The sequence below is a fragment of the Curtobacterium sp. SORGH_AS_0776 genome (genome assembly GCF_031453355.1).
Classification (GTDB): domain Bacteria; phylum Actinomycetota; class Actinomycetes; order Actinomycetales; family Microbacteriaceae; genus Curtobacterium.
In genome coordinates this window covers 1,979,777-2,037,267 of record NZ_JAVIYU010000001.1, presented here as the reverse complement: position 1 = coordinate 2,037,267, position 57,491 = coordinate 1,979,777, and the positions used below count along the sequence as shown (strand labels likewise).

The following is a 57,491-nucleotide window of genomic DNA, read 5'->3' as shown; positions in this document are numbered from 1 at the left end:
GGTCGTCCTGCTCGTCATCGTGCTCGCGATCCTCATCGCGTGGGCGCTGCGGCTCACCCCGACCTCGGCGACGCAGGTCGGCATCAGCGGCATGCTCGTGCTGACCGCGGGCGTCGTCACGCCGAACTACTCGGCCGACCGGATCCTCGAGACCGTCCTGGGAGCGATCGTCGCCCTCATCGTGAACGCGCTCATCGTGCCGCCGGTGCTGCTCGGTCCGGCGCACCTCGCGGTCGCACGGCTCGCCCGGGACACCGCCGCCGCGTTCGAGCGGGTCGCGATCGGGCTCACCGAGGGGTGGGACCAGGACCGCTGGCACGAGGCGCTCCTGCAGGCCCGGGCACTCCGGCAGCAGCACGCCCGCGCCGAGGCCTCGCTCACCGCGGCCCGGGAGTCCCTCACGATGAACCCGCGCGGCGGACGGCACCGGACCGTCCTCGACGAGGACATCGTCGTGGCCGAACACCTGCGTGTGCTCGTCACCCGGGTCACCGGCATGACCCGGGCGATCCAGGACAACACGGCGCCCGACCTCCGGGCCGACCCCGTCGTCGGGAGCATCGCCACCGAGGTCGCCCGGATCGCTGCCGACGTCCGGGCGCTCAGTGCCCGGGTCGCCGCGAAGGAGGTGCCCGTGTCGACCGCTGCGTCCCCTCGGCCCCGGTGGTCGGTGCCGACGTCGCCGCAGCACGACGAGGACGTCGCGGAGCCGGCACTCACGGCGCCGCTCGAGGTGATCCGGCCGAACTCGCGGCACTGGATCCTGATCGGGGCGCTGCTCGAGGACATCCGGCGCGTGCGCGAGGAGCTGCTCGGCGAGGACGACTGACGCTGCTCGTGCGCAGGCGCGTGCGCGCTCGTGGCGCGTCAGCGCGCGGCGGACGCTGCCTCGGCCGCCGAGTGCACGATGTCGTCCCAGATCGTCGCCGTCGGCACGGTCGAGTCGCTCGAGACGACCTCGACGCTCGCGAACCGGCTGATCTCGGCCACGACGGCATCGGCCCCCGCGGCACGAGCAGCGACGCTCGCGATGTCCGGGACCGCCGCCCGGAGCTCGGCAACCACACGGTCGCGGCTGTCGTCCTCCATGTCGCCGAGCACGCCGATGCCCTTCCAAGCGGCGTCGAGCTCGGCACGCAGACGGACGAGGGCCGGGTGTTCCGGCATGTCGTTCATGGTGCCCCCACTGTGGATGTGGCGTCGGGTACGCCGCTTCCGGTGCGCGAGCATAGCAACGAAGCAAGCAGTCCTCACGTCCCACGAACGGGGGACAGACCGTTCTACCTGTCCGGCCGCCGTGACTGTGACGAGATTCAGCGAGTTCAGCCGTGGGATCTCCCGCATGTACAGGTTCGATGCCACGATGGGGTCGAGGAGGTCGCTATGCGCCTGTTGGTGGTCGAGGACGATGACGAGATGCGCGCGCTCATGGAACGTGGGCTCGCGGCAGAGGGGTACCGCGTCACCGCGGTCGAGAACGGGGTCGAGGCACTGATCGCGCTCGGCGACCAGGCGTTCGACCTGGCCGTCGTGGACGTCATGATGCCCGGCATGTCCGGCTTCGAGCTCGCCCGACGCATCCGCGAGCGCGAGGACCCGGTCCGGATCCTCCTCGTGACCGCGCGGGACGCCGTCGACGACCGCGTGTTCGGCCTCGACGCCGGCGCCGACGACTACCTCACGAAGCCGTTCGCCTTCGCCGAGCTCACCGCTCGTCTCCGCGCCCTCGGCCGTCGCGAGTCCGCCGGCGCCCCGCGCACCATCGAGGTGGGCGACGTCGCGATCGACTCAGAGGCCCGTCGCATCCTGATCAAGGGCCAGCGGGTCGCCGTGAGCCCCACGGAGTTCGCGCTCCTCCGGCTGCTCGCACGGTCGGTGGGCACCGTGGTCGACCGCCCGAAGATCCTCGAAGAGGTCTGGGACGGCTCGCAGCACGTCGACCCGAACGTCGTCGAGCAGTACATCTCGTACCTCCGCAAGAAGCTGACCTCGCACGAGGCGACGGTCGCGATCTCCACCGTGCGCGGCCGCGGCTACCGGCTCGATCTGCTCGGGGCGTGACCGGTTCCGGGCGTGGCCTGATCCGTCCGCTGCGGAACCTGTCGCTCCGCGCTCGGATCACCATCGGGTCCACGGCGATCGCGGCGGTGGTCATCGTGCTGCTCGTGCTCGTCATGCGGTTCCAGGTGGTCAGCGTCGTCGCGAGTGCCACGCGCACCCTGCTCGACGCGGACGCCGACCCGTACGTGGCCACGCTCGAGGTCGACAGCGACCCCGACCTGTCCCCGCCGGGCAACGCGCAGCTCGTGGCCGTGGTCTCGCCGTCCGGTGACATCGCCCTGTCGACCATGCCGCCCCGCGTCGAGCGCGCGCTCGGCAGCCTCACCGAGACGAAGGCGGGGACGTCCCTCATCCGGGTCGCCGGCTCGGAGTACCGCGTCGTCGTCGAGCACCCCGTCAACCAGGCGGGTCGGTGGACGGTCGTGGCGGCCCGCAACTCGCAGGCCGAGGCGATCGTCGTCGACGACCTCACCTCGACGCTGTCGCTCACCGGGCTCGCGATCCTGGTCGCGTTCGGCGTCGCCTCGTGGGTGCTCGCGACCGCCGCCCTGCGCCCGGTGAACCGGATGCGCCGCGAGGCCGAGCGACTCTCCGTCGCCCCCGAACGCGCCGAGCTGCCGGTCGGTCCGGCCCAGGACGAACTCGCCTCGCTGGCGACGACCCTCAACGCCTTCCTCGCCCGCACGCGCCAGGCCACCGAACGCGAGCGCCAGATGGTCTCGGACGCGAGCCACGAACTCCGCACGCCCCTCGCGATCCTGACGACCCAGCTCGACCTGGCGTCCCTCGACGGGGACGACGCGGCCGCCCTCGCCGCCCACATCGAGCGCGCGAAGCTCAGCGTCGCGCGGCTGTCGCGCCTGGCGAACGACCTGCTCGCGCTGTCCCGCATCGAGGAGTCCGAGCGCCGCGAACAGGACGGCGCCGAGCAGCAGCCCACGGGCTGGTCGGACCTCGGCGACGAGGTCATGAGCGCCGTCGACCGCGTCCGGCTCATCGCGTCCGCCAAGGACATCACCGTCGACTTCGACCTGGAGTCCCCGGTCGCCGTCGGGGGTTCCGGCCCGGGCATCGGCGGCGGCACCGTGGAGCCGCGGTACCGGCTCGACACCGGTGGCATGGCGCAGCTCGTCACGAACATCGCCGGCAACGCGGTGTCGGCACTCCCCCGCGGCGGCGGCGTCTTCGTCTCGTGGCGCAGTGCCGGCGGCGAGGGGATCCTGCAGGTCACGGACGACGGCCCCGGCGTGCCGGAGTCGTTCATCCCCGTCGCCTTCGACCGGTTCACCCGCCCCGACGAGGCCCGGAAGTCCCGCCCGAACCCCGACCCCGCGACCGGCACGATCCCCCTGCCGGGTGGTTCCGGACTGGGGCTCGCGATCGTGCGGGCCGTGGCGGAGCGTGCGGGCGGGACGGCGTCGCTCCGGAACGTGCGGTCCGGCGGGCTCGAGGTCACGATCCGCATCCCCGAGGTGCAGTAGCCGGTCGGTCACTGGAAGTCCCTCGACCGGGTGCGGACCGACAGGGACAGGTGCTCGATCCGGTCGGCCACCAGGTTCACGACCCCGTCCGGCGACCGCTCGAGGATCCCCCGCACGATCACGGCCGGCGCCTCGCGCGCGACCCGTCGGTACCGCCCCCACACGCCGACGCTGCAGATCACGTTCACCAACCCGGTCTCGTCCTCGACGTTCATGAACGTGATGCCGGACGCCGTCGCCGGACGCTGCCGGTGCGTCACGATCCCCCCGACCTCGACCCGCCGTCCGGTCTCGGCCGTCGCGGTGTCCTGGACGCTGAGCACCCCGCGGGCCACGAGGCCGCCACGGACGTGCCGCACGGGATGGTCGTCCGTCGTCATCCCCGTCGACCACATGTCCGCGATGAGGACGTCACCGCTGGTCATCTGCCCGAACAGCGGCGGCTGCACCGTCACCTGGGTGTCGGGCAGCTGGTCGGGACGCTCGGCCGCGGCCTGTGCCGCCGACCACATCCCACCCCGCCGGTCGACCCCGATCGACGCGAAGGCGTCGGCGGCAGCGAGCGCCTCGAGCTGCGCCGTGGTCAGGCCGACACGGCGAGCGAGGTCGGACATGTCGGTGAAGGGACCGTGGGCGTCCCGCTCGGCGACGATCTTCTCGGCGCTCTTCCGGCCGAGCGAGGAGACCTCGGCCAGCCCGAGGCGGACCGCGAAGGCGCCGTCCCGCCGGTGCCGCGCCGTGTCGTCGGGCGTGGCCTTGTCGAACGGCAGCACCGGGGGTTGTTCCTCGGCCAGGCAGTGGTCGTGACCCGTCGCGTGGACGTGCGCCGCGCCTCCTGGACCACCGGCGGCGTCGTCGTCGTCGGCGTCGGCGTCGTCGTCGTGCAGCGGCTCCAACGTGGCGTCCACGCCGGACCGCAGGATGTCCGGTCGCAGGACGGTGACCCCGTGCCGTCGGGCGTCGGCCACCAGGGTCTGGGGTGAGTAGAACCCCATCGGCTGCGCACGGAGCAGCGCGGCGAGGAAGGCTCCGGGGTAGTGCAGCCGCATCCACGCGCTCGCGTAGACGATGAGCGCGAAGCTGATGGAGTGGCTCTCCGCGAAGCCGAAGTTCGCGAACGCCTGGATCTTGGCGTAGATGGCGTCGGCGTCCTCGCCGTGGATGTCGTTCGCGGCCATCCCGGCGTAGAGCTTCTCGCGGAGCCGGTCGATCTTCTCGTGCCCGCGCTTCGACCCCATCGCACGCCGGAGCAGGTCGGCGTCGTCCCCCGAGCACCCGCCCACCGCGATCGCCATCTGCATCAGTTGTTCCTGGAAGAGCGGGACGCCGAGGGTCCGCTCGAGCACGGGTTCGAGCGACGGGTGGATGTACGTGATCGGCTCTTCGCCCGTGCGCCGCCGGATGTACGGGTGGACTGCGCCGCCCTGGATCGGCCCGGGGCGCACCAGGGCGACCTCGATCACGAGGTCGTAGAAGCGTCGCGGCAGCAGTCGGGGCAGCGTCCCCATCTGTGCTCGGGACTCCACCTGGAACACCCCGATGGTGTCCGCGCGGCACAGCTGGTCGTAGACGCCCTGTTCCTCCTTCGGGATGGAGTGCATGTCCCACCGCTCCCCGCAGTGCTCGTCGGCGAGGTCGAACGAGTACTGCAGCGCGGCGAGCATGCCGAGCCCGAGCATGTCGAACTTCACGAGGCCCATGTAGGCGCAGTCGTCCTTGTCCCACTGCAGCACCGTCCGACCGTCCATGCGGGCGTGCTCGATCGGGACGACCTCGCCCACGGGCCGGTCGGTGAGGACCATGCCGCCGGAGTGGATGCCGAGGTGCCGGGGGAACCCGAGCACCTGCTGCGCCATGTCGACCACGGTGTCCGGGATGTCGTGGTCTTGGCTCTCGGTCACCGAGCCCCAGCGTTCGACCTGCTTCGACCAGGCGTCCTGCTGCCCGGGGCTGTGGCCGAGCGCCTTCGCCATGTCCCGCACGGCGCCCTTCGGCCGGTAGGTGATGACGTTCGCGACCTGTGCGGCGTTGAACCGGCCGTACTTCTCGTAGACGTACTGGATGACCTCTTCACGCCGGTCGGAGTCGAAGTCGACGTCGATGTCGGGTTCCTCGTCGCGCATGGCCGACAGGAACCGTTCGAACGGCAGCCCGTAGCGGATCGAGTCGACCGCGGTGATCTCGAGCAGGTAGCAGACCGCCGAGTTCGCCGCCGAACCGCGGCCCTGGCAGAGGATCCCGCGCTCACGGGCGTACTGCACCATGTCCCGCACGATGAGGAAGTAGCCGGGGAAGTCCTTGTCCTCGATCACCGAGAGCTCGCGTTCGATCCGCTCGCGCTTCTGCGGGTCGACGCCGTCGGCGCTGCCGGGGTAGAACCGGCGGGCACCGCGCCAGGTCAGCTCCCGCAGCCAGGACATCGTGGTGTGTCCGTCGGGGACGTCGATGTCGGGCAGCCCGGGCTTGACCGTCTTCAACCGGAACCCGAGCTCGTCGGCGAGTTCGACGCTGTGCTCGACCGCCCCGGGGTAGCGGGCAAACCGCCGGGCCATCTCCGCCCCCGAGCGGAGGTGCGCCGTGGGTGCCGCCGGCAGCCACCCGTCGATCTCGTCGAGACTGCGGCGGGCACGGACCGCGGCGAGCGCCGTCGCCACCGGGAACCGGTCCGGGGTGGCGTAGTGCACGTTGCCCGTGGCCACCGTCGGCAGCGCGTGCTTCGCGGCGAGGGTGGCGAGGGCGTCGTTCCGGGCCGTGTCCATCGGGTCGCCGTGGTCGGTGAGCTCGACGACGACCCCTGCCGTGCCGAACCGGTCGAGCAGGGCGCGCAGGGCGTCCTCGGCCGCGGACTCGCCCCCGCGCTCGAGTGCCTGCCGGACGGCCCCCTTGCGGCACCCGGTCAGCACACGCCAGTGCCCGTCCGACCGTGCTGCGAGGTCGTCGAGGTCGTACCGGGGTCGACCCTTCTCGGCGCCGGCCGCCAGGTGCGCACGCGTGACGGCGCCGGCGAGCCGGTGGTACCCGTCCTGCCCGTCCGCCAGCAGGAGCAGGTGCGTGCCCTCGGGGTCGGGCACGCCGTTCTGCGGTTCGGTCAGCCCGAGGGACAGCTCGGTGCCGTACACCGTGGCGACGGTCGGGTAGGCCTCGGCCACCTCGGCCATGCGTGCGGCACCGTAGAAGCCGTCGTGGTCGGTGAGGGCGAGCCCGTGCAGGTGCAACCGAGCGGCCTCTTCGAAGAGCTGTTCCGGGCCGCTCGCGCCGTCGAGGAAGCTGAACGTCGAGTGCGCGTGCAGCTCGGCGTACGGTACGACGGGCACGTTGGTGTCGTCGGCCACCGGCGGGGCCGTCGGGGCGTACGGCTCCCGCTTGCGGGACCACGCGGGGCTGTCCCCGCCATCGCCGTCGTGCGTGCTGCCGGGGCTCCGCTTGTCGGACAGCGCACGTTCGAACTGGGACCACGGGATCGGTGGGTTGCTGTACCCCATCAGTGCGTTCCCGTCCGGGCGGTCACGTCGCCACCGCCTCGGCCCACCACCGGTGGTCGGCGAGCACGAGGTACCACGCACGGCCGTCGGCGTCGACGAGCTGCAGCCGGTGGAGTCGGCGGCCGCCTGCTTCCCACCAGCGCACGACGAGCGGCCACGGTCCGGCCCACGCCGTCACGGTGTCGAACCGGCCACCGCGCTCCCCTTCGGCACGGAACCGTTCCGGGACCCCGGTGAGGGCGCCGCGGTCGTCGACGTCGACGGTGCCGCCGTCGCCGGTGACGACGTCCACCGGGCGGGGACGGTCGAGCACGGTCGCCGGCGGCGGGCCGGGCAGCTTGCCGGGCCACGGGCGGTCGCGGACGGTCGCCAGCGCACGCTCGCCGCCGACGGGAGCGTCGCCCCACGGCACGAGCACCACGCGTTCGGCCAGGGTGCGCCCGCCGCCGATCCGTGGCGTGACCACCCCGTCGTGCCCGACCAGTCCCTGCACGCGTGCGAGCCCGTGGTGCACGCGTTCGTCCGGCCCGGTCCCCCAGAGCCCGCGTTCGTGGTTCGCCATGTCGTCGACCGCGACGGGCTCGAGCACCACCTGGACGACCGGCGCCTCGAGCCCGGTCGGGTCCACCCCGCCGGCGAGCTGCCAGCGGACCCGGTCCACCACGTCGGCGGCGTCGAACCAGCGCGGGTGCACCCACGTGCGCTCGAGCAGGATGTCCCGCTCGTCGACGATGCCGACCCGGATCGTGGTGGCGACGAGTCCGGCTGCCCGCAGGCGTGCGGCGTAAGTCGTCGGCGGAGCGACGGAACGCGAACGCGATCTGGTCGGCACGGTCGAGCGGGGGTTCGAACGACGCCTCGACTCGGAGTTCGGGCGGGACCGCGCGCGCCGCGACCTCTCGCGGGTCACGGCCGCCGGCGAGCCGGTGCAGGAACGCCCCGGCGAGTCCGAACCGGTCGCGCACCTGCTCGTCGGCCAGCGCGGCGAACTCGCCGAGGGTCTGGATGCCGAGGCGTCCGAGCAGCATCGCGAGGTCGGCGTCGCCGAGCACCCCGAGCGGCAGCCCGGCCAGGAACGGTGCCGAGCCGTCGACGGGCACGATCCGCACCCGTTCCCCCGGACGAGCTGGCCGAGCCCGAGCGGCCTGTTCGGCGGCGAACGGGGTGTCCGCGACGCCGGCCCGCACCCCGGGGGCACCGTGGTCGGCAGCGATGCCGGCGAGGATCGCCGCGGCGGCTCGTTCTCCGCCGTAGTACCGGGCCGGCCCGCGGGACCGCAGCGCGAGGGTGCCCGGGCGGAGGACCTCGACACCGGGGACCGCCGCCTCGACCGCGCGGATGACCGGTTCGAACGCCCGGTGGTCGAGCGCGTCGTCGTAGGGCTGCACGACGAGCTCGGGGCAGCGCGCCTGTGCCTCGCGCACGCGGAGCCCCCGGACCACGCCGTGCTGCCGAGCACTGGCGGAACTGGCGTACACCTGGCCCTTCACCACGAGGGCGAACGGGTGGTCCGGCGGCGACCCAGCAGCGCGAGCGGCCGCGATCACCGGCCAGTCCGGGCACCACAGCACGATCGTCCGGGTCGGCGGGGGCTCGGGCAGCGCCCCACCGCGGGCGAGTGCGTCGGCTCGGATCGACCGTGCATCGGGCACGCCCGCCGCACCCGCGCCGGCCCCGGGCCCGCGTCCGGCGAGGGCACCGGTGACCCGGGACCCGGTCGTCCGGGTCCGGCCGCCGCCACGGGGGCTCACGACGCCACCGCCACGGGACGCAGCACGGGTGTCGTCCGGCCGGGGCCGGACGCCGCAGCGGTGGGGACGGCGGCCCGGACCGTGCCGTCCGCCGCTGGCAGCAGCAGGTCGGCGTCCACCGGTCGGCCCGCTCCGGCACGACCGGACGCCGACACCGTGACCCGTCGTTCCGTCAGGAAGCCGTGTCCGTCCCCGATGCCGCTCCACTCGGACCGGGTCACCCGCAGCGAGACGTCGGCCCCGGGCCAGGACCCGAGCGCGACGAGCGCCCCACCACGCTGACGCAGCCGTGCCGACAGCCGGGAGACGTCGCCGGGAACCACCCGACCGAGCGGACGGGTGAGGACGATCTGGGCGACGTCCGCCAGCGCGGCCGTCACGGTGAGCCACTGGTCACCCGGGTCCGGTACGAGCACGAGCCGTTCGAGGTCGATGCCGGCCGCGGCCGCTGCCTCGACCCCGAAGGACGGCACCCCCACCACCGCGCACCAGGCACCGGCGGCCGAGGCTGCCTGCAGCATCGTCATCGCGAGGAGCACCGACTCGTGCACCGAGTAGGACCCGCCCACGCGGATCGCACCACCCGGCAGGAGCGGTGCGAGCGCCTCGGCCGTGGGCAGCCCCTCGGTGTCGACCCGGGTGGACTCCATCTCGGCCACACGCGACCGCAGCGAGGTGATCCGTTCGAGTGCGGCGCGGGCGTCACCGAGGTGGTCGACCCGCCGCACCGGCCGGGCAGGACCGGGCCGCCCGGTCGGCTCTCCGTGAGCCCCGGGCGATCGGAGTGCCGCCGCCGTCTGCATGCCCTCATATTCGAACATGTGTTCGATGATGTCAATCGGGTCCGACATCCTGTGGACAGTTGCTTCGAACACGCGTTCGACACGCCGTGTGAGCGGTGGATCAGTGCCCTGTGGAGGAGTGACCCGGCACCGCCGCCCGACGATCCGCCGTCACCAGCGGGCGACGGCCCCCACACCGGCGAGCACCGAGCGCGTCTTCGTCTCGACCTCGTCCGCCTCGTCCGCGGCGACCGACGACCACGTCACCGCGCCGCCGGCACCGAACGACCGCGACCACACCGTGCCCCGGTCGTCGATGACCGTCACCAGTGTGCGGATCACCACCGACAGGTCGACCGCGCCGCTGGCCGAGAAGTACCCGATCGCACCCGAGTACAGCCCGCGAGGCCCGTCCTCGAGCCGATCCGCGATCCCCATGGCACTGATCTTCGGCGCGCCGGTCATCGACCCCGGCGGGAAGGCGGCGCGCACCACGGCTGCCCGCGACGTCCCCGCGGGCAGGACCGCACCGATCGTCGACACCATCTGGTGCACGCTCGCGTAGGTCTCGACGTCGCAGAGCCGGTCGACGTGCACCGACCCCGGCACCGCCGTCCGGAGCAGGTCGTTCCGGAGCAGGTCGACGATCATGACGTTCTCGGCACGGTCCTTCGCGCTCACGGCGAGTCCGACACGGACCGCTTCATCCTCCACAGGGTCGTCGGAGCGCCGACGGGTCCCCTTGATCGGCTCCGCGGACACCCTCCCGGACGCATCGATCCGCAGGAACCGCTCAGGAGAACGGCTCGCCACGCGCAGCGGGCCGAGCCGCAGGTACGCGCCGAACGGGACGGGGTCCGCCGCGCGCAGCCGCAGGTACTCGGTCAGGTGGGGGTCCGTGACGGGGCCCCGCCGCGCCTCCTGGACCGGCGGCACCGCGAAGGCGGTCGTGAGGCACACCTGGAACGCGTTGCCCGCACGGATCTCCGCGCGGCACGCGTCCACCGCCGTCTCGTAGGCGGCGCGCGTGACGCGCCCGGTCGCCGGAGCGGGGCCCGGGAGGAACGGGGCCACGTCGTCGACGTCGACCCGCGTGACCGGGGCGGTCACCCTCTCCAGCCATGCGCGGTTCCGCGCGCTGGCCCCGGGTTCCGCATCGCTCGCCAGGGCGAGTGCCCAGGCGTCACCGGCGGCGTCGACGACCACCGCGCGGTCGACGAACCGCAGGTCCGCGTCCGCGTGCCCCTCTGCCGTCCGGTCGACGCCGCCCGACTCGCGACCGAGCTCGTAGCCGAGGAACCCGACCCAGCCGAGCGCGAAGCCGCAGCCCGCGACCGGTTCCGGCAGCACCGGGGTGCGCGCGAGCAACTCGGTGAGGACCACGAAGGCGGGTCGGTCCGATCCCTCGGCGGTCGCGACGCCCCCGAACCACGATCGGGACGCCGGGGTCGTCTCGACGAACGCCCGTCGCGTCTCGTGCCGGAACCGCGCTGCGAACGGGCCGTCCGTCAGCGCCAGGACCGACCACCGGGCACGGGCGCGCGCGGTCGGGGGCGAACCGGCCGGCAGCGAGGAGTCGAGCCAGACCACGTCGGCGCCGGACGCGGCGGCGAGGGCGCCGAGGTCGGGAGTCGACGGCAGCCGCCGGACCTCGATCCGGGCGGACGCGGGTGCTGCCGTCAGACCGCCGCGATCGTCCACGAGGCCGCCGACGAGGACCCGGGCTCGAGCACGACGAGTCCCGCGTCGGACCCGGCGTTGAAGGCGTCCGGCGCACAGGTCATCGGCTCGACCGCGAGACCCGCACGGTGGTACTCCGGCACGACGTGGTCGGCGGTGTGCACCTGCGCCCAGCCGCACTCCGGGCCGAACGAGGCACGGACACCGCGGCCGTCGGCGGCGGTGAGGACGATCGTCGCGGTGCCGTCGGCGTCGCGGTCGAACCCGGTGAAGGCGTGGTCGATGAACCGGTCGCCGATGCGCGTCGCGGAGCGCAGGTCGAACTCGTCGTGCACCGGCGCGAGGCCCGTCGGGACGAGGCGGTCCTCGGTGACCTCGAGCACCTCGGCCGCCGGCAGCGTCAGGGTCCAGTCGTCGACACGACCCTCGCCGGCGACGAGGTACGGGTGCGGACCGGTCCCCCACGGAGCCGCGTCGGCACCGGTGTTCGTGCCGGTGATCGTCGTGTGCAACCCCTCGCCGTCGACGCGGTACTCGACCAGTACCTCGACGCGGAACGGGTACCCGTCCTGGGCGGGCACCGTCGTGCCGAGGACCGCGCGGTCCGGTTCGTGCGCGACGATCCGGAAGTCGGTCCAGGCGACCAGTCCGTGCAGCGCGTGCTGTCGCTTCGGCTCGGTCAGCGCGAGCTCGTGCTCGGTCCCGCCGAACGTGTACTTCCCGTCGACGACCCGGTTCGGCCACGGCGCCAGGACGGCTCCGCGGAAGGCCGGGCGGACCTCGTCGGCGTCGAACGGCACGACCAGGTCGCGTCCTTCGAACCGGAACGTCCGCAGTGTCGCCCCCACCGAGGCGATCTCGGCCGTGTAGCCGCCGGCGGTGATCGTCAGGGCGGAACCGGACAGGGGTGCGTCGCTGCTCATGCGCTCAGCGTAGTGGGGACGCGGGGGGCCGGATCGCCTCGGGCGCGCGTCCCCGGAACGAGAAGACCCCCGCGGTTCCGGAGAACCGCGGGGGTGATGGTGGATCTGAGGGGACTCGAACCCCTGACCCCCTGCATGCCATGCAGGTGCGCTACCAGCTGCGCCACAGACCCGAAGTGTTGGTGTTCCCACCGACTTCAGTGTGCCCCCGTTCCCCGGAGGCACCATAGAAGCGTACACCATGCGAACGCCGGGTGACGAAATCGTCGCCGCCACCCGGGCGCGTCGCACCTACGCGGTGTGGTCCACCGGGAGCTCGAGCGGGATGGTCGGGCAGTCCGACCAGAGACGCTCGAGCGAGTAGTACTGGCGGTCTTCTTCGTGGAAGACGTGCACGACGATGTCGCCGAAGTCGATGAGGACCCAGCGGCCCTCGCTCCGGCCTTCACGACGGAGCGGCTTGGCCCCGGCTTCGAGGAGGCGCTCTTCGATCTCGTCCGCGATGGCGAGCACGTTGCGCTCGTTCCGGCCGGTCGCGAGCAGGAACACGTCGGTGAGCTGCAGCGGCCCGGTCACGTCGAGGGCGACGAGGTCCTCGGCCTGCTTGGCGTCGGCCGCCTGGGCGGCGATCTGCACGAGTTCCACTGCGCGTGAGGAGGCGGTCACGGATTCCTTCCGGTCGATCGACCTGGCAGGCTGCCGGATCGCTTGATGGGTCACGATCATAAGCCACCCACCGACACACGGCCAGGCCGTGCGCGGTGGGGAGGACTCAGAACGTGTGGGTGACGAGGAGCGAGACGATGATGACGGCGGCCGCCGCGACACCGACCGAGCCGATGGTCACGGCGAGGACGACCGGCATCCGCGACTCCTTCGGCTTGGCCGCCGCGAGGACGACCTGCCGCGTCGAGGTGTGGCTCGACACCGCACGGCTGGCACGGACCGGGCTGGCGTCCGTGTCGGGCTGTTCGTCGTGCTGCTCGAGCAGACGGTCGACCTCGGCACCGTCGATCGGCCGGTGCGACCCGGTCGAGGACAGCGACGCCGGCAGGTCGATCGAGCCGGTGAGGATGACCTCGCCCGTGGCGTTCAGCGCACCCGTCGGGTCGGCGAGGGCCGAGTTCGGCAGGATGATCGCGTTCGTGTTGGTCACGGCGACGCGGCGGGTGCCGGTCTCCTCGTCGTGGACCTCGGCGTCGTTCGAGTCGTGCGCCTGCTGCGACCAGTGGCCGACGGGCGGCTCGAACGCGGTCGTGAGGGGCTTCGGCTCGGCCGGACGCTGGAACGAGGCCGGCACGCGGGGGGCATCGGCGTCGCCATCGGTGTCGCCGGCGGACGACGGCGCGCCACTCGACGTGGGTGCCGAGGCAGCACGCGCGGGCTGGGCGGCGTTCTGGACCGGGACCTCGTTCGTGTCGTCCTCGTCCAGCGAGAGCGGGAACACCGCCGGCGTGGAGGACTGGATCGGGGTGCGCTGCGCCGTGGCAGGGACGTCCGGGGTGCCCAGCGTGTCCGGCGTGCTCGGCGCGTCCGAGTCGGCTTCGGTGTCGGACGGCTCGGTGGCCTCGGGCGGGGCCCAGGTCGACCGGTGGCGACGCGGCTCTTCGCTGTGGGCGGCGGCTTCTTCGAGGGGCTCGATCGCGTCGGGCGATCCGTCCGCCTCGGTCGCCTGTGCCACGGCCGCCTGGTCGAGCACGACCGTCTCGGCCGAAGGCTCGGGGTCGACGGAGGACTCCTGCGCGAGCGGCTCTGGCTCGGCGGTCGACGTGCCCGTCGCGGCCGACGTGCCCGTCGCGTCCGTCGCGCCAGGGCGCTCCGGTCCACCGTGCAGCGCGTCGACCGAGCCGAGGACGTCCTCGACGGTGCGGTCGGACGACTGCGGGGTCGGGTTCTGCAGCGGGACGGGCTGGATCGCCTGTCCCTCGGCCGCACGCAGCTGCCGGATCTGCCGACGGGTGAGTCCACCCGAGCCGGGGACGATCTCGGTCGCCGAGGCCGGGGGCATCGACGGCACACCGGAGCCGGCGGACGACGGCGACGAGGCCGACGACGGCACAGCGGACTGTGCGGGTGCGCCGGGGGCGGGAGCGACGTGGCTGCCGGGACGGTGGCGCACTTCCGGCTGCTCGGCCGGGGCGGCGACGGTCGGGGGCGGCGTCACGGGCTGCGCACCGCCCGCGGCGGCACGCTCCCGCTCGCGCGCCTGGCGCCGCGACAGGGGCGGCTGCGCGTCGGACGAACTCATGCAACGCTCCGATACAGATGGTGCTTGGAGATGTACTGGACGACACCGTCGGGGACCAAGTACCACACGGGGAAACCACGTCTCACCCGGTCGCGGCAGTCGGTCGACGATATTGCCAGCGCGGGAACTTCGAGCAAGCTTACGTCTCGTTCGGGCAGACCCGTGATGCTCAAGGCGTGTCCCGGACGTGTCACAGCGACGAAGTGCGCGAGGTCCCAGAGACCATCATGGTCCTTCCAGTCGACAATCTGCTGGACGGCGTCTGCGCCGGAGATGAAGACCAGCTGCGCGTCGGGTCGCTGCTCGTGCAGGTCCTTCAGCGTGTCGACCGTGTAGGTCGGGCCCGGGCGGTCGATGTCCACGCGGCTCACGGTGAACATCGGGTTCGACGCCGTGGCGACGACGGTCATGAGGTAGCGGTGCTCGGCGTCGGTCACACCGGACTTCATGTACGGCTGACCCGTGGGGACGAAGACCACTTCGTCGAGGTCGAACGCGCGCGCTACTTCGGACGCTGCCACGAGGTGGCCGTTGTGGATCGGGTCGAACGTGCCACCCATCACGCCGATGCGAGGCCGCCCCGTGCTCTCGAGCATGGAGTCGCGGGTCAGTGCTCGGCGCGACCGAACTCGTCGACACCCGTCTCGTGGGTGCGCGTGGCCTCGAACTTGTGCGAGTGGCGGTAGGCCACGTCACGGAAGCTCCAGGTCACGAACCCGAGGAACGCGAAGAAGAGGGCACCGACGAGCGGGAACACGTACGCGGGGACCCCCGAGGCGTGCTCAGCGGCTTCTGCGAGGAAGGTCATTGATCCGATGCTCCGTTCGGTCGGGGGAATTCGCCGTTCAGTCTAGCCGCGGATCTGTCCCTGCCCGCGCACGATCCACTTGGTGCTCGTCAGCTCGGGCAGCCCCATCGGCCCGCGAGCGTGCAGTTTCTGCGTGGAGATCCCCACCTCGGCACCGAACCCGAACTCCCCGCCGTCGGTGAACCGCGTCGAGGCGTTCGCCATCACGACCGCGGAGTCGACCTCGGCCAGGAAGCGCTCGGCCGTGTCGACGTCGTTGGTGACGATCGACTCGGTGTGGCGCGTCGACCAGCGCGCGATGTGCGCCATCGCCGCGTCGACGTCGGGCACCACCCGGACGGACAGGTCGAGGTCCATCGACTCGGTCCCCCAGTCGTCGTCCGTCGCCCGGAGCACACCGGGGACGAGCACCCGCGTGGCGTCGTCGCCGCGGAGCGTGACTCCGGCGGCCCGCAGCCGGTCGGCCAGCGCGGGCAGGAGCCGGTCGGCCGCCCGCTCGTGCACGAGGAGCGTCTCGAGCGCGTTGCACACGCTGGGCCGCTGCACCTTGCTGTTCAGGACGATGTCGATCGACCGGTCGAGCGGTGCCGACTCGTCGAGGAACACGTGGACGACCCCGGCGCCCGTCTCGATCACGGGCACCTGCGACTCGGTCACGACGGTCTGGATCAGTGACGCGCTGCCCCGCGGGATGAGGACGTCGACGAGCCCGCGTGCCCGCATCAGGTCGGTCGCGCCGGCACGCCCGAACTCGTCGATCGTCTGCACGAGTTCGCGCGGCAGCCCCGCCGAGGCGACGGCGTCCTGGATCCGGGCGACGAGCACCGCGTTGGTGTGCTGCGCCGCCGAGCCGCCCCGGAGCACGACCGCGTTGCCGCTCTTCAGCGCGAGGCTGGCGATGTCGACCGTGACGTTCGGCCGCGCTTCGTAGATCGCGCCGACGACCCCGAACGGCACCCGCACCTGGGAGAGCTGCAGCCCGTTCGGCAACCGCGACCCGCGGACGTGCTGCCCGACCGGGTCGGTGAGGCCGACGACGTGCTCGACCGCGGCGGCGAGGGCGTCGATGCGGACGGGATCGAGCTGCAGCCGGTCGAGGAGCCCGGACGAGAGCCCGCTCTCCTCGCCCGCCAAGAGGTCCTCGTGGTTGGCCGCGACGATCTCGTCCGTCGCCTGTCGCACGCCCGCCGCGATCGCGAGGAGCGCCGCGTCCTTCACCGCGGTCGTCGCCGTGGCGAGGACCGACGCCGCGTCGCGCGCAGCGACGAGCTTGTCGGTCAGGGTCGGGGCGGATGCGGTCAGCGACATGGCTCGATTCTAGGCGCGGAGGTCCGCCACATGACGGCGGTCCGGCTGACCTGTGGAGGGCCCTGGAGGCGCGGCTCCTGTGGAGGAGTCAGCACACGCCCGCAGCGCCCGCACCACTCGGTCCGCGCGCCCCGCGAGCGGGCACGACACGCCGCAGGCGTGCCGCCGAGGTCGCGGAATCCGTCGCTCGGAGGCGCCGAGAGTGACGAACAATGCCCCCTCGGCGGACGTGAGCGGTGCGTCGAAGCCGACCCGCGCCTCCCGAACCCCGTCAGCCCCGCGCCGCCGCCTCGAACCAGGTCCCGACCTGCTCCCCCGCCAACGCCCGCTCCACGAGCGCCGTCGCCGTCACGAGCACCGCCGTGCCGGCCTCCGCCGCGAGCCGCGCGGCAGCCACCTTCGTCCCCGCTCCCCCGGTCCCCACGCCCGCGGCACCGATCGACCCGAACGTGACCCCGGCGAGCTCGTCGCCGAACGGCACGCGCGTGATCGGCTCCGCACCGGGCTGCTCCGGGGGCCGCGTGTAGAGCGACTCCACGTCGGACAGCAGCACGAGCGCATCGGCCCCGAGCAGCCGGGCCACGAGCGCCGCGAGCCGGTCGTTGTCCCCGAAGCGGATCTCGTGCGTCGCCACGGTGTCGTTCTCGTTCACGATCGGCAGCACCCGCAGCGCGAGCAACCGGTCGATGGCCCGCTGCGCGTTCACCCGGTGCGTCGGGTTCTGCAGGTCCCCCGCGGTCAGGAGGATCTGCGCCGCGACGACCGCGTGCCGGTCGAGTTCCTTCTGGTACCGGAACATCAGGACGTTCTGCCCGGTCGCGGCGGCGGCCTGCTGGGTGGCGAGGTCGTCGGGGCGGCCCTCGAGCCCGAGGAACGGGAACCCGGTGGCGATGGCGCCGGAGGACACGAGGACGACCTCGGTCCCCCGGGCGTGCGCTGCCGCGATGGCGTCCACGAGCGGGGCGATCTGCCCGGTGTTGTCACCGCTGACCGACGACGACCCGACCTTGACCACGATCCGCTTGGCACGCGGGATGTCCTCGCGCCGGGTGACGGGTCCGAGGTCGGTGCGTGCGGTCGTGTCGGTCATGCCGTGGTCAGTCCCTGTCGTCCCGGTCGGCTTCGGCGGGAGACAGGTCTCCGTCCTCCGCCCACAGCCCGGCGATGCGCTCCTGCTCGAGCTCGGCACGCGCCGCGGCCTTGGCGTCCATGCGCTCGAAGTACTCCTCGCGACGCTCGTTGCGGGTCGGACGCGAGGTCGCGCCGATCCGGGCGTCGGTCCCGCGGGCGCTCGTGATGAGTTCCGCGGTCGAGGTGAGCGTGGGCTCCCAGTCGAAGATCGTGCCGCCGTCGCCACCGATGACGACGGTGGACCCGGCGACGGCTCCGGCCTTGAACAGGCCGCCCTCGACGCCGAGCTTCGCCAGGCGGTCGGCGAGGTAGCCGATCGCCTCTTCGTTGGTGAAGTCGGTCTGCTGCACCCAGCGCTCCGGCTTCGCACCGCGGATGCGGTAGAAGCGGTGCTCCTCACCGCCTTCGGCGCGGATGGTGAAGGGCTTGTCGTCGACCGCCTTGGGGCGGAGGACGATGCGCTCGGCCACCGGCTCGGCGGCACGGGAGGCGCGGGCCTGCTCCACGACGTCGGCCAGCGCGAACGTCAGCTCGCGCAGGCCCTTGCGGGACGCGGTCGAGATCGGGAAGACGCGGTAGCCACGGCCCTCGAGCTCGTCGCGCACGAAGGCGGCGAGTTCTTCGGCCTCGGGCACGTCGACCTTGTTGAGCGCGATCATCTGCGGGCGCTCGAGCAGCGGCACCTGGCCCTCGGGGACCGGGTAGCGCTCGAGTTCGCCGAGGATGACGTCGAGGTCGCTGATCGGGTCACGGCCGGGGTCGAGCGTGGCGCAGTCGATCACGTGCAGGAGTGCCTCGCAGCGCTCGACGTGACGGAGGAACTCGAGGCCGAGGCCCTTGCCCTCCGACGCGCCCTCGATCAGACCGGGGACGTCGGCGACGGTGAAGCGGGTGGACCCGGACTCGACGACGCCGAGGTTCGGCGTGAGGGTCGTGAACGGGTAGTCGGCGATCTTCGGCTTCGCGGCGGAGATCGCGGCGATGAGCGAGGACTTGCCGGCGCTCGGGAACCCGACGAGGGCGACGTCGGCGATGGTCTTCAGCTCGAGGCTGACGTCACCGGCCCAGCCCTCGGTGCCGAGCAGCGCGAACCCGGGGGCCTTGCGCTTCGTGGTCGAGAGCGCGGCGTTGCCGAGACCGCCCTGACCGCCGGGGGCGATAACGACGCGCATGCCCGGCTCGGTCATGTCCGCGAGGACGTCGCCGTTCTCGTCGTACACGACGGTGCCGATCGGCAGCGGGAGCTCGAGCGTCTCACCGCTGATGCCGCTCCGCATGTCGCCCATGCCGGGCTGCCCGTTCTTGGAGGAACGGTGCGGCGAGCGGTGGTAGCCGAGCAGGGTCGTGACCTGGGGGTCGGCGACGAGGACGATGTCGCCACCGTCACCGCCGTTGCCGCCGTCCGGGCCGGCCAGCGGCTTGAACTTCTCACGGCGGACCGACACGCAGCCGTTGCCGCCGTTCCCCGCGGTGAGGTGCAGGGTCACGCGGTCGACGAAGGTCGCCATGGGTCCACTCCTTGGTGTTGCAACGAAAGAACGGGAGGGGCGGGCACGTGGCCCGCCCCTCCCGCAGAGTCAGATCGTCGAACTGCTTACGCGTTGACGATGTTGACGACCTTGCGGCCGCCCTTGGTGCCGAACTCGACCGCGCCGGCCGAGAGGGCGAACAGCGTGTCGTCGCCACCGCGGCCGACGTTGGCGCCCGGGTGGAAGTGGGTACCGCGCTGGCGGAGGATGATCTCACCGGCGTTGACGACCTCGCCACCGAAGCGCTTCACGCCGAGGCGCTGTGCGTTCGAGTCACGACCGTTGCGAGTGGAGCTCGCACCCTTCTTGTGTGCCATCTTCTACTCCCGCCTTACGCGATCGAGGTGATCTTGACGCGGGTGAGCTCAGCGCGGAAACCCTGACGCTTCTTGTACCCGGTCTTGTTCTTGAACTTCTGGATGACGACCTTCGGACCGCGGAGGTCCTCGAGCACCTCGGCGGTGACCGTCACGTTGGCGAGCTCGGAAGCCGCCGACGTGATCTTGTCACCGTCCACGAGGAGCACCGGGGCGAGGTCGATGTTGCCCTTGTCGTCGGCCTTGGCACGGTCGATCGTGATGATCGTGCCGACCTCGACCTTCTCCTGACGGCCGCCGGCGCGCACTACTGCGTAAACCACGTGGAAATCCTTACGTAACTCTGCTTGAGGGAAGTCTCGGGTGCCCACTTCTGCACGAGCGGTTCCCGGAGGGCCGGGCCCGATCGGCGACGCAGGCAGAACGGCCCGCTGACACCAGGGATCGAGAATACTCGATGCCCCCAGGTCCGGTCAAACGGCGACACACGTACGATTGCCGTGTGACCGTGATGATCGACCCGCCGACGTGGCCCGCACACGACACTCTGTGGTCGCACCTCGTCAGTGACACATCATACGACGAGCTGCACGAGTTCGCTGGACGCGTCGGTATCCCACGTCGTGCGTTCGACCACGACCACTACGACGTGCCGCTGTCGCGCTACGAGGAACTCGTCGCTGCCGGGGCTACGGCGGTCACCGGGCGCGAGCTGGTGCTGCGCCTGATCGGCAGCGGGCTGCGGGTCGCCCAGCGGGACAAGCACACGTTCTGAGCGCGCGGCCGCGCGCGCACGGTGCGAGATCCCGTGCTGGGTGCGACGGTCGTTCCCTCGCACCCATCCCGGCACCTGGCACGCGGCGCGGCGCGGTGGCGCGCGGCGGTCCAGGAGGCGCGGCGCACCCCCGCCCCGCCGGGCACCTCCCTCGGCGCGCGGCCGACTCCCGGGCGTGGCGTGGCGCGGCGGTGCGGCGCCAGCGCGCGTGGCGAGCCCGAACGACATCGCCGAGGTCGGACGACGTCGGGGACGTCGCACCGCCGCGGGCGCAACGGACGGCGCATACAACCTGCGACAAGGTCGACGTCGGACGACATCGACCATGTCGCACCACGTCGGTGCGCGGCGCGCGGCACACGGCACACGGCCACGAGCCCGCACGCGGCCGCTCAGCGGCTCAGCGCGGTGCCGGACCACCCCACGGGTTCGACGGGGGCTGCGGCGGCGCGTAGGGCGGCACCTGGGCCCCCTGCGCCCCCGGCTGACCCTGCTGCGACGACGGCTGCACGGTCGCCGGCGGCACCGCGTCGGCCGGTCGGACCGTCCCGGGCGTGCCGGGTGCTCCGGGCGCACGACGTCCGCCCCGGGGCCGCCCGAGCCAGAGCCACGCCGCGGTCGACGTCGCGATGAGCATCAGTGTGAACGGCACACCGGACTGCAGCGGGCGGGTGACGACGTCGATGAGGAGCTGGGCGCCTCCGGAGCGGACGGCGCTGAACGTGCCCGTGAAGACCCCGACGAGCGCCAGGGCTATGGTGCCAGCCGCCCCGGCGAGCACGGCGCGGAGGAGCACCGTCGGCAGCGGGCTCCGTCGGTCGACGGGCGTGAGGAACGCCAGCGCGAGGAAGGCCCCGGCGTAGAACGGGAACGGCGTGGCGAACACCCCGGACACGAACCCGCCGACCAGGCTGCCGCCCGCGCCGTAGCTCGCGAACGGGTGCACCACGAACGAGGCGCCGAGCAGGCCGACGAGCCCCGAGACGAACTCGACGAGGACGATCGACACGACGGCGATCAGTGCGCCGGCCGTGTTCGTGACCGACGCTCCCGGAGCGAAGGCCCGACGCGGATCCGCCGGCGTCCGCGGTGGGCGTGGAGCCGGCGCGGACCCGCCGTACTGCGGCCCGCGGTACGGGCCGCCCTGCGGCGCACCGTACGGGACGCCGGACTGCTGCGGCCCGCCGTACGGGGCACCGGACTGCTGCGGTCCCCCGTACGCTCCCCCCGGCTGCTGCGGGGCACCGGCGGGCGGCGCGGGCTGGGACCAGCCCGCGCCGTAGTACCCACGATCGTGCTGCGACCGCTGCGGATCGCCGGGGTTCGACATCGTCAGTTCCCCAGGATCACGGCGCCGTCGTCGGTGTCGTCACCCTCGGCCGTCGCCGGTGCGCTGATGCTCGGGGACGAGACGCGACGGGACCGCGAACGGCCCTGCCCCGGCTGCTTGGGCTCCGGGAGCGCCTGCAGCACGGAGTCGAGCAGGGACTCGGCGTCCCCGCTGACCTGGCGCGGCTCGCGCTTCGTGGCGGCGATCGGGATGTCGAGGATCGCGACCGAGGTCTCGGCCGGGGTCACCGGGGCGCTGGAGCTCACCCGACGGCGGGTCGGCGCCTTGGCCGGCGCGTCCTCGACGGCGGGGGCAGCAGCGACCGGAGCCGCCGCAGCCGGAGCGGCGTCAGCCGACGGGCCCTGCTCGGGCGCGGGCGGTGCATCGGGCGTCGAGGACGAGCCGGACGCGGTGTCCGCCGTCGTCTCGGGCGCACCGGCACCGCGGCCACCACGACGACGCCGACGCTTCGAGCCCGACGACTGCTCGCCGTGCTCGGCCTGCGACGCGCCGGTGTCCGGACCGGACTCCGCGGCGGGTGCCTCCGGAGCCGATGCCGCCGATGTTGCCGATGCCGCCGAACCCGCCGACACTGCAGAGGACGCCGAAGCCGGGGTCGCAGCCCCGTCGTGCTCCTCGTGCGGGATGGTCGATGCGGCGATCCGGGACAGCGCGCTCTTCACGTCGTCCGTGATCTGGTGCGCGTGCGACGAGCCGTTCGACGGCGAACCGTTGCCGGACCCGCCGTTCGACCCGTTCCCACCGTTCGAACCGTTCCCGCCGTTGGACCCGCCGTTGCCGGCCCCACCGCGGCTCTTGCGACGGCTCTTCGACGGCCCCGGGTCGGCGTTGTTGTCGTTGACCTTGGCGTTGACCTCGTCGAGGGACTCGCGGAGCCCCACGCCGATCTTCTTGCGGGTCATCTGCACGAGGCCGAGCGAGGTGACCTCGGCGACCTGGTGCTTCGTCCGGTCACGGCTGAGGCACTCGACGAGTCGACGCAGCACGAGGTCGCGGTTCGACTCGAGCACCATGTCGATGAAGTCGACGACGATGATGCCGCCGATGTCCCGCAGGCGGAGCTGGCGGACGATCTCCTCGGCCGCTTCGAGGTTGTTCTTCGTGACGGTCTCCTCGAGGTTGCCGCCGGACCCGACGAACTTCCCCGTGTTGACGTCGACGACCGTCATGGCCTCGGTGCGGTCGATCACGAGCGAACCACCCGAGGGCAGCCAGACCTTGCGGTCGAGCGCCTTCTCGATCTGCTCGTTGAGGCGGTACTCCTCGAAGGAGTCCGGGCCGTCGTAGATCTCGACGCGGTCCTTGAGGTCCGGCGCGACCGCGGTGAGGTACTCGTCGATCGTCTCGCGCGCCGCGGAGCCGTCGATGATGAGCTTGGTGAAGTCCTCGTTGAAGACGTCGCGGACGATCTTCACGAGCAGGTCCGGCTCCGAGTGGAGCATGACCGGCGCCTGGCCGTTCGCGACCTTCTTCTGGATCGCCTCCCACTGGCTGGTGAGCCGCTGCACGTCGCGGGTGAGCTGCTCCTCGGTCGCGCCCTCGGCGGCAGTGCGGACGATGACGCCCGCGTGCTCCGGGAGGACCTCCTTGAGGATCTTCTTGAGGCGCGCCCGCTCGGTGTCCGGCAGTTTGCGCGAGATGCCGTTCATCGAGCCGTTCGGCACGTACACGAGGTAACGACCCGGCAGCGAGACCTGGCTCGTCAGACGGGCGCCCTTGTGTCCGACCGGGTCCTTCGTGACCTGCACGAGCACCTTGTCGCCCGGCTTGAGCGCGGCTTCGATCCGACGCCCGTGGTTGCCGGTGTCGACCGAGTTCCAGTCGACCTCGCCCGCGTACAGCACGGCGTTGCGACCGCGACCGATGTCGACGAACGCCGCCTCCATCGAGGGCAGGACGTTCTGCACCTTGCCGAGGTACACGTTGCCGATGAGCGACACGTTGTGCGACTTCGTCACGTAGTGCTCGGCGAGGACACCGTCCTCGAGCACGCCGATCTCGATCTTCGAGGCGCTCGACCGGACGATCATCTGCCGGTCGACGCTCTCGCGGCGGGCGAGGAACTCGTCCTCGGTGACGACCTGGCGTCGACGGCCGGCATCGCGCCCGTCGCGGCGGCGCTGCTTCTTCGCTTCGAGCCGCGTCGAGCCCTTCACCTTCTGCGGCTCGGTGATGTACTCGACCTCGCGACGGCGGGGCTCCTGGTGGTCCCGCGGCTCGCGCGGCTCGCGGGGCTCACGGCCTTCGCGGTCGGCGCTCGTGCCGCGGCGACGCGACCGACGGCGTCCGCCGCCCTGCTCGTCGTCGTCGTCCTCGTCGTGACGGGGCGCGCGCTCGGGCAGGTCCGGCAGGACCGGGGCGTGGAAGATCAGGCTGAGCGTGCTCGTCGCCTTGGGGACGAACGGCTCGTCGACGGGCTCCGCCGGACTGGAGGCGCTGCTCGCGTCCGCCTCGACCGTCGCGGCCGGTGCGGCTGCGGTCTCGGTGTCGTCACCGGCCGTGATGACCGGCAGGTCGCCCGTGAGGGTGCTCACGTCGTGCGGCTCGTCGCCGCCGGCGGTCGCCTCGACGGCGACCGACACGGTGGGCGCCTCCGGCGCTCCCCCGGCTTCGGGCGCTGCGTCCGTCACCGCGAGCGTCTCCGCGCCGGCGTCGGACGTGCCGTCCGCCGGAGACCCGGTCACCTGCTCGACGGGACCGGTCTGCGCGGCGTCACCCCGTGCCTCCTGGCCGGCCGACCGGGCGCGCCGACCGCCGAACAGGCGGCCTCGACGCTTCGGTGCGACTTCTTCGTTGTTCGTGTTGTCGTTGTTCTGCTCCACCATGGACCTGGTGCACTCCTTGACCCCGCTCGCATCCTGTCCGGACGGCGGGAATTCTGTAGTTGTAGCGGGTGGCGACCACGCCCCCGCGTTCGCTGTCTTGTGACCGTCGCGTCGCGCGCGTCCCGGTCACGGTGCGCTCTCACCGCACCTGATCGTCCGGGCTGGGCCCGGAAAGCTTTCGTCGTCGTGCGGATGGCCGCACGACCTCCAGGGATTATCGCATGCCGCACCGGGAAAGGACCGGATCGAGCATGCGATGATGACGCCGTGAGCACGCCAGCACCTGCCGTCCGCCGTCCGATCGCCATGGGCGTCTTCCTCCTGATCACCGGTGCCGTCGGTCTGTACGGCGCCTTCCGACTGGTCATCGACGAGTTCGAGAAGTACGCGCACCCCCAGGCAGTGCTGTCCTGCGACGTCAACCCGTTCATCAACTGCTCCGACGTGATGGCCAGCTGGCAGGGGCACCTGCTCGGGTTCCCGAACCCGCTGCTCGGCGTCATGGGCTTCGTCGCCCCGATCGCCGTCGCGGTCATGCTCCTGGCCGGGTTCCGGAACGGTTCGCGCTGGTTCTGGATCGCGTTCAACGCGGGCGTGTTCCTGGCGTGGGTCTTCGTCACGTGGCTCTTCACCCAGACCGTCTGGTTCATCGGCGCGCTCTGCCCGTGGTGCATGCTCGTCTGGTCGATGACGATCCCGATGTTCTGGGTGTTCACGATCTGGAACGCCGCGCAGGGTCGCTTCGGCGCCGGCGCACAGCGGCTCGGCCGGACCCTGCTGCCCTTCTGCTGGGCGTTCCCGCTGGCGAACTACCTGTTCATCGCCGTGTCGATCCTCATCGTGTTCCCGCGGGTCCTCTCCTCCTTCTGAGCGCTTCTGAGCGCCCGCTGAGCGTTGCCGATGACGCGTCACCGAATTCCTGGGTCCTTCCCAGCCAGATCGGCCGATCGGCCCACCAGCACGACCTACGCTCGATGGCGATGAGCGAGAACGAGAGCAAGAAGGCCCGGCGGGAGGCAGCGCGGGAGCGCGCACGCCTCGCCCGCGCGAAGGAGCAGGCGCGTCGACGCCGCAACAAGACCCTGGGGATCAGCGGCATCATCGTCGGCGCGCTCGCGGTCGCCGCGATCGTCGTCGTGGTGGTCGCGAACTCCGTGCAACCCGCCGGCCCCGGGCCGAAGAACATGGCGAGCGACGGTGTGCTCCTGACGGGGTCGAACGGGCAGATCGTCCCCGTCACCACGAAGGCCACGCCGGAGGGCGGGAAGCCGACCCCGACGAAGCAGGACGACTCGGTCGCGAACATCACCGTGTACTCGGACTACATGTGCCCGTACTGCAACCAGTTCGAGACGAGCCAGATGTCCCAGATCCAGCAGTGGGTGAAGGACGGCTCGGCGACGCTCGAGCTGCACCCGTTCAATCTGCTCGACCGCGTGTCCCTCGGCTCGAAGTACTCGACCCGTTCGGCCGCCGCCGCAGCCTGCGTCGCGAACTACGACCCGGACGCGTTCCTGGCGTACAACACGTCGCTCTACGAGAACCAGCCGTCCGAGAGCACGCGCGGCCTCACGAACGACAAGCTCGCATCGCTGGCGAAGGCCGCCGGGGCGACGAACGAGAACGTGGCGTCCTGCATCACGGACCAGGAGTTCGCCGGGTGGGTTGCCGACGCGACGAACCGGGTGCTGAACGACCCGATCCCGAACTCGTCGCTCGACAAGGTCACCGGCACCCCCACCGTGATCGTCAACGGCAAGCAGTACAACGGGTCGCTCACCGACACGGACGCCTTCGCCGCGTTCGTGGAGCAGAACGGCGGGAAGGCGTAGTCCCGGCCGCTCCGGACGACGACGGCCCCCGCTTCCGATCGGAAGCGGGGGCCGTCGTCGTCCGGCGTGCTACTTCGACGCGGCGTCGATCTCGGTGATGACGTCGGTCAGCGTGGCGATCTTCTTGCCGTTCACGAGGACGGTCGGCGTGCCGAAGCCCTGCGTGCCCTGCAGTGCCGGATCGGCCAGCACGGCGTTGGTGGACTTCGTCACCCACCCGCGGAAGCGCTCGCTCGACAGGCACTCGGAGACGTTCGACCCGGTCGCGCCGCCGGCCTTGACGAGCTTCGCGATCTCGGCGTTCGTCAGGCCCTTCGTGCCCTCCTCCGGCTGGTTGTCGAAGAACTGCGTCTGGACGTCGAGGAACTTGTCCGGCGCGTAGTTCGCGACGCACATCGCGGCGTTCGCGGCACGGCTGGCGTACCGCGAGTTCTGGTAGCTGCGATCGAGGATCGACACGGGCTGGATCGCGAGGGTCGCGTCGCCGGACTTCACCTTGTCGAGGATCTGGTCGGCGTAGGCGGCCTCGAACTGCTTGCAGACCGGGCACGCCCAGTCGACGTACTCGGTGACCTGGACCTTCCCGTCGGCGGCCGCGGTGGGCACCGGGGACGGGGTGGCCTTCGCCGACACCGCGCCGGAGGTCACGGGGGTGACCGTGCCGTCGCTGCCGGTGAACTGGATCGCACCGGTCGCCATGTTCTTCGGCCCGGCCGCGGACACGGCGGGCTGGTTGTTCACGTTCACCACCACGATCGCGACGATCGCGGCGACGGCGATGATCCCGAGGCCGATGCCGCCCTGCAGGAACCAGCGGTTGCGGCGCTTGCGGCGCTTCTCGGCCTCGGCGCGCTGCCGGGCGACGTCACGGGCGTGCTGGCGACGCTCGTTCTTCGAGGGACGGTCGTTGTTCGTCACGCGTCGATCCTCCGGACTCAGGCAAACCAGAGCGCGAGCTCGCGCGCCGACGACTCGGGGCTGTCGGAGCCGTGCACGAGGTTCTGCTGCACCTTGAGGCCCCAGTCGCGGCCGAGGTCACCGCGGATCGTCCCCGGCGCGGCCGAGGTCGGGTCGGTGGTGCCGGCGAGCGACCGGAAGCCGGCGATGACGCCGTTGCCGGCGACGCGCACGGCGACGACCGGGCCGGACTGCATGAACTCGACGAGGGGCTCGAAGAACGGCTTGCCCTGGTGCTCCTCGTAGTGGGCGTCGAGCAGGTCACGGGGCGCCGTCACCATCTTCAGGTCGACGATCTCGTAGCCCTTGGCCTCGATCCGGCGGAGGATCTCACCGGTGAGCTGGCGGGCGACGCCGTCGGGCTTGACGAGGACGAGGGTCTCTTCGAGATCGGACACGCGGAACTCCTGGTGTTTCGTGGTCGAACGGGGTGGTCAGTCCTCGCCGAGTGCCGCGCGTCTCGCGGCGTTCTGACGGTCGAGCTGACCGCCCTTGACGAAGCAGAAGACCCACAGCGCCAGGAACACCACGGCCACGGCGAACATGAACGGTTCGATGAACCCGGTGGCGAGGATGGCCGCCTGCAGCAGCCACCCGAACCCTACACCGGCGCGGTTGCCGGTCAGGCGAGAGGCCAGCGCCAGCACGATCATCGAGCCGATGCCACCGCCGAACGCGACCGCCGGCGGGAGCGTCCCCTTGCCGAACACGACGAGCATCGGGAAGAAGAACATGATCGCCTCGAGCACGAGGGTGATCGACAACAGGCTCTCCCGCGCACCGCGATCGCGTCGCGGCCGACGGGTGCGCGGAGCGCGTGGGGTCCTGGAGGCGCGGCCCGCGTCCGTCACTTCGTCCCGCCTTCGGCGTGGACCAGGTCCATGACGCGGCCCACCATCACGATCGAGCCCGCGACGAGCACCATGGCGTCGTCCGCCTCGGCGTCGTCCGCGAGGTCACGGGCCTCCTGGAGGGCGGCCTCGAGCGACGGCTCGACGACGACCCGGTCCTCGCCCACCTCGTCGACGACGACCCGGGCGAACTCGTCCGCGTCGAGGGCGCGCTCCCCCCGGCGGCTGCGTCACCACGAAGGTCGCGACGGTGTCCTTGAGCGCGCGGACGAAGCCGCGGGCGTCCTTGTCGCCGAGGATGCCGACGACGCCGACCACGTGCTCGGACGGGAACGCCACGGGGAGCGCCTCGGCGAGCGCGCGTGCGCCGTGCGGGTTGTGCGCCGCGTCGACCACCACGGTCGGACCCGTGGCGATCGGCTGGAGCCGGCCGGGGCTGGTCGCCCCGGCGAGTCCCTCGGACAGGACGTCCTCGTCGAGGGCCTGCGAACCGCGGCCGAGGAAGGCCTCGACGGCGGCGATCGCGACGGCGGCGTTGTGGGCCTGGTGCCGGCCGAAGAGCGGCAGGAACAGGTCGTCGTAGCGTCCGGCGATGCCCTGCACGGTGATGAGCTGGCCGCCGACGGCCGGCGTCACGTCGACGAGCCGGAAGCCGTCCCCCTCGACCGCGAGGGTCGACTCGGTGAGCTCGGCCGCGCGCTGCAGCTCGGCGAGCGCCTCGGGCGTCTGCGCGCTCGAGACTATCGACGACGACGGCTTGATGATCCCGGACTTCGTGCGGGCGATCTCGGCGACGGTACTGCCGAGCTGCTTGGCGTGGTCGATCGCGATCGGCGTGAACACCTGCACCTGGCTCTGCACGACGTTGGTGGAGTCCCACTCGCCGCCCATGCCGACCTCGATCACGGCGACGTCGACCGGAGCCTCGGCGAAGCACGCCAGGGCGAGGACGGTCAGCGCCTCGAAGAAGGTCAGCGGGAGCTCGCCCTTGTCGGTGAGCTCCTGGTCGGTCATCTCGAGGATCGGGGCGATGTCGTCCCAGTTCTCCACGAAGCGGTCGGCGGCGATCGGGGTGCCGTCGATGACGATGCGCTCCCGGATCGACACCAGGTGCGGGCTCGTCATGAGGCCGGTCCGGAGGCCGTGTGCCCGGACGATGCTCTCGGCCATGCGCGCGGTCGAGGTCTTGCCGTTCGTGCCGGTCAGGTGGATCACGGGGTACGACAGGTGCGGGTCGCCGAGGAGCTCGACGGCGCGCCGGGTCGCGGACAGCCGGTGTTCGGGCGACTGCTCGCCGATCCGGGCGTACAGGGCCGCCTCGACGCGCTTGACCTCGTCGTCGTCCGCGCCGTAGGGCACGGCGTCGGCGGGGTCCGTCGCACCGGCGGGGCCGACGGGGATCTCGATGCCGTCCTCGGACGGTTCTTCGGGGTACTCGCTCATGCGCGTGACACCTCCACGGTCACCTTCGCACCGTCACCGACGTCGGTGGTGGTGGCGTCTGCCCCGAGGGGCACGATCTCGACGCTCGTCGACAGGGTCTCCCCCGCGATGAGCTGCTGGTGGGTGCGGACCGCCGCGTCGGCGACCTCGTCCGCGCCGAGGGTGAGGACGATGCGGTCGCTGACGTCGAGGTCGGCGTCACGGCGGGCCTGCTGGACGGCGCGGACGACGTCGCGGGCGAGTCCCTCGGCCTCGAGCTCGGGCGTCGTCACGGTGTCGAGCACCGCGAAGCCGCCGCCGTCGAGGAACGCCACCGCCACGGAGTCGTCGGCGACGGTGAGGTCGAGCGTGTACTCGCCCTCGACGAGGTCGACGCCGCCGACGGTCACGCCGGACTCGGTCGCGGTCCAGTCGCCCTTCTTGGCGGCTGGGATGACCTGCTGGACCTGCTTGCCGATGCGGGGTCCGGCGGCACGGGCGTTCACGGTGAGCTTCCGCTCGATGCCGTACCGACCGAGCGACGACTCCTCCTGCTGCTCGAGCACGACCTGCTTGACGTTGAGCTCGTCGCGGAGGATGTCCACGAAGGGTTCGACGGCCGCCGGGTCGGGCACCACGAGCGTCAGGGTGGCGAGGGGCAGGCGGACGCGCTTGCCGGTGGCCTTGCGGAGCGCGAGCCCCTTCGAGGCGACGTCCCGCACGCGGTCCATGGCGTCGACGAGCGCCTGGTCGGCCGGGAACTCCTCGGCGTCGGGGAAGTCCTCGAGGTGGACGCTGCGGCCGCCGGTCAGTCCCCGCCAGACCGCGTCGGTCACGAGCGGGGCAAGGGGTGCGGCGACGCGGGTGAGCGTCTCGAGCACGGTGTACAGCGTGTCGAATGCGGCACGGGCCTCGGGCGAGGACTCGGCGCCGAGCCAGAACTTGTCGCGCGACCGGCGCACGTACCAGTTCGTCAGCACGTCGGCGAAGTCGCGGACGGCCTGGGCGGCGAGCGGGGTGTCGAGCGCATCGAGGTGCTGCTGCACGTCCGACACGAGCACCCGGGTCTTCGCGAGCAGGTAGCGGTCGAGCACGTCGGTGCTCGCCGTGCTCCGCGACGCCTGGTACCCGGACTCCCCCGACGCGTTCGCGTAGAGGGTGAAGAAGTAGTACGTCGACCAGAGCGGGAGCAGGAACTCGCGGACGCCCTGGCGGATGCCCTCTTCCGTGACGACGAGGTTCCCGCCGCGGATGACCGACGACGACATCAGGAACCAGCGCATCGCGTCGGCACCGTCGCGGTCGAACACCTCGGAGACGTCCGGGTAGTTCCGGAGCGACTTCGACATCTTCTGGCCGTCGGAGCCGAGCACGATGCCGTGGCTGATGACGTTCTTGTAGGCCGGCCGGTCGAACAGCGCGGTGGACAGCACGTGCATGACGTAGAACCAGCCGCGGGTCTGCCCGATGTACTCGACGATGAAGTCGGCCGGGTTGTGCGACTCGAACCACTCGCGGTTCTCGAACGGGTAGTGCACCTGGGCGTACGGCATCGACCCGGAGTCGAACCAGACGTCGAACACGTCGGTGATCCGGCGCATCGTCGACTTCCCGGTGGGGTCGTCCGGGTTGGGGCGCGTCAGGTCGTCGATGAACGGGCGGTGCAGGTCGACCTCGCCGTCGGCGTTCACCGGCAGTCGACCGAAGTCACGCTCGATCTCCTCGAGCGAGCCGTACACGTCGGTGCGCGGGTGCTCGGGGTCGTCGGACTGCCACACCGGGATCGGCGTGCCGAAGTACCGGTTGCGGGACACCGACCAGTCGATGGCGTTGCCGACCCACTTGCCGAACTGACCGTCCTTGACGTTGTCCGGCACCCAGTTGATTTCCTGGTTGAGCTCGCCCATGCGGTCGCGGAACTCGGTCACGCGGACGAACCAGCTCGACACGGCCTTGTAGATGAGGGGCTTCCGGCAGCGCCAACAGTGCGGGTAGCTGTGCTCGTAGGACGCCTGGCGGAGCAGTCGCCCGGCGTCGCGGACGGCCTTCGTGAGGGGCTTGTTCGCGTCCGACCAGAGCATGCCGGCGACCTCGCCGAACTGCGACGTGAAGACACCGCCCTCGTCGAGCGACAGCACCACGGGGATGCCCGCAGCGGCGCAGACCACCTGGTCGTCGGCACCGTAGGCGGGAGCCTGGTGCACGATGCCGGTGCCCTCGCCCGTCTCGACGTAGTCGGCGACGAGGATCTTCCAGGCGTTCTCCATGCCCTCGGTCTCCGCGAGGAAGTCGAAGAGGCGCTCGTACTCGACGCCGTCGAGCTCCGCACCCGTCAGGGTGCGGACGGCCGCGGCAGCGGCGTCCTCCGCGCTCTCGTAGCCGAGGTCCTTCGCGTACGCGGCCACGGTGTCCGACGCCAGCAGGTAGTGGACGGAACCGGCGGCGCCACCGTCAGCCGCGCCTCCTGGGCCGGCCGGCAGCACCACGTACGAAACCGCAGGCCCGACGGCCAGCGCGGCGTTCGTGGGCAGGGTCCAGGGGGTCGTCGTCCAGGCGAGCGCACGCACGCCGTCAAGCCCGAGCTCCGCGGCGCGCGAGCCCCGCAGCGGGAACGACACCGTGACGGACTGGTCCTGGCGCATCTTGTAGACGTCGTCGTCCATGCGCAGCTCGTGGTTCGACAGCGGCGTCTGGTCGTTCCAGCAGTACGGCAGGACCCGGAAGCCCTCGTACGCGAGCCCCTTGTCCCAGAGCTGCTTCCACGCCCACAGCACGCTCTCCATGAACGTCACGTCGAGGGTCTTGTAGTCGTTCTCGAAGTCGACCCAGCGCGCCTGGCGGGTGACGTACTGCTGCCACTCGTCGGTGTACTGCAGGACGGACTTCTTGGCGGCGGCGTTGAAGACGTCGACGCCCATCTCGTCGATCTCGTGCTTCTCGGTGATGCCGAGCTGGCGCATCGCCTCGAGCTCGGCGGGCAGGCCGTGCGTGTCCCAGCCGAAGCGGCGGTGCACCTGCTTGCCGCGCATGGTCTGGTAGCGCGGGAAGACGTCCTTCGCGTACCCGGTCAGGAGGTGGCCGTAGTGCGGCAGGCCGTTGGCGAACGGCGGGCCGTCGTAGAACGTCCACTCGTCGCAGCCCTCGCGCTGGTCGATCGACGCCTGGAACGTGCCGTCGCCCTTCCAGAAGGCGAGGATCCCCTGCTCGACGGCGGGGAAGGACGGCGACGGGACGACGCCGTCTGCGTCGGAATCAAGTGGGTAGCGCACCGCGGGGCTCCTGTGGGTTGCCGGTTCTCAGGACCACGAGGACGGAGCAGGCTCCGCGGTACCACCTCGCTTGCCGCTCCGGGTGACCCGGGGCGACCGCTCGTTGCCGGGGCGTGCGCGGCCCGGTCCGCCCGGTTCTACTGCCGGCGGTCGATGGTGCTGACGGCCGGGTTCTTCCGGAGGCTCCCCGGTGATGGCCGGATCGACGCCTGTGCGCACGAGTTTAGCGGACGGGAGCATGCTGGAGCGATGCCCTCGTCAGATGCTGCCCCCGCGCAGCAGGAGCGTCCCGATTCCCTGCTCACCGTCGTCATCGCGTTCGGCGCGAACCTGCTCGTCGCGATCGCCAAGACGATCGCCTCCCTGATCTCCGGATCGGCGTCCATGGTCGCCGAGGCCGCGCACTCCTGGGCCGACACCGGCAACGAGATCTTCCTGCTCGTCGCCGAACGGCGTGGCTCGAGGAAGCGCGACACCGCGCACCCGCTCGGCTACGGCCGTGAGACGTACATCTGGTCGATGTTCGCCGCGTTCGGCCTCTTCACCGCCGGCGCCATCGTCTCGATCTACCACGGCATCACCGAGCTCGGGGACACCGGGCCGGCCGAGGACGTGCTGCTGAACTACATCGTCCTCGGGCTGTCGTTCTGCCTCGAGGGCACGAGCTTCCTGCAGGCGTACCGGCAGGCGCACGGCGCGGCGACGAAGCGGCGGGTCCCGGTGCTCCGGCACGTCCTGCAGTCGTCGAACCCGACCCTCCGTGCCGTCTTCGCCGAGGACGCCGCGGCACTCATCGGCCTCGTGGTCGCGTTCCTCGGGGTGTTCCTCCACCAGGTCACCGGCCTCGCGGTCTTCGACGCCATCGGCTCGATCGCGATCGGCATCCTGCTCGGGGTCGTCGCGATCGTCCTGATCGACCGCAACCGCCGGTTCCTGCTCGGGGAGAGCACGTCACCGGAGCTCGAGAACGCGGTGCTCGTCGAGCTGCTCGGGCGGTCGCAGATCGAGCGCGTCACCTACCTGCACCTCGAGTTCGTCGGGCCCTCGCGGGTCTACCTCGTCGCCGCGGTCGACCTGACCGGCAACGAGAACGAGGAGCACGTGGCGGTGCGGTTGCGCGACGTCGAGAAGTCCCTCGAGGAGAGCCAGTACATCGAGGAGGCCGTGCTCACCCTGAGCTACCCCGGCGACGAGTCGCTCGTGCCGACGGGCGACGACGTGCCGGAGGTGGTGCGGGACGGGACGGCCGAGGACGTCGCCGCGGGCGGGGCCGGCACGCTCCGGACCGACTGAGCCGCACGCGGCTGCCGCGCGGTCGGGTCAGCCGCGGTCGGCGGGCACCAGGGTCGCGGTGTCCCCGCGGCGCTCGATCACCAGGCCGTCCCGCACGACCCACACCCGCAGCGCGTCGAGCCGGAACTCCTCGAACCGCTCCGGGTGCTCCCGCAGCAGGGCACGCAGGTCGTCGTCCATCGGGAACCGCGGGTCGATCCCGGCGACGAGCACGCCGTAGTCCCCGTGCGTCACCCCCTGGGTCGCGCCACGGCGGCCGATGAACACCGCGAACGACTGCTGCGCCGATCCCGACACGAGGACGCGGACGTCGTCCGGCACCCCGCGTTCCTCGAGGACACCCTCGAGCCGGGCGAACCCGGTGGTGCGGGTCTCGGCGACGGTCCGCACCACGACGAACGCGGGGACGATCGTCACCACGACAGCGAGGAGCGCCACCACGGTCGTGAGCGGCGGCCGCAGCCGGGCGAGCCGGGTGTACCCGACGGCGGCGAGCGCGATGATCCAGGGCATCCACGCCTGGTAGTAGTGCGGCAGTGCGACGTTGGCCGTCGAGTAGAAGACGACGAGGATCCCGAGCGCGATCCCGAGGAGCGCGACGAGCCGGTCCGGGCGGATCGCGAACGCCGCGGCCATGCCGACCAGGAGCACGACGACCGTCGGCCACCCGACGCCCTCGACGACCCGCACGAAGTTCGTCCACCACGGCGCGATCATGTACGTCTTCCCGAGGACCGAGATGATGTGCCCGCGGGTGTCGTGCTTGCCCTGGAACTCGATCATGAAGGTGATCGCCCGGACCCCGCCGACGGGCACGTACGCGACGACGAACACCACGGCGAACGCCGCGGCGGCCGCGACGCCCCCGGTCAGCAGCCCGGACCAACGCCGGAACAGCAGCGGGACCGCGACCAGCGCGAGCACGAGGACGGTGGTGGTGACCTTCGACGTGACCGACAGCGCCAGCAGGGCACCGGCGAGCGCCATCCACCACCAGCCGTCCCAGGCCGTGGTCCGGTCGGCGGGGCGTCGGGGTCGGGTCGCCCACTGCCAGGCCGCGGCGAGCGCCGCCACGGCGAAGAAGGTCATGAGCGGCTCGAGGAGGGCGAGCCGGTCGATCCGTGCGGCCGTGCCGGACGCGACGTCCGCCCACGTCGGCGAGTCGGCACGCGGCGTGAGCCACCAGAGCCCGGCGGCGAGCACGGCACCCCAGTACCCGATCGGACGCCGGAGGCCAGGCGAACAGGACGATGCCGGTGCCGAACGAGGCCGTCGCGGCGACGAGACGGGGCCCGAGCACGCCCTCGCCGAACACGAGCTGCGCGACGCCGAACAGGTACTTGCCGGTCGGCGGGTGCTGCAGGTTCGAGGTGAGCACCCCGTGCACGTAGTCCCACCCGGCCCGCGTGTAGGTGAACTCGTCGACGTAGGTGCTCTGTCGGCCGATGTGCCAGTACGCGACGAACACCCCCGCGAGGGCGACCACGGCGAAGACCGCGGTTCGTGTCCATCGCGCGCGGGTCATGGGGAGAGAGCCTATTGGGCCGGACCTCAGTGGGAGTCGAGACCCGCTGCGACCGGGGTGAGCGCCGCCCCGACGTACTCGACGAGCGGTCGGCGCCCGACCCCGTCCGAGACCCAGACGCCGAACGCCGCTGCGGCCGCTCCGAGCATGGCGCCGGACACCGTCTGGGGCCAGAGCGCCGCCGGGTGCTCCCCCGTCCGGCGGGCGACGAAGGCCGCCACCGCCGCGTGCTGGGCCGTCACCCGTGCCGCGACGCTCGCCACGAGCTCAGCACCGATGCCCATCACCTCGGCCTGTGCGATCGCCCAGGGGACCCGGTCGGGGTCGTGGGCGCGGGCGGTGGCGAGCAGCGCGGCCTCGACGGCCCGCACCGCGGATTCCTCGGTCGAGGCGGCGAGGCAGGCCGGGAGCGTCGCGACCGCGGCGTCGAGGTCGAGCCAGAGCACGTCGGACTTCGCCGTGAAGTAGTTGAAGAACGTCGCACGGCTGACCCCGGCCCGTGCGGCGATCTGGTCGACCGTGGTCCGGCCGTAGCCCTGCTCGAGGAACAGCTCGGCCGCGGCGTCGGCGAGCACCTCGGCGCTCGAGCGTCGGGGGCGGCCACCGCGGCGCATCGGTTCGTCCATGGGCCCCAGTAAACCGCTAGACTCGTTCAGCCATGATCTTGGACTCAGTACAGAAAACCACCGCCGTGGTCGCCGGCGCCGCCGCACTGCTCCTCGTGCTCGCCGGCTGCACCGGTGGCGGCACCGCGACGTCGAACACCACACCGGTCGACGGCGGCACGCTCACGTACGCCTCGGGCGACGCCGAACCGACCTGCCTCGACCCGCACGTCGGCGGCAACTACCCGCAGGCGCTCCTGTCCACCCAGTACATCGAGGAGCTCACGGCGCTCGACGACGGCAAGCCCGTCCCCGCGCTGGCGAAGTCCTGGACGACGAGCGACGACGGCAGGACGCTCACCTTCACGCTGCGCGACGACGTGACCTTCACCGACGGCACGCCCTTCGACGCCGCCGCGGTCGTGGCGAACATCGAGCACGTGCAGGACCCGGCGACCGCGTCGAGCACGGGGTACCTCGCGCTGCAGTCGATCACGAAGGCGACGGCCACCGACGACCACACGGTCACCCTGACGCTGAGCCGGCCGGACAGCGCGCTGCTCGAGTCGTTCTCGCAGCCGTGGGTCGGCATGGAGTCCCCGAAGGCGCTGGAGCGCTCGCAGGCGGTGAACTGCGAGTCGCCGGTCGGCACCGGCCCGTTCGAGGTCACCGGCTGGAAGCACGGCGACCGGGTGACGCTCCGCAAGAACGCCGACTACACGCCGCTCCGCGGGAGCACGGAGCCCCGCCTCGACGGCATCACGTGGCGCTTCCTGCCCGACTCGACCTCGCGGTACGCGGCGCTGCAGTCCGGCCAGGTCGACGTCATCGACAACGCCCAGCCCGACCAGCTCAAGGCGGCCTCGTCGAAGGGGTCCATCCGCGACCTCGACGCTCCGCGCCCCGGTGCGTCGAACCGCCTCGAGCTGAACTCCGGCCACGGGGTCTTCCGGGACGAGGCCGTCCGCAAGGCATTCATCGCCGGCGCCGAGATCGACCCCGGCATCCGGTCGCTCTTCCTCGGGACGGCGAAGCGCTCGTACTCGGTGCTCTCCAGCGTCGAGCCGTACGGGTACTCCGACAAGAGCCTGTTCCAGTACTCCCCGACGAAGGCGAAGCGCCTCCTCGACGACGCCGGCTGGAAGGTGGGCAGCGACGGCATCCGCGAGAAGGACGGTGAGCAGCTGACCGTCACGTTCCCGGTGTCGACGAACCAGTCCGTCCCCGCCGAGCGCAGCCTGTTCCAGCAGATCCAGGCCTCCGAGAAGGCCGTCGGCTTCAAGGTCGTGCTGCAGGAGCTCGACCTCTCCAGCTGGTACGCGGCCCTCGCGGCGAACGAGTACGACGTCGTCAGCGCGCCGTACACGAAGGTGGGCGCGGACGTCCTCCGCATCCTGTACGACTCCGCCAGCATCACGCCGGCACCGTCCGGGTACTTCGCGAACCTCGCCCAGCTCGACGACCCGAAGCTCGACGATCTGCTCCAGCGGGCTGCGCAGACCTCGGACACGTCCGAGCGCGGCGATCTCTACGAGCAGGCGCAGGAGATCATCCTGTCCAGCGGCACCGTCCTCCCGCTCTACGACCAGCAGAACCACTTCCTGCTGCGGTCGAGCGTGCACGGTGTGCAGACCACCGCGGTGTCGACGCCGTGGTTCGGCACGGCCTGGATCGACCGCTGATCGCGACCTCGCGATCGTCGGACGGGAGGCACGGATTGCGTCGCGGACGTCGAGGCACGCCCCCCGCGTGGTCGGCGTGGACCCTGTGGGGACTGCGCCGCCTGGCCGGCGGCATCGGGGTGCTCTGGGCGGTCGCCACGATCGTGTTCGTCGCGATCCGGCTCATCCCGGGCGACCCGGCGCTCGCGATCCTCGGCGGACCGGGCTCCCAGGCCTCGGCCGAGGCGGTCGCGCAGGTCCGACAGGAGTACGGCCTCGACCGGCCGGTGCTCGTGCAGTACGCGGTGTTCCTCGGGCGTCTGGCGACGGGGCACCTCGGTGACTCGTACGCGTTCCGGACGCCGGTGTCGACGCTCCTCGGGCAGCAGCTCCCGGTCACCCTGACCCTGGCCGTGGCCGGGCTCGTCGTCGCCTGGGTGCTCGCCATCGTCGCCGCGTGGTGGTCGACGCAGCGCGGTCGGTTCGCCGCGGGACTCACGAGCGCCCTGAGCGTCACCGCGAGCGTCACCCCGCACTTCTGGCTCGGCAGCGTCCTCATCGTGGTGTTCGCCAGCGCCCTCGGCTGGGTGCCGGCGGTCAGCGACGGCTCGGCCCGGGGCTGGGTGCTGCCGGTCGTCACGGTGGCCGTGCCGGTCGCCGGGTACCTCGCCGAGACCGTCCGGGACGGCGTGGTCGACGCACAGCGGTCGGCCTTCGCACTCGCGGCCCGCAGTCGTGGCGAGACCCGCGCGGGACTGTTCGGCCGGCACCTGCTCCGGCACGCCGCACTCCCGGGGATCGCCCTGTCCGCGTGGGCGTTCGGTTCGCTCGTGTCCGGTGCGGTCGTCGTCGAGTCGGTGTTCGCGCTCCCGGGCATCGGGCGCGCACTCGTGACCGCGGTGACGCAGCGGGACATGCCGCTCGTCGCGGGCATCGCGCTGGTGTCGGCCGCCGCGTACGTGGTCGTGCTCGCCGTCGCGGACCTCGTCGAGCGTGTGGTGGACCCGCGTGCCGGCGGGACGGCCGAGGCGGGGGCGACCCGGCGTCGCGCCCCGCGCGTCACCCGGCACGGGGCGGGCGCACGGTGAGCGGGATCGCCGAACCGCGCCTCCAGGCCGGTGCCCAGGGTGACGCGTCCGCCGGACGGTCCGAGCGAGTCCGTGGGGGGACGCTCGGCCCGGCCGGATGGACCGCTGCCGCCGTCGTGGCGCTGGCCGTGGTCGCGGCGGTGTGGCCGGCGCTGCTCGGCGGTGGCGACCCGCTCGCCGTGCACCCGGCGCAGGCGCTCCAGGCGCCGTCGTGGTCGAGCCCGTTCGGCACCGATGAGTCCGGGCGGGACGTCCTCGCCCGGGTCGTCGCCGGGACGCGGGCGTCGCTCGTGGTCGGTGTGGTCGCGACGCTCGTCGGCGGCGGGGTCGGGGTCGTGCTCGGCGTGGTCGCGGGACTCGGCGGGCGCGTCGTCGACGGGGTCGTCGGCCGACTGACCGAGGTCGCGTTCGCGCTCCCCCTGCTCCTCGTGGCGCTCGTCGTCATCGCGGTGACCGGCCCCGGGCCCGTCCCGGCGATGCTCGCGGTCGGGTTCGCCACGGCGCCCGGGTACGCCCGGATCGTCCGCGGGCTCGTGCTCCGGGCGGGCCGCTCGCAGGTCGTCGAGACAGCCGTGCTGATGGGCCGCTCCCCCGCCGTGATCACCGTGCGGCACGTGCTCCCCGCGGCGCTCTGGCCGGTCGTGGCGGTCGGGACGCTCGGCGTCGGGCAGGCGATCGTGTGGGCCTCGGCGCTGAGCTACCTCGGCGTCGGCACCCCGCCACCGGCGCCGGAGTGGGGCGCGATGCTGGCCGACGGTCGCACCTACCTGCAGACGGCCCCGTGGATGAGCACCTTCCCCGGCCTCGCGATCGTGGTCCTGGCGACCGCGGTGACCGTGCTCGGCCGGGCGATCCGACGAACAGGAGCGACCCGATGACCGTGCTCGACGTGCAGGGGCTGACCGTCACCATCGGCGGGGCAGTGGTCGTGCAGGACGTCGCGCTGCACGTCGATGCCGGCGAGTGCGTCGCGCTCGTCGGCGCCTCCGGCTCCGGCAAGACCGTCACCGCACGGGCGGCGCTCGGCCTGTCGGCGCCCGGCTCGTCGGTCCGGGTCGACCGGCTGACCGTGGCCGGGCTCGATGTCCGGGCGTTCTCGGACCGCAGGTGGCGGAGCGTGCGCGGCTCGCGGGTCGGCTACGTCGGCCAGGAGGCCCTGGGCGCCCTGGACCCGCTGCGTCCCGTCGGGCGCGAGGTCGCGGACGCCCTCCGGCTGCACACGGACATGACGGCGGCGCAGCGGGTGGGGGCCGTGCGGGACGCACTCGCCGCGGTCGGCCTCGACCCGGCGCTCGCCACGGACGGTCGGCTTGCGGGCTCCTTGTCCGGCGGGATGCGCCAGCGCGCCCTCATCGCCGCGGCCACGGTCGGGTCGCCGGAGCTCGTGGTCGCCGACGAACCGACGACCGCGCTCGACGCCGGGGTCGCGGTCACCGTGATGGAGCAGCTGCGTGCGGCCCAGTCGCGCGGCGCCGGGCTGCTCGTCATCACGCACGACCTCGGGCTCGTCGCGGGGTGGGCGGACCGGGTGGTCGTCGTGCACGAGGGACGCGTGGTGGAGCAGGGGCCGGTGGCGTCGGTGTTCGCGGCGCCGCAGCACGAGGCGACGCGGGCGCTGGTGCGGGCCGCGGGTGCGGGTGCCGGTGCGCCCGGGGCGGGTGCGCGCGGGACGGGTGCGGAGAGTGCCGGGGCGCCGGAGGCCACGCACGGTGCGCGGTTCGCCGGCGGTGGCGGCACGCACGGTGCGGGGTTCGTCGGCCAGACCCCGGCGGACCACCGCGTGCGAGGCTCCGACGCCGCACCCAGCGCGCAACCCGGCACCGAACCACCGGCCTCGCGCGGTGCGGGCGTGGTGCTCGCCGCCCGGGGGCTCGCGCGGGCGTTCGACGGCGTCCCCGCCGTGCGCGACGTGTCGTTCGGGCTCGAGCGCGGGCGCGTCCTCGGGGTGATCGGTGCGTCGGGGTCCGGCAAGACCACGCTCGCGAGGATGCTCCTCGGCCTCGAACTCCCCGACGCCGGCACCGTCACGCTCGACTCGTCGCCGTGGGTCCCGCTCGACGAACGCACCCGCCGGCCCCTGCGGCATCGGGTGTCCGCGGTGGTGCAGGACCCCGGGGCGACGTTCGACGAGCGGTGGAGCGTGGAGCGGGTCCTCGCGGACGCGTTCACCTTCGGCGCCGAGCGGTCGGCCCGTGGTGCGCTCGGTGCCCGCATCGACGCGGCGCTCGACCAGGTGGGGCTCGACCCTGCGCTCCGGCGACGCTCGCCGCTGACGCTGTCCGGCGGGCAACGGCAGCGCCTGGCGATCGCCCGCGCACTCGCGACGTCGCCCGATGTCATCGTGCTCGACGAACCGGTCACCGCACTCGACACCACGGTGCAGGACGCGGTGCTGACGCTCCTCGAGGGGCTCCGGGACAGCACGGGGGTGGCGATGGTCTTCGTGTCGCACGATCTCCGGGCCGTCCGGCGGATGGCCGACGACGTGCTGGTCGTGCACGAGGGCCGCGTCGTCGAGCACGGCCCCGCCGCGACGGTGTTCGACCGCCCGGCGCACGCCGTGACCGCGCGCTTGCTGCGGGCCGCCGAGCGGCTCGCCGCGGGCCCGCAGCCCGCGGCCGGCGCCGCGTAGCGCGCGCCGCGCGCCTGAGGTCGCCGAGACTCGGCCCGGCGGACACTTTCGCGGGTCGGAGGCCCGAGGAACGTCCGGCCAGCCGAGTCTCGGCGCAGGGCCGCGCCGCGCACCGCCGCGCCGCGCACCGCGCCCGGACGAGCGGAGGCACGGCGCGACGTCCGAGACGGACGCGCACCGTGCCTCCTGGCAGCCAGCGGCTACGAGCCCGCGGGCTCCTTCGAACCGTCACCGGACGACGGCACGTCGCCCGAGATGATCGGGATCTCGCTCGTCGAGAAGTCCTTCGCCCAGTCGGACTGCGCCAGCTCGGACTCCGGGTCGTTGTAGTCCTCGATGACCCCGGCGATCTCGTCCTCGTGCGCCACCGTGGGGCCGGACCCCATCAGCGGCGTCGCGGCCGTCTCCTTGGTGAAGTAGACGGCGACGAGCCCGATCAGGGCGGCCAGCATCAGGTAGAACGCCGGGATGTCCTCGGCCCAGCCGTAGCCGGCGTCCTTCGCGGCGTTGATGAGCGCCGAGGTGGCGAGCGGGGTCGTCCCACCGAAGAGCGACACCGACACGTTGAACGCGATGGCGAGCGCGCCGTAGCGGATGATCGTCGGGAACAGCGCCGGCAGGGTCGACGGCATGGTCGAGGTGAACGTCACGAGCACGACGCCCAGGATCAGGAGTCCCGCGAAGACCCCCACGCCGGTACCGGTCTGCACCAGCTTGAGCGCCGGCCACGACAGCAGGATGAACCCGACGCAGCCCGCGGCGAGCACGGGACGTCGGCCGAACTTGTCGGACAGGCGACCACCGAACGTGATGACGACCATCATGAGGATCATCACGATCACGATGAGGATCAGGCCGAACGTGGCGTTCTGGCCGAGGTTCTGCTCGAGGTACGTCGGCATGTACGACAGGAGCATGTAGTCGGTCACGTTGAACACGAGGACCAGACCGATGCAGATGATCAGCGAGCGCCAGTTCTCGGCGAAGAGCTTGAGGAACGGGGTCTTCTGCCCCTCGCGCTCGGCGGCCTGCTCCTGCTGCTTCTGGAACGCCGGGGTCTCCTCCAGCTTGAGGCGCAGGTAGAGACCGATCAGGCCGAGCGGACCGGCGATGATGAACGGGATGCGCCAGCCCCAGCTGAGCAGGGCGTCCTCGGAGAGGCCGAACTGCAGGCCCGTGACGATCGATGCGCCGAGCACGTAGCCGGCGAGGGTGCCGAACTCGAGCCACGAGCCCATGAACCCGCGGCGCTTGTCCGGCGAGTACTCGGCGATGAACGTCGCCGCCCCGCCGTACTCACCACCGGTCGAGAAGCCCTGCACGAACCGCGCCACCAGCAGCAGCACGGGCGCCCAGAAGCCGATCGAGCTGTAGCTCGGGATCAGGCCGATCATGAGCGTGCCAGCGGCCATCAGGATCATCGTGAGGGCGAGGACCTTCTGTCGGCCGATCCGGTCGCCGATCGGGCCGAAGACCGCACCGCCGATGGGGCGCACGATGAACGCTGCGGCGAAGAAGCCGAAGGTCGCGACGATGTTCGCGGCGGGGTCGCCCTCGGGGAGGAAGACCTTCGAGATCGTCACCGTGAGGTAGGCGAAGATGCCGAAGTCGAACCACTCCATGGCGTTGCCGAGCGCGGCGGCCGCGACGGCACGCTTGAGCAGCGACTCCTCGACGACGGTGACGTCGTCCTCGGTCAGCTTGCGGCGTGCGCGCTTCGCGGCGCCCTTGGTGCGCAGGGGGCGGTCGCCCCGTGCGTTTCCTGCTTCGTTCGGTGCCACGTGAGTTCCTCCGGTAGTGCTGTGTCTTGCCTTCGGGCGCCCGGCGGACGGCGGCGCTGCAGTCCCTGCGAATCCCGCGTCCGCCGGACAAACTCCGACAGACTATCAGCTGCCCGGCGTGTCTGCCGGATCCGTGTGCTATCGGCCACCGAAGGGTCGGTGCGAGCCGCTACGATCGTGGGACTGCGCAGCACGCGCACACACTCAGGCACCTCATCACGGACTCGGTGCCGCACACAGCGGTCGCAGCACCGCACCGAACGGAAGGCCCGCCATGTCGAAGCCCATGCCCGAGAAGCCCACGGTGGACGGACTCGAAGACGTCTGGGGCCCGGTCTGGGAGCAGGACGGCACCTACCGGTTCGACCGCGACGCCGCCGGCGACCGCAGCAACGTCTACTCGATCGACACCCCGCCGCCGACCGCCTCCGGTTCGCTCCACATCGGGCACGTGTTCTCGTACACGCACACCGACCTCAAGGCCCGGTACGAGCGCATGCGCGGCAAGCACGTCTTCTACCCGATGGGCTGGGACGACAACGGTCTCCCCACCGAGCGCCGCGTGCAGAACTACTACGGCGTCCGTTGCGACCCGCAGCTCCCCTACGACGCCACCTTCGTGCCGCCGTTCGAGGGCGGGGACAACAAGTCGTCGAAGGCGGCCGACCAGATCCCGGTGTCGCGCCGCAACTTCATCGAGCTGTGCGAGCGCCTGACCGTGCAGGACGAGCAGCAGTTCGAGCACCTCTTCCGCACGCTCGGCCTCTCCGTCGACTGGACGCAGTCGTACCGGACGATCGACGACACCTCGCGGGCGAGCGCCCAGCGTGCCTTCCTCCGCAACCTCGAGCGTGGTGAGGCCTACCAGGCCGACGCCCCGACGCTCTGGGACGTCACGTTCCGCACGGCCGTGGCCCAGGCCGAGCTCGAGGACAAGGAGATGCCGGGCGCGTACCACGGCATCGCCTTCCACCGCACGGACGGCGGCGACGACGTCGTCATCCAGACCACCCGCCCCGAGCTGCTCCCCGCGTGCGTCGCCCTCGTCGCGCACCCGGACGACGAGCGCTTCCAGGACCTCTTCGGCACGACGGTCCGCTCCCCCCTGTTCGACGTCGAGGTCCCGGTGCTCGCGCACCACCTCGCGCAGCAGGACAAGGGCGCCGGCATCGCGATGGTCTGCACCTTCGGCGACACCACCGACGTCGTGTGGTGGCGCGAGCTGCAGCTGCCGAACCGCGCGATCATCGGGTTCGACGGTCGCGTCCGCTCCGACGAGCCGGCCTGGATCGAGTCCGACGGCGGCAAGGCGCTCTACGCCGAGATGGCCGGCAAGACCGTGTTCTCGGCGAAGAAGGTCGTCGTGGACGCCCTGACCGAGTCCGGCGAGCTGATCGGCGACGTGAAGACGATCAACCACCCCGTGAAGTTCTTCGAGAAGGGCGACAAGCCGCTCGAGATCGTCTCGACCCGCCAGTGGTACATCGTGAACGGCGCCCGCGACGAGCAGCTCAAGGCGACCCTCCGGCAGCGCGGCGACGAGATCGCGTTCCACCCGGACTTCATGCGCGTCCGGTACGACAACTGGGTCGGCGGCCTCTCCGGCGACTGGCTCATCTCGCGCCAGCGCTTCTTCGGCGTGCCGCTGCCGGTCTGGTACCCGCTCGACGCCGACGGCAACCCGGTCTTCGACCAGCCGATCGTCCCGACCGAGGCCCAGCTCCCCGTCGACCCGGCGTCCGAGCCGGCCCCGGGCTACACCGAGGACCAGCGCGGTGTCGCCGGCGGGTTCCAGGGCGAGCTCGACGTGATGGACACCTGGGCCACCTCGTCGCTCACCCCGCAGCTCGCGGGCAAGTGGGAGACCGACCCGGCGCTCTACGACCTCGTCTACCCGTACGACGTCCGCCCGCAGGCGCAGGACATCATCCGCACGTGGCTGTTCACGACGGTGCTCCGCAGCCAGCTCGAAGCGGACACCGTCCCGTGGAAGCACGCGAGCATCTCCGGCTTCATCGTGGACCCCGACCGCAAGAAGATGTCGAAGTCGAAGGGCAACGTCGTCACGCCGCTGTCGATCCTCGAACAGCACGGCGCCGACGCGGTCCGCTACTGGGCGGCCTCGTCGAAGCTCGGCACCGACGCGGCGTTCGACCCGCAGAACCCGAAGCAGATCAAGGTCGGTCGTCGTCTGGCGATCAAGGTCCTCAACGCCGCGAAGTTCGTCTACAGCTTCCCGCTACCCGAAGGCGCCACGAGCGTCACCGAGCCGCTCGACGTCGACGTGCTCGCCGAGCTCGGGTCGGTCATCGACCAGGCCACCACGGCGTTCGACGCGTTCGACCACGCCCGTGCCCTCGAGGTGATCGAGCGCTTCTTCTGGACCTTCTGCGACGACTACCTCGAGCTCGTCAAGGAGCGCGCGTACGGTACCGCCTCGGACGCGACGCACGAGACCCAGGCGAGCGCGGTCCTCGCGCTCCGCGCCGCGATCGACGCGCTGCTGCGCCTGCTGGCACCGTTCCTCCCGTTCGCGACGGAGGAAGTGTGGGCCTGGACCCACGAGACCAGCGTGCACCGCGCCTCCTGGCCGACCGTGGCCGAGCTGCCCACGCAGGCCGAGCCGACGGGGCTCCTCGGGGCGGTGGGCCAGGCGCTCATCGGCATCCGCGGGGCGAAGACGGCCGCCAAAGCGTCCCAGAAGACGCCCGTGACGCGCGCCGTCGTGCAGGCCCCGGCCGAGACGCGGGCGCTCATCGAGCGCGCGGCGGTCGACCTGGCGGCCGTCGGCCGCATCGAGAACCTGTCGTTCGAGGACGGCGCGGAGCTGGCCGTCACCGAGATCGAGCTGGCGGAACAGCAGGCGTAACGTCGGTCGTCCGGGCCGGGTCGCGTGTGCGATCCGGCCCGTCCACCACCGGACTGGAGGCACGGATGCAGTTGGGCAGACGCTGGAACGTGGGTGCCGAGGCACCCGGGCAACTCCCCGAGGCGATGGTCGTCGCCGTGCGGGGTGTCGAGGACGAGCTCGCGTCGGAGTCGGTCGACACGGCGGGGTGGGGCTGGACCCTGACCTTCCTCGAGGGCAAGCCGATGGTCGCGCTCGACGACGGCACCTCGATCCACCTCGACGACGCCGGGCACGCCCAGGTCACGAACCCCGACGACGCCCCCGAGGAGGACTGAGGGCGCTCGCGCCGCATCGCTTGGTGAGCAGAAATGGTCGGGTCCCACTGGGGAACCCGACCATTTCCGCTCACGATGCGGGCACGCGCGCTACTTTGCGAGCCACCCCAGGAGCACCTCGTTCACCTCGGCGGTGTGCGTGGTGAGCAGGCCGTGCGGGGCGCCCTCGATCTCGACGTACTCCGCCGCGGGCAGTGCCTTGGTGAAGCGTCGGCCGGTGGCGTCGATCGGCAGGATGTTGTCCGCCGTGCCGTGCACGATGAGCGCCGGGACGGTGACCTTCGGGATGTCCTGACGGAAGTCGGTCGGCCAGGTCAGCGGTGCCGCGGCGGACGCGATCGCACCCGACCCGGCAGCGACGTTCCACGCGTTCCGGACGGCCTCTTCCGAGATGCGGGAGCCGAGGTTCTCCGACAGGTTGAAGAAGTCCTGGTAGAAGTTCGTGAAGTACGCGTACCGGTCCTTCTTCACGTCGGCGGCGATGCCCTCGAAGAACGACATCGGGCCGGCGCCGTCGGGGTTGTCGTCGGTGATCGCCAGGAAGGGCTCGAGCGAGGCCAGGAACGCGACCTTCGCGATCCGGTCCTCGCCGTGGCGGCCGATGTACCGGGCGATCTCGCCGGTGCCCATCGAGAAGCCGACGAGGATCACGTCGTGCAGGTCGAGGGTCGTCAGGACCATGTGGAGGTCGTCGGCGAAGGTGTCGTAATCGTACCCGGTCGACGGCTGCGAGGACTGTCCGAACCCACGGCGGTCGTACGTGATCACGCGGTAGCCGGCGTCGAGCAGGGCCGGGACCTGACCCTCCCACGAGTTGCCGTCGAGCGGGAAGCCGTGGATCAGCACGATCGGCTGGCCGGTTCCCTTGTCCTCGTAGTGGAGTTCGATGTCGACGCTGTTCTCGGTCCCGACGGTGATGGCACCCATGGTCGTTCCTTCCCTGAACCTTGCGGAGAACGGTCGTTCTCCGTCGATGTGGCTTACACTAGAGAACGGTCGTTCCCGGCGCAAGTCGAGAACGGTGAACACGCAGCGAACGGGGTACGCCATGGCAACCAGCACGCTCCCGACCGTCGACCCCGACGTCCGGGCACACATCGTCGACGTCGCCGACCAGCTCTTCTACGCGCGCGGCATCCAGTCCGTCGGCATGGACGAGATCCGCACCGGCGCCGGGGTGTCGCTCAAGAAGCTCTACGCCGCGTTCCCCGGCAAGGAGCAGCTGATCGCCGCGGTCCTCGCCGGACGCCACGACGTCTGGGAACACGGAGTCCACGGCGCGGTCGACACCGCCACCACCCCGCGTAACAAGCTGCTCGCGGTCTACGACTTCCTCGAGTCGTGGTTCGGCGACGACACCTTCCGCGGCTGCGGGTTCATCAACGCGTTCGGCGAGCTCGGGGCGACCTCCCCCGCCGTCGCCGAGATCGCCCGTGCCCACAAGGACTCGTTCCAGCGCTTCGTGCAGGACCTCGCGGCCTCGGTCGTCCGCGACCCCGCCACCGCCGAGGAACTCGCCGCCCAGCTCGCCCTCCTCGCCGAGGGGGCGCAGACCACCGCCGCGATCGCCGGGTCGACGACGCCGGCGCGGCACGCGCGGCGGGCAGCCGAGACCCTCATCGACGCGGCGACGCGCGCCTGAGACGCGACCGACCGTCGGACGGGAGGCGCGGGTCGGGTCCGCACCGCGCCTCCCGTCCGACGGCGTCACCGGTCCGTAGGGTGGAGCGATGGCAACCCCGTTCGATGGACCGAGCACCCTTCCCTACGCCCTCCCGCCGTTCCGCGAGGTACGGCTCGAGCACTACCGCCCCGCGTTCGACGCCGGCATGGCCGAGCAGCGCACCGAGGTCGAGGCGATCGCCGCCTCCCCCGACGAACCCACCTTCGAGAACACGCTCGTGGCGCTCGAGCGCACCGGGCAGCTGCTCGCCCGCGTGAGCCACGTGTTCTTCACGCTGTCGTCGGCGGACTCGACGCCGGAGCTACACGACCTCGAGTCCGAGGTCTCCCCGCTCCTCGCCGCGCACCGCGACGCGATCACGCTCGACGGACGTCTGTACGCACGGGTGGCAGCGGTCCGCGATTCGCTCGACGACCGGGCCGACCTCACTGACGAGGACCGTCGGCTGGTCGAGCGGACGCACACCGAGATGACCCTCGCGGGCGCGGGGCTCGACGACGCCGGCAAGGAACGGCTCACCGCGATCAACCAGGAGCTCTCGACCCTCACGACGACCTTCGAGCGGAACCTGCTCGAGGACACGAACGACCTCGCCGTGCACGTGTCGGACGCTTCGGAACTGTCGGGCCTCGACGACGGCGCCAAGTCCGCCGCCGCCGCAGCCGCTGCCGACCGGGGGCTCGACGGCTGGCTCATCACACTGCCGCTCTACACCGGGCATCCGTGGCTGTCGTCGCTGGCCGACCGCGGGCTGCGTCGGCGGATCATGGAGGCGTCGCTCTCCCGTGGCCGTCGGGGCAACGAACACGACAACCGTGACGTCCTCCTGCGCATCGTCCGACTCCGGGCCGAGCGCGCCGAACTGCTCGGCTTCCCGAACCACGCCGCGGTCGTCACGGCCGACGAGACCGCCGGGACGCCCGAAGCCGTCGACGGTCTGCTGTCGTCCCTTGTGGGCGCGGCCGCTCGCAACGCCGACGACGAACGGGACGTCCGCGCCCGGGTGCTCGGTCACGAGGTCGAGTCGTGGGACTGGGCGTACGCGACCGAACTCCTGCGCGGTGAGCAGTTCGCGGCGGACAGCTCGGCGCTCCGCCCCTACTTCGAGGCCGACCGGGTGCTGCACGACGGCGTCTTCCACGCTGCCGGCGAGCTCTACGGGCTGACGTTCACCGAGCGCCCCGACCTGCACGGGTACAACGACGAGGTGCGGGTGTTCGAGGTGCGCGGCGCCTCCGGTGAGGAGGTCGGGCTCTACCTGCTCGACCTCTACACGCGGGACGGCAAGCGCGGCGGCGCGTGGATGAACCCCGTCGTGGAGCAGTCCGCGCTGCTCCGCACGCTGCCCGTCGTCGTGAACAACCTCAACGTCGCGAAGCCGGCCGCCGGATCGCCGACGCTCCTCATCCAGGACGAGGTCGAGACGCTCTTCCACGAGTTCGGGCACGCGCTGCACGGCCTCATCGCCCGCACCACCTACCCCCGCTTCTCGGGCACGAACGTGGAGCGGGACTTCGTCGAGTTCCCGTCGCAGGTGAACGAGATGTGGGTGTCGTGGCCGTCCGTCCTGGCGAACTACGCCAAGCACCACGAGACCGGGGCACCGCTGCCGCCGGAGCTCGTCCTGGGGCTCAGCGACTCCGCCGGCTTCAACGAGGGGTTCGCGACGACGGAGTACCTCGCCGCGGCACTGCTCGACCAGGCGTGGCACCGGCTCTCCGCTGCCTCGGCGGCTTCCGTGACCTCGGTCGAGGACTTCGAGCGGGCGGCTCTGGAATCCGCAGGCATCGCGGTCGAGGCCGTCCCGCCGCGGTACTCGTCGACGTACTTCGCGCACACGTTCTCGGGCGGGTACGACGCCGGGTACTACGGGTACATCTGGTCCGAGGTCCTCGATGCCGACACGGTGGAGTGGTTCCGCTCGAACGGTGGGCTCTCGCGCGCAGCGGGTGAGCGATTCGCGTCGAAGTTGCTCGGCGTCGGCGGGGCGAAGGACCCGCTCGAGGCGTACCGGGACTTCCGCGGGCGCGATGCCGAGGTGGGGCCGCTGTTGCGGCGCCGCGGGCTGGAGTAGGGCGGAGGCGCGCTGCGCGCGCGCACGCTGCGCGCCGCCCTGCGGCGCAAGCTGCCGGCGCACAACCAAAGTCGCCCCGAGCCGCGCGCATGCGCGGCTCGGGGCGACTTGCGCTGTGCGCAGCGCGCCGACGCGCAGCGTCGAACCACGAATCCGACATCGAACCACCACCGAAGGCCGGTTCGACGTCGGAAACGTGGTTCGAACGTGCGCCCGGCCCGCCGCCGCGCGAGACGCCAGCTCGCGCGGCGGCGCGCAGCGCGCGAAGCGAAGCGCAGCAAGCGCGCGCCGCGCGCCCTGCGCTACGCGGACTTCTCGACGCGCTTCGCCCTCGGCCGCGGGACGATCGTCGGCGCAGCGTTCTCGAGCACCGACTCGCGGGTGATCACGACGCGTGCGACATCGTCGTCCGACGGCACGTCGAACATCACCGGCCCGAGCACCTCTTCGAGGATCGCCCGGAGCCCACGAGCACCCGTCTGCCGCAACACCGCGAGGTCCGCGATCGCCTCGAGCGCACCCCGATCGAACTCGAGCTCCACCCCGTCGATCTGGAACATCCGCTGGTACTGCTTCACGAGCGCGTTCTTCGGCTCGGTCAGGATCTGCATGAGCGCCGACTGGTCGAGCTGCGACACCGTGGTCACGACGGGGAGACGCCCGATGAACTCCGGGATGAGCCCGAACTTGTGCAGGTCTTCCGGCAGGACGTCAGCGTAGAGGTCCTGCTGGTCGAGCGGGCTGTGCAGGGGTGCACCGAAGCCGATGCCCCGCTTGCCGACGCGCGACGAGACGATGTCCTCGAGTCCGGCGAACGCCCCCGCCACGATGAACAGCACGTTCGTCGTGTCGATCTGGATGAACTCCTGGTGCGGGTGCTTCCGACCGCCCTGCGGCGGGACCGAGGCGACCGTGCCCTCGAGGATCTTGAGGAGCGCCTGCTGCACGCCTTCGCCCGAGACGTCGCGCGTGATCGACGGGTTCTCGGCCTTGCGCGCGATCTTGTCGACCTCGTCGATGTAGATGATGCCGGTCTCGGCACGCTTCACGTCGTAGTCGGCCGCCTGGATGAGCTTGAGCAGGATGTTCTCGACGTCTTCGCCGACGTAGCCGGCCTCGGTCAGGGCGGTGGCGTCCGCGACGGCGAAGGGCACGTTGAGCCGCTTCGCGAGGGTCTGGGCGAGGTAGGTCTTGCCGCAGCCGGTCGGCCCGATGAGCAGGATGTTCGACTTCGCGATCTCGATGTCGTCGCGGTCTTCGGCTGCCGTGATCTGCCCCTGCGCGCGGATGCGCTTGTAGTGGTTGTAGACCGCCACCGCGAGGGAGCGCTTCGCCGGGTCCTGCCCGATGACGTACTCCTGCAGGAAGTCGAAGATCTCGCGCGGCTTGGGGAGCTCGAAGTCACCGCTGGCGGTGTCCTCGCCGGCTTCGGCCAGTCGCTCTTCGATGATCTCGTTGCACAACTCGACGCACTCGTCGCAGATGTACACCCCGGGACCGGCGATCAGCTGCTGGACCTGCTTCTGGCTCTTGCCGCAGAAGGAGCACTTGAGCAGGTCAGCGCTCTCTCCGATGCGTGCCATGTCGGTGCCCTCCTTGGTAGACCGATGCAGGTCGACGACCTGCCCGACTCATACCGAGCCTAATCGCAACCGGTGACACCGACCGCGACGCCGAGCCGGTTTCGACCGGCGCGTTCGCCCAGGGCGTTCGATCCTGCTACCGTGTGCACGACTTCTCTACAAGTTGTAGAACCGCAGTCGCGGGTCGGAGAACCCGCAGTCCCGGAAGGAACCCCATGTCCAAGCGCCTCGCCGTCGTCGGTACCGCGACCCTCGGCGTCACCGCTGCGATCGTCCTCGGCACCGCGGGTGTCGCCAGCGCCCACGTCTCGGCGACGGCCACCTCGACCGCGGCGAACTCGTACACGACCGCCACCTTCTCCGTCCCGCACGGCTGCGACGGCTCCCCCACGACGAAGATCGAGTTCCAGGTGCCGGAGTCCGTCATCGAGGTCACGCCGACCGTCAACCCGAACTGGACGATCACGAAGGCCACGGCGCCGTACACGAGCCCGTCGGCCTCCGCGGACGACGAGTCCGCCGAGGACGCGGGCGAACGCGTCACGAGCGTCACCTACACGGCGAAGACCCCGCTCCCCGCCGACGAGCGCGACACCTTCGCGCTGTCCTTCTCGCTCCCGGACGGCAAGCCCGGCGACCTCGTCGAGTTCCCGGCCCTGCAGACCTGCGAGAAGGGCTCGGTCGAGTGGAACCAGGAGCAGAAGGCCGGAGAATCCGAGCCCGAGCACCCCGCGCCCTCGATCACGCTGACCGCGGCCGGGGCCACCGACGACGACGGTGACCCCGTCGCCGCCACCCCCACGGCCGCAGCGGCAGCGGAGTCCACGCCCGCCGACCCCGACCTCGTCGGACGCTTCCTCGGCCTCGGCGGCCTGGTGCTCGGCGCAGCCGCCCTGGTCGTCGCCGTCGCCGGCACCCGCCGTCGGAGCGCCTCCAAGTGACGGAGCGCGACACCTCGACGAGGCGCGTCACGACGACGGACCGCGTCACGTCGACGGGGCGGTCACCGCGCCTCCGGCGGGCCTGGAGGCGCGGTGCCGGTGTGGCCGCCACCCTCGCCATCGCAGGCGGTGCGGTCCTCGGCCTGGCCGGCCCCGCCAGCGCGCACAACTACATGATCGCCTCGACCCCGAAGGTCGACGGCACGCTGACCGCGCTGCCGAAGGCCTTCGAGATCACGACGAACGACAAGCTGCTCGACATCGACGACACGAACTCGGGCTTCGCCTACCGGATCGTCGGCCCCGACGGGAAGTACTACGAGGACGGCTGCCTCGACGTGGACGGCCCCTCGATGACCACGACGCCCGCACTCGGCGCCTCGGGGAAGTACACCGTCGAGTGGCAGATCGTCTCCGCCGACGGGCACACCGTGTCCGACGAGTACCGCTTCACGTGGGACGCCCCCGCGGGGTTCACACCGTCGAAGGGCTCGTCCACCCCGCCCGTCTGCGCCACGGCCGGCAGCGCGGCGAGTGCCAGTGCCGACACCACGGGCACCGCCTCGGGCGACACCGACTCCACGACGTCCGACGCCCTCTGGATCGGTGCCGGCGGCGTCGTGCTCGTCGGGCTCGTCGTCGCGCTCCTGCTGCTCCTGCGTCGTCGCCCCGCCCCCGCGGCCGACGACACCACCGACGACTGACGGCACCACGGCACGACGAAGGCCCCGCACCGATCGGTGCGGGGCCTTCGTCGTGCGGGTCGCCGGTACTACTTGACGAGCGCCGGCAGGTTCTTGCGGCTCGTGAGGACCTGGTCGATCAGGCCGTACTCGAGCGCCTCTTCGGCGGACATGATCTTGTCGCGCTCGATGTCGTTGTTGACCTGCTCCGGCGTGCGGTTCGAGTGCTTCGACAGGGTCTCCTCGAGCCAGGTGCGCATGCGGAGGATCTCCGCTGCCTGGATCTCGATGTCGGAGGCCTGACCGCCGCCCTGCTGGACCGCCGGCTGGTGGATGAGCACGCGGGCGTTCGGGAGCGCCAGACGCTTGCCGGGGGTACCGGCAGCGAGGAGCACCGACGCCGCCGAGGCAGCCTGACCGAGGCAGACCGTCTGGATCTGCGGACGGATGTACTGCATCGTGTCGTAGATCGCCGTCATCGCGGTGAACGAGCCACCGGGCGAGTTGATGTACATCACGATGTCGCGGTCCGGGTCCATCGACTCGAGCACGAGCAGCTGGGCCATGACGTCGTCGGCCGACGCGTCGTCGACCTGGACGCCGAGGAACACGATGCGGTCCTCGAACAGCTTCGCGTACGGGTCCTGCCGCTTGTAGCCGTAGGCCGTGCGCTCTTCGAAGCTCGGCAGGATGTACCGATCAGTGGGGGCCGGGACGTTCTGCGCGCCACCGAGCATGGGGAGATGCATTCTCGTTTCCTTTTCTTCGGTGGGTGGGGTCAGGACTGGGCGTCGGGCTCGGCCGCGTCGGTGGGGGTCTCGCCGTCGCCGACGGTGCCACCACCGCCGATGACCTCGGTCGACGATGCACGGAGGTGGTCGACGAAGCCGTACTCGAGGGCTTCCTGCGCCGTGAACCAGTTGTCGCGGTCGTTGTCCTTGAGGATCTGCTCGATCGACTTGCCGGTCTGCTCCGCCGTGAGCTCGGCCATCCGCTGCTTCATGTCGAGGATGACCTTCGCCTGCGTCTGGATGTCGGCGGCGGTACCACCGAACCCACCCGACGGCTGGTGCAGGAGCACACGCGCGTTCGGGGTGATGTAGCGCTTGCCCGGGGTGCCCGACGAGAGCAGGAACTGCCCCATCGAGGCGGCGAGGCCGATGCCCACCGTGACGATGTCGTTCGGCACGAACTGCATCGTGTCGTAGATCGCCATACCGGCGGTGATCGAGCCACCGGGCGAGTTGATGTAGAGGTAGATGTCCTTCTCAGGGTCCTCGGCGGCGAGCATCAGCAGCTTGGCTGCGATCTCGTTCGAGTTGTCGTCGCGGACCTCGGAGCCGAGCCACACGATCCGGTCTCTCAGAAGGCGGTCAAAAACACTGGGGTTCAGTGTCGCTTCGGCCATGGAAAAGCTCCCGTTCAGTTGTCGCTTGTTGTCGAACTTATCGGGTGCAACGCACCACTTCTCGTCTGTTCGCTGTCGGCAATGCGGTGGTGCCGAAATACGGACGGGAGGCGCGGTGCCAGCTGGCACCGCGCCTCCCGTCCGTCGTGCTGGTGGCGTCGAGATCGTTACTCGGCGTCCTCCGCAGGCGTCTGCGCGACCCCCGCCGTGAAGGCGGAGAGGTCGACGTCGTCACCGTTGGTGTCCTTGACGGTCACCTTGGAGAGGACGGTCGCGACGGCCTTCGAGCGCGCGACCTCGCCGACCATGCCCGGGATCTGCCCGTTCTGGTCGATGACCTTGATGAACTCGCCCGGCTCCATGCCGTACTGCGCAGCGGCCTGGATGAGGTACTGCGTGAGCTCCTCCTGCGAGACCTGGATCTCTTCCTTCTCGGCGATCGAGTCGAGGAGGATCTGCGAGCGGAAGGCCTTCTCGCTGGACTCGGAGACCTCCTTGCGGTGCTCGTCGTCCTCGAGGCGGTTCTCCTGCTCGAGGTGGCGGTGCACCTCGTCCTCGATGAGCTGCTCCGAGATCGGGATGTCGACGTCCTCGATGAGCTTCTCGACGAGCTTGTCGCGGGCCGCGGCGCCCTGACCGAAGGTCTTGGACTTCGCGATCTGCTCCTTGAGGTCCGCCTTGAGCTCGTCGATCGTGTCGAACTGGCTGGCGATCTGCGCGAACTCGTCGTCGGCCTCGGGGAGCTCGCGCTCCTTGACGGCGGTGACGGTCACGGCGATCTGGGCGATCTCGCCTTCGCGGTCGCCACCGACGAGCTTCGACTCGAAGGTGGTGGACTCGCCGGCGGTGAGGGACTCGAGCGCTTCGTCGATGCCCTCGAGCAGGTCGCCGGAGCCGATCTCGTAGGAGACGCCGGTGGCCGAGTCGACCTCGTCGTCGCCGATGGTGGCGGTGAGGTCGATCTGGGCGAAGTCACCCGTCGTCGCCGGGCGGTCGACCGTGACGAGCGTACCGAAGCGGGTGCGCAGGTTCTGCAGCTCCTCTTCGATCTCGTCGTCCGAGACCTCGACCGCGTCGACGGTGAGCTCGTACTTGTCGTACTCCGGCAGGTCGAACTCGGGACGGACGTCCACCTCGAAGGTGAGGACGAGGTCGCCCGTGAAGTCCTTGACGTTCGGGAGCTCGGCGACGTCGGCCTCGGCACGACCGAGGATGCGCAGCTCCTGCTCCTCCACCGCCTGGCGGTAGAAGTTGTCGATGGCGTCGCCGACGGCGTGGTTCAGGACCTCGCCGCGGCCGACGCGCTGGTCGACGATCGCCGGCGGGACCTTGCCCTTGCGGAAGCCGGGGATGTTGATCTGCTCGGCGATGTGCTTGTACGCGTGGTCGATGCTCGGCTTGAGATCTTCCGGCGTCACGTTCACGGTGAGCTTGACGCGGGTGTCGCTCACCTTGTCGACGGTGCTGGTGGCCAAGGGATGTTCTCCTGTTGGTTGACGTTCGTGTGGTCCTGGTCGGGGCGACAGGATTTGAACCTGCGACCTCCCGCTCCCAAAGCGGGCGCTCTACCAAGCTGAGCTACGCCCCGTTTGACTGGGCCAGGGGTGTCCGCGCACGCCGGTAGGGCGCATGCGACGCCGATGAGTCTAGCGGTCCCCGGGCGCGCGGTTCCCGGTAGGTTCGGAGCCGTCTTCGGCGTCGTCCTGCGCGCGTCGTCGCAGGCCCGTCCGCCACCGCACGCCGACGACGACCTGCACGCCGAGCGCGGCCACCGCGAGCAGGACGCCGGCGACGATGCGCCACGCGTGCAGGAGCGCGTGCGCGGGCTGGGTCTGTGGGTCGCCGAACAGCTCCGGCCGCAACGAGAGGACGATCGCGGCGAGGACGACCAGCACGTAGGAGAGCACGCGCGAGCGCTTGATCCGCCGGGCATCCCGGTCGCTCGGCGGGAGCACGACCCGGGACGACACGGTACGTGGTGACATGTCGGTGCTCGTTCGTCCGCTACGATGGTCGGGCTGCGCCTGGTGCGCAGGCGCGGGGATGTAGCTCAATGGTAGAGCCCCAGTCTTCCAAACTGGCCACGCGGGTTCGATTCCCGTCATCCCCTCCCTTGTGGCTACTGGGAAGTAGGCCCGTACGGGCAGCGGACGTTCAGGCCAAACTCCTCGTCGGTGGTCGCATTTAGGCTGCGGCTATGGCGATAGATAAGCTCACTTTGGGCGACAGGCTCACGGGACATCTCGTTGACGGGGTCCCAGACACTCCTTTCCAGGCAGCGATTCTGGATCTATCGGAACAGCACGGCGTTCGACTCGAAGTCCCATACGTCAGTTACGACGAAGCCGGGCAGTTCAAACACGTGCAGGAGTGGTTCCGCGACGAGACCGCTCCCACGAACCTGGTGCTTCATACGGCCGACGGTCCCATCAGCTTCTTTGGCAACCGCTGGAACGGGCACTCCGAGAACATGGGTAGGAACGTGTCGCTCGGGAAGCTCAAGCCCGCGGAGACTGTGTTGGCGTCGCGAGATGGCGAGCTGGCCGATGAACTTCGGGTGCAGA

General features: G+C 71.3%; 48 protein-coding genes, 3 tRNA genes and 2 pseudogenes (2 of these 53 running past the window's edge). 19 read left to right on the top strand and 34 right to left on the bottom strand.

The window, feature by feature from the left end:
* Window positions 1-829 carry the 3' portion of an aromatic acid exporter family protein gene (locus QE359_RS10175; protein WP_092384860.1) on the top strand. Its footprint begins 266 nt before the window's first position, so 829 of the gene's 1,095 nt are visible here — the last part of the coding sequence; its start codon lies off the left edge, out of view; it ends in the stop codon at window positions 827-829.
* Window positions 830-867: 38 nt separating this feature from the next.
* Here QE359_RS10175 and QE359_RS10170 read toward each other — a convergent pair whose 3' ends face one another.
* Window positions 868-1,176, bottom strand: a complete 309-nt coding sequence (locus tag QE359_RS10170; protein ID WP_070416541.1) for a hypothetical protein — start codon at window positions 1,174-1,176, stop codon at window positions 868-870.
* Window positions 1,177-1,383: 207 nt separating this feature from the next.
* On the opposite strand from QE359_RS10170, the gene QE359_RS10165 reads away from it, so the two are divergent.
* Both QE359_RS10165 and QE359_RS10160 read left to right on the top strand, forming a co-directional pair.
* Window positions 1,384-2,061, top strand: a complete 678-nt coding sequence (locus QE359_RS10165) for a response regulator transcription factor (RefSeq protein WP_070416542.1) — start codon at window positions 1,384-1,386, stop codon at window positions 2,059-2,061.
* A complete protein-coding gene (locus QE359_RS10160) occupies window positions 2,058-3,542 on the top strand; it encodes a HAMP domain-containing sensor histidine kinase (protein ID WP_309779054.1) in 1,485 nt (494 codons plus the stop codon). The genes QE359_RS10165 and QE359_RS10160 overlap by 4 nt, the downstream gene beginning before the upstream one ends.
* Window positions 3,543-3,550: 8 nt before the next feature.
* On the opposite strand, the gene QE359_RS10155 is transcribed toward QE359_RS10160, so the two are convergent.
* From QE359_RS10155 to rplU, 16 genes and pseudogenes are all read right to left on the bottom strand, one after another.
* On the bottom strand, window positions 3,551-7,024 hold the full coding sequence (locus QE359_RS10155) for an error-prone DNA polymerase (protein WP_309779053.1): 3,474 nt from the start codon (window positions 7,022-7,024) through the stop codon (window positions 3,551-3,553).
* A gap of 22 nt (window positions 7,025-7,046) precedes the next feature.
* On the bottom strand, window positions 7,047-7,856 hold the full coding sequence (locus tag QE359_RS10150; RefSeq protein WP_309779052.1) for a hypothetical protein: 810 nt from the start codon (window positions 7,854-7,856) through the stop codon (window positions 7,047-7,049).
* 370 nt (window positions 7,857-8,226) lie between these two features.
* Window positions 8,227-8,502 (bottom strand): annotated as a pseudogene (locus QE359_RS10145) (DNA polymerase Y family protein); the annotation flags it as partial.
* A 269-nt stretch (window positions 8,503-8,771) separates the two neighbouring features.
* The gene (locus tag QE359_RS10140) at window positions 8,772-9,596 is read right to left on the bottom strand and encodes a hypothetical protein (protein ID WP_181015132.1); all 825 of its coding nucleotides are present in this window, start codon (window positions 9,594-9,596) and stop codon (window positions 8,772-8,774) included.
* A 132-nt stretch (window positions 9,597-9,728) separates the two neighbouring features.
* Window positions 9,729-11,258: an anthranilate synthase component I family protein gene (locus tag QE359_RS10135; protein ID WP_309779051.1), complete on the bottom strand. Its 1,530-nt coding sequence runs from the start codon at window positions 11,256-11,258 to the stop codon at window positions 9,729-9,731.
* Entirely contained in the window at window positions 11,237-12,160 is a 924-nt protein-coding gene (locus QE359_RS10130; protein WP_229085104.1) for an aldose 1-epimerase family protein, read from the bottom strand. Before QE359_RS10130 ends, QE359_RS10135 begins: the two co-directional genes overlap by 22 nt.
* 97 nt (window positions 12,161-12,257) lie before the next feature.
* Window positions 12,258-12,333, bottom strand: a tRNA-Ala gene (locus QE359_RS10125).
* 118 nt (window positions 12,334-12,451) lie between these two features.
* On the bottom strand, window positions 12,452-12,826 hold the full coding sequence (gene rsfS / locus QE359_RS10120) for a ribosome silencing factor (RefSeq protein ID WP_070416546.1): 375 nt from the start codon (window positions 12,824-12,826) through the stop codon (window positions 12,452-12,454).
* A 106-nt stretch (window positions 12,827-12,932) separates the two neighbouring features.
* On the bottom strand, window positions 12,933-14,408 hold the full coding sequence (locus QE359_RS10115; protein WP_309779050.1) for a hypothetical protein: 1,476 nt from the start codon (window positions 14,406-14,408) through the stop codon (window positions 12,933-12,935).
* Window positions 14,405-15,004 (bottom strand): nicotinate-nucleotide adenylyltransferase, encoded by a 600-nt coding sequence (gene nadD / locus QE359_RS10110; protein ID WP_022907294.1) that lies wholly within the window; start codon window positions 15,002-15,004, stop codon window positions 14,405-14,407. The genes QE359_RS10115 and nadD overlap by 4 nt, the downstream gene beginning before the upstream one ends.
* Window positions 15,005-15,015: 11 nt before the next feature.
* Window positions 15,016-15,216 carry a hypothetical protein gene (locus QE359_RS10105; RefSeq protein ID WP_070416548.1) on the bottom strand — a complete coding sequence of 67 codons (201 nt, stop codon included), beginning with the start codon at window positions 15,214-15,216 and terminating at the stop codon, window positions 15,016-15,018.
* A 42-nt stretch (window positions 15,217-15,258) separates the two neighbouring features.
* Window positions 15,259-16,524 (bottom strand): glutamate-5-semialdehyde dehydrogenase, encoded by a 1,266-nt coding sequence (locus QE359_RS10100; protein WP_309779049.1) that lies wholly within the window; start codon window positions 16,522-16,524, stop codon window positions 15,259-15,261.
* A 271-nt stretch (window positions 16,525-16,795) separates the two neighbouring features.
* Window positions 16,796-17,614, bottom strand: coding sequence for a glutamate 5-kinase (proB, locus tag QE359_RS10095; RefSeq protein WP_309779048.1), 819 nt, complete (start codon window positions 17,612-17,614; stop codon window positions 16,796-16,798).
* Between the two features lie 7 nt (window positions 17,615-17,621).
* Window positions 17,622-19,163 carry a GTPase ObgE gene (obgE, locus tag QE359_RS10090; RefSeq protein WP_309779047.1) on the bottom strand — a complete coding sequence of 514 codons (1,542 nt, stop codon included), beginning with the start codon at window positions 19,161-19,163 and terminating at the stop codon, window positions 17,622-17,624.
* 86 nt (window positions 19,164-19,249) lie between these two features.
* Window positions 19,250-19,501 carry a 50S ribosomal protein L27 gene (rpmA, locus tag QE359_RS10085; RefSeq protein WP_070416551.1) on the bottom strand — a complete coding sequence of 84 codons (252 nt, stop codon included), beginning with the start codon at window positions 19,499-19,501 and terminating at the stop codon, window positions 19,250-19,252.
* 14 nt (window positions 19,502-19,515) lie between these two features.
* On the bottom strand, window positions 19,516-19,824 hold the full coding sequence (gene rplU, locus QE359_RS10080) for a 50S ribosomal protein L21 (RefSeq protein WP_022905369.1): 309 nt from the start codon (window positions 19,822-19,824) through the stop codon (window positions 19,516-19,518).
* 188 nt (window positions 19,825-20,012) lie between these two features.
* Here rplU and QE359_RS10075 point away from each other — a divergent pair, with 188 nt between their 5' ends.
* Window positions 20,013-20,276 (top strand): DUF4031 domain-containing protein, encoded by a 264-nt coding sequence (locus tag QE359_RS10075; RefSeq protein ID WP_229085138.1) that lies wholly within the window; start codon window positions 20,013-20,015, stop codon window positions 20,274-20,276.
* 400 nt (window positions 20,277-20,676) lie between these two features.
* On the opposite strand, the gene QE359_RS10070 is transcribed toward QE359_RS10075, so the two are convergent.
* Both QE359_RS10070 and QE359_RS10065 read right to left on the bottom strand, forming a co-directional pair.
* The gene (locus QE359_RS10070) at window positions 20,677-21,606 is read right to left on the bottom strand and encodes a hypothetical protein (RefSeq protein ID WP_309779046.1); all 930 of its coding nucleotides are present in this window, start codon (window positions 21,604-21,606) and stop codon (window positions 20,677-20,679) included.
* Window positions 21,607-21,608: 2 nt separating this feature from the next.
* On the bottom strand, window positions 21,609-24,452 hold the full coding sequence (locus QE359_RS10065; protein ID WP_309779045.1) for an Rne/Rng family ribonuclease: 2,844 nt from the start codon (window positions 24,450-24,452) through the stop codon (window positions 21,609-21,611).
* Window positions 24,453-24,719: 267 nt separating this feature from the next.
* Between QE359_RS10065 and QE359_RS10060 the strand changes: the two genes are divergently transcribed.
* Entirely contained in the window at window positions 24,720-25,322 is a 603-nt protein-coding gene (locus QE359_RS10060; protein WP_229085097.1) for a vitamin K epoxide reductase family protein, read from the top strand.
* A gap of 110 nt (window positions 25,323-25,432) precedes the next feature.
* Window positions 25,433-26,284, top strand: a complete 852-nt coding sequence (locus tag QE359_RS10055; RefSeq protein ID WP_175473612.1) for a thioredoxin domain-containing protein — start codon at window positions 25,433-25,435, stop codon at window positions 26,282-26,284.
* A 69-nt stretch (window positions 26,285-26,353) separates the two neighbouring features.
* On the opposite strand, the gene QE359_RS10050 is transcribed toward QE359_RS10055, so the two are convergent.
* The 5 genes and pseudogenes from QE359_RS10050 to ileS form a co-directional block, all read right to left on the bottom strand.
* Window positions 26,354-27,202, bottom strand: coding sequence for a thioredoxin domain-containing protein (locus QE359_RS10050; RefSeq protein WP_309779044.1), 849 nt, complete (start codon window positions 27,200-27,202; stop codon window positions 26,354-26,356).
* Window positions 27,203-27,219: 17 nt separating this feature from the next.
* On the bottom strand, window positions 27,220-27,639 hold the full coding sequence (ndk, locus tag QE359_RS10045; RefSeq protein WP_070416558.1) for a nucleoside-diphosphate kinase: 420 nt from the start codon (window positions 27,637-27,639) through the stop codon (window positions 27,220-27,222).
* A gap of 36 nt (window positions 27,640-27,675) precedes the next feature.
* Complete coding sequence (locus tag QE359_RS10040; RefSeq protein WP_267484031.1) at window positions 27,676-28,005, bottom strand: DUF4233 domain-containing protein; 330 nt, start codon at window positions 28,003-28,005, stop codon at window positions 27,676-27,678.
* 83 nt (window positions 28,006-28,088) lie between these two features.
* Window positions 28,089-29,535 (bottom strand): annotated as a pseudogene (locus QE359_RS10030) (bifunctional folylpolyglutamate synthase/dihydrofolate synthase).
* Window positions 29,532-32,783: an isoleucine--tRNA ligase gene (gene ileS / locus QE359_RS10025; protein ID WP_309779041.1), complete on the bottom strand. Its 3,252-nt coding sequence runs from the start codon at window positions 32,781-32,783 to the stop codon at window positions 29,532-29,534. The pseudogene QE359_RS10030 and the gene ileS overlap by 4 nt, the downstream one beginning before the upstream one ends.
* A 249-nt stretch (window positions 32,784-33,032) precedes the next feature.
* Here ileS and QE359_RS10020 point away from each other — a divergent pair, with 249 nt between their 5' ends.
* Complete coding sequence (locus tag QE359_RS10020; protein WP_070416561.1) at window positions 33,033-34,076, top strand: cation diffusion facilitator family transporter; 1,044 nt, start codon at window positions 33,033-33,035, stop codon at window positions 34,074-34,076.
* 27 nt (window positions 34,077-34,103) lie between these two features.
* Here QE359_RS10020 and QE359_RS10015 read toward each other — a convergent pair whose 3' ends face one another.
* Both QE359_RS10015 and QE359_RS10010 read right to left on the bottom strand, forming a co-directional pair.
* Window positions 34,104-35,279 (bottom strand): phospholipid carrier-dependent glycosyltransferase, encoded by a 1,176-nt coding sequence (locus tag QE359_RS10015; protein WP_309779040.1) that lies wholly within the window; start codon window positions 35,277-35,279, stop codon window positions 34,104-34,106.
* Window positions 35,280-35,627: 348 nt separating this feature from the next.
* The gene (locus tag QE359_RS10010; RefSeq protein ID WP_070416563.1) at window positions 35,628-36,227 is read right to left on the bottom strand and encodes a TetR/AcrR family transcriptional regulator; all 600 of its coding nucleotides are present in this window, start codon (window positions 36,225-36,227) and stop codon (window positions 35,628-35,630) included.
* A gap of 32 nt (window positions 36,228-36,259) precedes the next feature.
* Here QE359_RS10010 and QE359_RS10005 point away from each other — a divergent pair, with 32 nt between their 5' ends.
* Genes QE359_RS10005 through QE359_RS09990 form a run of 4 tightly spaced genes read left to right on the top strand, consistent with a single transcriptional unit; the run spans window position 36,260 to window position 41,587 of the window.
* Entirely contained in the window at window positions 36,260-37,888 is a 1,629-nt protein-coding gene (locus QE359_RS10005; protein WP_309779039.1) for an ABC transporter substrate-binding protein, read from the top strand.
* Window positions 37,889-37,923: 35 nt separating this feature from the next.
* Window positions 37,924-38,955 carry an ABC transporter permease gene (locus tag QE359_RS10000; RefSeq protein ID WP_309779038.1) on the top strand — a complete coding sequence of 344 codons (1,032 nt, stop codon included), beginning with the start codon at window positions 37,924-37,926 and terminating at the stop codon, window positions 38,953-38,955.
* Window positions 38,952-39,833, top strand: a complete 882-nt coding sequence (locus QE359_RS09995; protein ID WP_309779037.1) for an ABC transporter permease — start codon at window positions 38,952-38,954, stop codon at window positions 39,831-39,833. Before QE359_RS10000 ends, QE359_RS09995 begins: the two co-directional genes overlap by 4 nt.
* A complete protein-coding gene (locus tag QE359_RS09990) occupies window positions 39,830-41,587 on the top strand; it encodes an ATP-binding cassette domain-containing protein (protein WP_309779036.1) in 1,758 nt (585 codons plus the stop codon). The genes QE359_RS09995 and QE359_RS09990 overlap by 4 nt, the downstream gene beginning before the upstream one ends.
* A gap of 200 nt (window positions 41,588-41,787) precedes the next feature.
* Here the strand turns inward: QE359_RS09990 and proP are convergent, their stop codons facing one another.
* Window positions 41,788-43,368, bottom strand: a complete 1,581-nt coding sequence (gene proP / locus QE359_RS09985; protein WP_309779035.1) for a glycine betaine/L-proline transporter ProP — start codon at window positions 43,366-43,368, stop codon at window positions 41,788-41,790.
* A 274-nt stretch (window positions 43,369-43,642) separates the two neighbouring features.
* On the opposite strand from proP, the gene valS reads away from it, so the two are divergent.
* Both valS and QE359_RS09975 read left to right on the top strand, forming a co-directional pair.
* Window positions 43,643-46,237 carry a valine--tRNA ligase gene (gene valS / locus QE359_RS09980; RefSeq protein WP_309779034.1) on the top strand — a complete coding sequence of 865 codons (2,595 nt, stop codon included), beginning with the start codon at window positions 43,643-43,645 and terminating at the stop codon, window positions 46,235-46,237.
* A 65-nt stretch (window positions 46,238-46,302) separates the two neighbouring features.
* Window positions 46,303-46,554, top strand: a complete 252-nt coding sequence (locus QE359_RS09975; protein WP_071301756.1) for a hypothetical protein — start codon at window positions 46,303-46,305, stop codon at window positions 46,552-46,554.
* 90 nt (window positions 46,555-46,644) lie between these two features.
* Here the strand turns inward: QE359_RS09975 and QE359_RS09970 are convergent, their stop codons facing one another.
* The gene (locus QE359_RS09970) at window positions 46,645-47,481 is read right to left on the bottom strand and encodes an alpha/beta hydrolase (protein ID WP_309779033.1); all 837 of its coding nucleotides are present in this window, start codon (window positions 47,479-47,481) and stop codon (window positions 46,645-46,647) included.
* Window positions 47,482-47,602: 121 nt separating this feature from the next.
* On the opposite strand from QE359_RS09970, the gene QE359_RS09965 reads away from it, so the two are divergent.
* Together QE359_RS09965 and QE359_RS09960 are read left to right on the top strand one after the other, a co-directional pair.
* Window positions 47,603-48,196, top strand: coding sequence for a helix-turn-helix domain-containing protein (locus QE359_RS09965; protein ID WP_309779032.1), 594 nt, complete (start codon window positions 47,603-47,605; stop codon window positions 48,194-48,196).
* A gap of 88 nt (window positions 48,197-48,284) precedes the next feature.
* On the top strand, window positions 48,285-50,312 hold the full coding sequence (locus QE359_RS09960) for a M3 family metallopeptidase (protein WP_309779031.1): 2,028 nt from the start codon (window positions 48,285-48,287) through the stop codon (window positions 50,310-50,312).
* A 302-nt stretch (window positions 50,313-50,614) separates the two neighbouring features.
* Here the strand turns inward: QE359_RS09960 and clpX are convergent, their stop codons facing one another.
* Window positions 50,615-51,895, bottom strand: a complete 1,281-nt coding sequence (clpX, locus tag QE359_RS09955; RefSeq protein ID WP_022907244.1) for an ATP-dependent Clp protease ATP-binding subunit ClpX — start codon at window positions 51,893-51,895, stop codon at window positions 50,615-50,617.
* A gap of 215 nt (window positions 51,896-52,110) precedes the next feature.
* Between clpX and QE359_RS09950 the strand changes: the two genes are divergently transcribed.
* Both QE359_RS09950 and QE359_RS09945 read left to right on the top strand, forming a co-directional pair.
* On the top strand, window positions 52,111-52,836 hold the full coding sequence (locus tag QE359_RS09950; RefSeq protein ID WP_309779030.1) for a YcnI family protein: 726 nt from the start codon (window positions 52,111-52,113) through the stop codon (window positions 52,834-52,836).
* A 101-nt stretch (window positions 52,837-52,937) separates the two neighbouring features.
* Window positions 52,938-53,540 (top strand): copper resistance protein CopC, encoded by a 603-nt coding sequence (locus QE359_RS09945; RefSeq protein ID WP_309779029.1) that lies wholly within the window; start codon window positions 52,938-52,940, stop codon window positions 53,538-53,540.
* Between the two features lie 68 nt (window positions 53,541-53,608).
* Here QE359_RS09945 and QE359_RS09940 read toward each other — a convergent pair whose 3' ends face one another.
* The 5 genes from QE359_RS09940 to QE359_RS09920 all read right to left on the bottom strand — a co-directional run bounded on the left by QE359_RS09940 (window position 53,609) and on the right by QE359_RS09920 (window position 56,912).
* Window positions 53,609-54,268 (bottom strand): ATP-dependent Clp protease proteolytic subunit, encoded by a 660-nt coding sequence (locus QE359_RS09940; protein WP_070416572.1) that lies wholly within the window; start codon window positions 54,266-54,268, stop codon window positions 53,609-53,611.
* A gap of 29 nt (window positions 54,269-54,297) precedes the next feature.
* Entirely contained in the window at window positions 54,298-54,927 is a 630-nt protein-coding gene (locus tag QE359_RS09935; protein ID WP_070416573.1) for an ATP-dependent Clp protease proteolytic subunit, read from the bottom strand.
* 167 nt (window positions 54,928-55,094) lie between these two features.
* Entirely contained in the window at window positions 55,095-56,402 is a 1,308-nt protein-coding gene (gene tig, locus QE359_RS09930) for a trigger factor (RefSeq protein WP_309779028.1), read from the bottom strand.
* Window positions 56,403-56,438: 36 nt separating this feature from the next.
* Window positions 56,439-56,515 (bottom strand) — tRNA-Pro (locus QE359_RS09925).
* Between the two features lie 58 nt (window positions 56,516-56,573).
* Window positions 56,574-56,912 (bottom strand): hypothetical protein, encoded by a 339-nt coding sequence (locus QE359_RS09920; protein WP_309779027.1) that lies wholly within the window; start codon window positions 56,910-56,912, stop codon window positions 56,574-56,576.
* A 54-nt stretch (window positions 56,913-56,966) separates the two neighbouring features.
* Here QE359_RS09920 and QE359_RS09915 point away from each other — a divergent pair.
* Window positions 56,967-57,037, top strand: a tRNA-Gly gene (locus QE359_RS09915).
* Between the two features lie 87 nt (window positions 57,038-57,124).
* Window positions 57,125-57,491 carry the beginning of a hypothetical protein gene (locus QE359_RS09910; RefSeq protein WP_309779026.1) on the top strand. Its footprint extends 1,082 nt past the window's final position, so 367 of the gene's 1,449 nt are visible here — the first part of the coding sequence; its start codon is at window positions 57,125-57,127; the stop codon falls past the right edge of the window.

Coding starts and splice junctions, on each gene's coding strand:
- QE359_RS10170 (WP_070416541.1), bottom strand. CDS start 1,176: ATGAACGACATGCCGGAACACCCGGCCCTCGTCCGTCTGCGTGCCGAG.
- QE359_RS10165 (WP_070416542.1), top strand. CDS start 1,384: ATGCGCCTGTTGGTGGTCGAGGACGATGACGAGATGCGCGCGCTCATG.
- QE359_RS10155 (WP_309779053.1), bottom strand. CDS start 7,024: ATGGGGTACAGCAACCCACCGATCCCGTGGTCCCAGTTCGAACGTGCG.
- QE359_RS10140 (WP_181015132.1), bottom strand. CDS start 9,596: ATGTTCGAATATGAGGGCATGCAGACGGCGGCGGCACTCCGATCGCCC.
- QE359_RS10130 (WP_229085104.1), bottom strand. CDS start 12,160: ATGAGCAGCGACGCACCCCTGTCCGGTTCCGCCCTGACGATCACCGCC.
- QE359_RS10115 (WP_309779050.1), bottom strand. CDS start 14,408: ATGAGTTCGTCCGACGCGCAGCCGCCCCTGTCGCGGCGCCAGGCGCGC.
- nadD (WP_022907294.1), bottom strand. CDS start 15,004: ATGCTCGAGAGCACGGGGCGGCCTCGCATCGGCGTGATGGGTGGCACG.
- QE359_RS10105 (WP_070416548.1), bottom strand. CDS start 15,216: ATGACCTTCCTCGCAGAAGCCGCTGAGCACGCCTCGGGGGTCCCCGCG.
- QE359_RS10100 (WP_309779049.1), bottom strand. CDS start 16,524: ATGTCGCTGACCGCATCCGCCCCGACCCTGACCGACAAGCTCGTCGCT.
- proB (WP_309779048.1), bottom strand. CDS start 17,614: ATGACCGACACGACCGCACGCACCGACCTCGGACCCGTCACCCGGCGC.
- obgE (WP_309779047.1), bottom strand. CDS start 19,163: ATGGCGACCTTCGTCGACCGCGTGACCCTGCACCTCACCGCGGGGAAC.
- rpmA (WP_070416551.1), bottom strand. CDS start 19,501: ATGGCACACAAGAAGGGTGCGAGCTCCACTCGCAACGGTCGTGACTCG.
- QE359_RS10075 (WP_229085138.1), top strand. CDS start 20,013: ATGATCGACCCGCCGACGTGGCCCGCACACGACACTCTGTGGTCGCAC.
- QE359_RS10070 (WP_309779046.1), bottom strand. CDS start 21,606: ATGTCGAACCCCGGCGATCCGCAGCGGTCGCAGCACGATCGTGGGTAC.
- QE359_RS10065 (WP_309779045.1), bottom strand. CDS start 24,452: ATGGTGGAGCAGAACAACGACAACACGAACAACGAAGAAGTCGCACCG.
- QE359_RS10055 (WP_175473612.1), top strand. CDS start 25,433: ATGAGCGAGAACGAGAGCAAGAAGGCCCGGCGGGAGGCAGCGCGGGAG.
- QE359_RS10020 (WP_070416561.1), top strand. CDS start 33,033: ATGCCCTCGTCAGATGCTGCCCCCGCGCAGCAGGAGCGTCCCGATTCC.
- QE359_RS10010 (WP_070416563.1), bottom strand. CDS start 36,227: ATGGACGAACCGATGCGCCGCGGTGGCCGCCCCCGACGCTCGAGCGCC.
- QE359_RS10005 (WP_309779039.1), top strand. CDS start 36,260: ATGATCTTGGACTCAGTACAGAAAACCACCGCCGTGGTCGCCGGCGCC.
- QE359_RS09990 (WP_309779036.1), top strand. CDS start 39,830: ATGACCGTGCTCGACGTGCAGGGGCTGACCGTCACCATCGGCGGGGCA.
- valS (WP_309779034.1), top strand. CDS start 43,643: ATGTCGAAGCCCATGCCCGAGAAGCCCACGGTGGACGGACTCGAAGAC.
- QE359_RS09975 (WP_071301756.1), top strand. CDS start 46,303: ATGCAGTTGGGCAGACGCTGGAACGTGGGTGCCGAGGCACCCGGGCAA.
- QE359_RS09970 (WP_309779033.1), bottom strand. CDS start 47,481: ATGGGTGCCATCACCGTCGGGACCGAGAACAGCGTCGACATCGAACTC.
- QE359_RS09965 (WP_309779032.1), top strand. CDS start 47,603: ATGGCAACCAGCACGCTCCCGACCGTCGACCCCGACGTCCGGGCACAC.
- QE359_RS09960 (WP_309779031.1), top strand. CDS start 48,285: ATGGCAACCCCGTTCGATGGACCGAGCACCCTTCCCTACGCCCTCCCG.
- clpX (WP_022907244.1), bottom strand. CDS start 51,895: ATGGCACGCATCGGAGAGAGCGCTGACCTGCTCAAGTGCTCCTTCTGC.
- QE359_RS09950 (WP_309779030.1), top strand. CDS start 52,111: ATGTCCAAGCGCCTCGCCGTCGTCGGTACCGCGACCCTCGGCGTCACC.
- QE359_RS09940 (WP_070416572.1), bottom strand. CDS start 54,268: ATGCATCTCCCCATGCTCGGTGGCGCGCAGAACGTCCCGGCCCCCACT.
- QE359_RS09935 (WP_070416573.1), bottom strand. CDS start 54,927: ATGGCCGAAGCGACACTGAACCCCAGTGTTTTTGACCGCCTTCTGAGA.
- QE359_RS09920 (WP_309779027.1), bottom strand. CDS start 56,912: ATGTCACCACGTACCGTGTCGTCCCGGGTCGTGCTCCCGCCGAGCGAC.